At 72.9% G+C, this 44,718-nt stretch carries 38 protein-coding genes and 1 pseudogene; 18 read left to right on the top strand and 21 right to left on the bottom strand.

Features of this window, described 5'->3' with window-relative positions:
* The first annotated feature begins 6 nt into the window (after positions 1-6).
* Positions 7-552 (top strand): WcaF family extracellular polysaccharide biosynthesis acetyltransferase, encoded by a 546-nt coding sequence (locus AC3ET4_RS21055; protein ID WP_431951718.1) that lies wholly within the window; start codon positions 7-9, stop codon positions 550-552.
* A 13-nt stretch (positions 553-565) separates the two neighbouring features.
* Positions 566-1,729 (top strand): glycosyltransferase, encoded by a 1,164-nt coding sequence (locus AC3ET4_RS21060; RefSeq protein ID WP_431951650.1) that lies wholly within the window; start codon positions 566-568, stop codon positions 1,727-1,729.
* Here the strand turns inward: AC3ET4_RS21060 and AC3ET4_RS21065 are convergent.
* The 6 genes from AC3ET4_RS21065 to gmd all read right to left on the bottom strand — a co-directional run bounded on the left by AC3ET4_RS21065 (position 1,674) and on the right by gmd (position 10,162).
* Positions 1,674-2,513, bottom strand: coding sequence for a glycosyltransferase family 2 protein (locus tag AC3ET4_RS21065; protein WP_431951652.1), 840 nt, complete (start codon positions 2,511-2,513; stop codon positions 1,674-1,676). The genes AC3ET4_RS21060 and AC3ET4_RS21065 overlap by 56 nt on opposite strands.
* Entirely contained in the window at positions 2,510-3,220 is a 711-nt protein-coding gene (locus AC3ET4_RS21070) for a hypothetical protein (RefSeq protein ID WP_431951654.1), read from the bottom strand. Before AC3ET4_RS21070 ends, AC3ET4_RS21065 begins: the two co-directional genes overlap by 4 nt.
* Positions 3,217-5,445 carry a LamG-like jellyroll fold domain-containing protein gene (locus tag AC3ET4_RS21075; RefSeq protein ID WP_431951656.1) on the bottom strand — a complete coding sequence of 743 codons (2,229 nt, stop codon included), beginning with the start codon at positions 5,443-5,445 and terminating at the stop codon, positions 3,217-3,219. The genes AC3ET4_RS21070 and AC3ET4_RS21075 overlap by 4 nt, the downstream gene beginning before the upstream one ends.
* A 107-nt stretch (positions 5,446-5,552) precedes the next feature.
* Positions 5,553-8,288, bottom strand: coding sequence for a LamG-like jellyroll fold domain-containing protein (locus AC3ET4_RS21080; RefSeq protein WP_431951658.1), 2,736 nt, complete (start codon positions 8,286-8,288; stop codon positions 5,553-5,555).
* A 49-nt stretch (positions 8,289-8,337) separates the two neighbouring features.
* Entirely contained in the window at positions 8,338-9,084 is a 747-nt protein-coding gene (locus AC3ET4_RS21085) for a CBM96 family carbohydrate-binding protein (protein ID WP_431951660.1), read from the bottom strand.
* A 64-nt stretch (positions 9,085-9,148) separates the two neighbouring features.
* Complete coding sequence (gene gmd, locus AC3ET4_RS21090) at positions 9,149-10,162, bottom strand: GDP-mannose 4,6-dehydratase (RefSeq protein ID WP_431951662.1); 1,014 nt, start codon at positions 10,160-10,162, stop codon at positions 9,149-9,151.
* Between the two features lie 95 nt (positions 10,163-10,257).
* On the opposite strand from gmd, the gene AC3ET4_RS21095 reads away from it, so the two are divergent.
* On the top strand, positions 10,258-11,208 hold the full coding sequence (locus tag AC3ET4_RS21095; protein WP_431951664.1) for a GDP-L-fucose synthase family protein: 951 nt from the start codon (positions 10,258-10,260) through the stop codon (positions 11,206-11,208).
* Positions 11,209-11,211: 3 nt separating this feature from the next.
* Here the strand turns inward: AC3ET4_RS21095 and AC3ET4_RS21100 are convergent, their stop codons facing one another.
* The gene (locus AC3ET4_RS21100; RefSeq protein WP_431951666.1) at positions 11,212-12,693 is read right to left on the bottom strand and encodes a sugar transferase; all 1,482 of its coding nucleotides are present in this window, start codon (positions 12,691-12,693) and stop codon (positions 11,212-11,214) included.
* Positions 12,694-13,082: 389 nt separating this feature from the next.
* Positions 13,083-14,375: an MFS transporter gene (locus AC3ET4_RS21105; protein WP_431951668.1), complete on the bottom strand. Its 1,293-nt coding sequence runs from the start codon at positions 14,373-14,375 to the stop codon at positions 13,083-13,085.
* A 496-nt stretch (positions 14,376-14,871) separates the two neighbouring features.
* Here AC3ET4_RS21105 and AC3ET4_RS21110 point away from each other — a divergent pair, with 496 nt between their 5' ends.
* Positions 14,872-15,861, top strand: coding sequence for a small ribosomal subunit Rsm22 family protein (locus AC3ET4_RS21110; RefSeq protein WP_431951670.1), 990 nt, complete (start codon positions 14,872-14,874; stop codon positions 15,859-15,861).
* An 11-nt stretch (positions 15,862-15,872) separates the two neighbouring features.
* Here the strand turns inward: AC3ET4_RS21110 and AC3ET4_RS21115 are convergent, their stop codons facing one another.
* On the bottom strand, positions 15,873-17,414 hold the full coding sequence (locus AC3ET4_RS21115; protein ID WP_431951672.1) for a phytoene desaturase family protein: 1,542 nt from the start codon (positions 17,412-17,414) through the stop codon (positions 15,873-15,875).
* 19 nt (positions 17,415-17,433) lie between these two features.
* Positions 17,434-18,288 carry a dimethylargininase gene (gene ddaH, locus AC3ET4_RS21120; RefSeq protein ID WP_431951674.1) on the bottom strand — a complete coding sequence of 285 codons (855 nt, stop codon included), beginning with the start codon at positions 18,286-18,288 and terminating at the stop codon, positions 17,434-17,436.
* Positions 18,289-18,409: 121 nt separating this feature from the next.
* Here ddaH and AC3ET4_RS21125 point away from each other — a divergent pair, with 121 nt between their 5' ends.
* From AC3ET4_RS21125 to AC3ET4_RS21140, 4 genes are all read left to right on the top strand, one after another.
* Positions 18,410-19,315 (top strand): LysR family transcriptional regulator, encoded by a 906-nt coding sequence (locus AC3ET4_RS21125; RefSeq protein ID WP_431951676.1) that lies wholly within the window; start codon positions 18,410-18,412, stop codon positions 19,313-19,315.
* A 134-nt stretch (positions 19,316-19,449) separates the two neighbouring features.
* Positions 19,450-20,013, top strand: coding sequence for a cysteine dioxygenase family protein (locus AC3ET4_RS21130; protein WP_431951678.1), 564 nt, complete (start codon positions 19,450-19,452; stop codon positions 20,011-20,013).
* Positions 20,010-21,140, top strand: a complete 1,131-nt coding sequence (locus AC3ET4_RS21135) for a YeiH family protein (protein WP_431951680.1) — start codon at positions 20,010-20,012, stop codon at positions 21,138-21,140. Before AC3ET4_RS21130 ends, AC3ET4_RS21135 begins: the two co-directional genes overlap by 4 nt.
* A 52-nt stretch (positions 21,141-21,192) precedes the next feature.
* Complete coding sequence (locus AC3ET4_RS21140; protein ID WP_431951682.1) at positions 21,193-22,575, top strand: serine hydrolase domain-containing protein; 1,383 nt, start codon at positions 21,193-21,195, stop codon at positions 22,573-22,575.
* Positions 22,576-22,588: 13 nt separating this feature from the next.
* Here AC3ET4_RS21140 and AC3ET4_RS21145 read toward each other — a convergent pair whose 3' ends face one another.
* Positions 22,589-22,726: a hypothetical protein gene (locus tag AC3ET4_RS21145; protein WP_431951684.1), complete on the bottom strand. Its 138-nt coding sequence runs from the start codon at positions 22,724-22,726 to the stop codon at positions 22,589-22,591.
* 20 nt (positions 22,727-22,746) lie between these two features.
* Entirely contained in the window at positions 22,747-23,034 is a 288-nt protein-coding gene (locus AC3ET4_RS21150; protein WP_431951686.1) for a transposase, read from the bottom strand.
* 422 nt (positions 23,035-23,456) lie between these two features.
* On the opposite strand from AC3ET4_RS21150, the gene AC3ET4_RS21155 reads away from it, so the two are divergent.
* Complete coding sequence (locus tag AC3ET4_RS21155) at positions 23,457-24,455, top strand: hypothetical protein (protein WP_431951688.1); 999 nt, start codon at positions 23,457-23,459, stop codon at positions 24,453-24,455.
* A 258-nt stretch (positions 24,456-24,713) separates the two neighbouring features.
* Here AC3ET4_RS21155 and AC3ET4_RS21160 read toward each other — a convergent pair.
* Positions 24,714-25,395: pseudogene (locus tag AC3ET4_RS21160) on the bottom strand (biliverdin-producing heme oxygenase).
* A gap of 430 nt (positions 25,396-25,825) precedes the next feature.
* Here AC3ET4_RS21160 and AC3ET4_RS21165 point away from each other — a divergent pair.
* A complete protein-coding gene (locus tag AC3ET4_RS21165) occupies positions 25,826-26,572 on the top strand; it encodes a bifunctional DNA primase/polymerase (RefSeq protein ID WP_431951690.1) in 747 nt (248 codons plus the stop codon).
* Positions 26,573-26,635: 63 nt separating this feature from the next.
* On the opposite strand, the gene AC3ET4_RS21170 is transcribed toward AC3ET4_RS21165, so the two are convergent.
* From AC3ET4_RS21170 to map, 5 genes are all read right to left on the bottom strand, one after another.
* Positions 26,636-27,595, bottom strand: coding sequence for an SCO2278 family lipoprotein (locus tag AC3ET4_RS21170; protein ID WP_488175950.1), 960 nt, complete (start codon positions 27,593-27,595; stop codon positions 26,636-26,638).
* Positions 27,513-28,484: an iron uptake transporter permease EfeU gene (gene efeU, locus AC3ET4_RS21175; RefSeq protein ID WP_431951720.1), complete on the bottom strand. Its 972-nt coding sequence runs from the start codon at positions 28,482-28,484 to the stop codon at positions 27,513-27,515. The genes AC3ET4_RS21170 and efeU overlap by 83 nt, the downstream gene beginning before the upstream one ends.
* A 15-nt stretch (positions 28,485-28,499) precedes the next feature.
* Positions 28,500-29,750 carry an iron uptake transporter deferrochelatase/peroxidase subunit gene (efeB, locus tag AC3ET4_RS21180; RefSeq protein ID WP_431951694.1) on the bottom strand — a complete coding sequence of 417 codons (1,251 nt, stop codon included), beginning with the start codon at positions 29,748-29,750 and terminating at the stop codon, positions 28,500-28,502.
* 20 nt (positions 29,751-29,770) lie between these two features.
* Positions 29,771-30,907 carry an iron uptake system protein EfeO gene (efeO, locus tag AC3ET4_RS21185; RefSeq protein WP_431951696.1) on the bottom strand — a complete coding sequence of 379 codons (1,137 nt, stop codon included), beginning with the start codon at positions 30,905-30,907 and terminating at the stop codon, positions 29,771-29,773.
* Between the two features lie 120 nt (positions 30,908-31,027).
* The gene (gene map, locus AC3ET4_RS21190; RefSeq protein WP_431951698.1) at positions 31,028-31,876 is read right to left on the bottom strand and encodes a type I methionyl aminopeptidase; all 849 of its coding nucleotides are present in this window, start codon (positions 31,874-31,876) and stop codon (positions 31,028-31,030) included.
* A gap of 64 nt (positions 31,877-31,940) precedes the next feature.
* Between map and AC3ET4_RS21195 the strand changes: the two genes are divergently transcribed.
* From AC3ET4_RS21195 to AC3ET4_RS21205, 3 genes are all read left to right on the top strand, one after another.
* Positions 31,941-32,174 (top strand): hypothetical protein, encoded by a 234-nt coding sequence (locus AC3ET4_RS21195; protein WP_431951700.1) that lies wholly within the window; start codon positions 31,941-31,943, stop codon positions 32,172-32,174.
* 32 nt (positions 32,175-32,206) lie between these two features.
* The gene (locus tag AC3ET4_RS21200) at positions 32,207-33,211 is read left to right on the top strand and encodes a CapA family protein (protein ID WP_431951702.1); all 1,005 of its coding nucleotides are present in this window, start codon (positions 32,207-32,209) and stop codon (positions 33,209-33,211) included.
* A 99-nt stretch (positions 33,212-33,310) separates the two neighbouring features.
* Entirely contained in the window at positions 33,311-35,032 is a 1,722-nt protein-coding gene (locus AC3ET4_RS21205) for a carbohydrate binding domain-containing protein (RefSeq protein WP_431951704.1), read from the top strand.
* A 25-nt stretch (positions 35,033-35,057) separates the two neighbouring features.
* Here AC3ET4_RS21205 and AC3ET4_RS21210 read toward each other — a convergent pair whose 3' ends face one another.
* The gene (locus tag AC3ET4_RS21210) at positions 35,058-36,275 is read right to left on the bottom strand and encodes an MFS transporter (RefSeq protein WP_431951722.1); all 1,218 of its coding nucleotides are present in this window, start codon (positions 36,273-36,275) and stop codon (positions 35,058-35,060) included.
* Between the two features lie 285 nt (positions 36,276-36,560).
* Positions 36,561-37,154, bottom strand: coding sequence for a hypothetical protein (locus tag AC3ET4_RS21215; RefSeq protein ID WP_431951706.1), 594 nt, complete (start codon positions 37,152-37,154; stop codon positions 36,561-36,563).
* A 592-nt stretch (positions 37,155-37,746) separates the two neighbouring features.
* On the opposite strand from AC3ET4_RS21215, the gene npdG reads away from it, so the two are divergent.
* On the top strand, positions 37,747-38,463 hold the full coding sequence (gene npdG, locus AC3ET4_RS21220) for an NADPH-dependent F420 reductase (RefSeq protein ID WP_431951708.1): 717 nt from the start codon (positions 37,747-37,749) through the stop codon (positions 38,461-38,463).
* Positions 38,464-38,539: 76 nt separating this feature from the next.
* Entirely contained in the window at positions 38,540-38,734 is a 195-nt protein-coding gene (locus tag AC3ET4_RS21225) for a hypothetical protein (protein ID WP_431951724.1), read from the top strand.
* Here AC3ET4_RS21225 and AC3ET4_RS21230 read toward each other — a convergent pair.
* On the bottom strand, positions 38,724-39,515 hold the full coding sequence (locus tag AC3ET4_RS21230) for a site-2 protease family protein (RefSeq protein WP_431951710.1): 792 nt from the start codon (positions 39,513-39,515) through the stop codon (positions 38,724-38,726). The two genes, AC3ET4_RS21225 and AC3ET4_RS21230, sit on opposite strands and share 11 nt — an antisense overlap.
* 270 nt (positions 39,516-39,785) lie before the next feature.
* Between AC3ET4_RS21230 and AC3ET4_RS21235 the strand changes: the two genes are divergently transcribed.
* The 3 genes from AC3ET4_RS21235 to ku all read left to right on the top strand — a co-directional run bounded on the left by AC3ET4_RS21235 (position 39,786) and on the right by ku (position 44,689).
* Entirely contained in the window at positions 39,786-40,010 is a 225-nt protein-coding gene (locus AC3ET4_RS21235) for a hypothetical protein (RefSeq protein WP_431951712.1), read from the top strand.
* Positions 40,011-40,130: 120 nt separating this feature from the next.
* Positions 40,131-43,493, top strand: coding sequence for an ATP-binding protein (locus AC3ET4_RS21240; RefSeq protein ID WP_431951714.1), 3,363 nt, complete (start codon positions 40,131-40,133; stop codon positions 43,491-43,493).
* A gap of 128 nt (positions 43,494-43,621) precedes the next feature.
* Complete coding sequence (gene ku, locus AC3ET4_RS21245) at positions 43,622-44,689, top strand: non-homologous end joining protein Ku (protein ID WP_431951716.1); 1,068 nt, start codon at positions 43,622-43,624, stop codon at positions 44,687-44,689.
* Positions 44,690-44,718 lie beyond the last annotated feature (29 nt).

Here is a 44,718-nt window from a genome sequence, read left to right on the forward strand (position 1 = left end):
GTGTCCATGACGGCACGTGATCTTTCGGCCTTCACACTGGCCGGTTACGACAAGGGACGGGGCAAGGCCGTCCAGGCATTGTGGTTCGCGGTGATGAACACCGTCTTCTCGGCCTGGTTCTGCCCGGCCCGGCTGCGGGTGGCGATCCTGCGGGCCTTCGGCGCCACCATCGGCGAGGGGGTGCTCATCCGGCACCGCGTCCGCGTGCTGTGGCCCTGGAAGCTGACCGTCGGCGACCGCACATGGATCGGCGAGGGCGCCTGGCTGCTCAACCTGGAGCCGATCACCCTCGGCGCCGACGTGTGCGTCTCCCAGGAGGCGCTGCTGTGCACCGGCAGCCACGACCACCGCACCGTCGACTTCCGCTACCGCAACGCGCCGATCACCGTGGAGGACGGCGCCTGGGTCGCCGCCCGGGCCGTCGTGCTGGCCGGCGTGACGATCGGACGCCACGCCGTCGTCGGCGCCGGCACCGTCCTGTCGAAGGACCTGCCGGAGCTGACCCTGCACGCCGCCGACGGCACCCGGACGCTCGAGGAGCCCCAGCCGTGAAGGAGCCCCAGCCGTGAAGGTGCTGCACGTCGTCACCCTGCACACGCCCACCAACGCCTTCGGCGGACCGACCCGTGTCGCCCTCAACCTCGCCCGGGGGCTGCGCGGCCGCGGCGTCGACGCCGAGCTGGTCACACTGGGCGACGGCTTCCCCAAGGGCGCGCTGCCCGACGAGGTGGAGGGGGTGCCGGCACGGGTCTACCAGGCCCGGCACGTGCTGCCGCGCTTCGAGGTCTCCGGGATCACCTCGCCGTCCCTGCTCGCCGGAGCGCGGCGGCTGGTGCGCTCGGCGGACGTCGTCCACGTCCACCTGATGCGCGACCTGATCACCCTGCCGGTCGCCGTGGCCGCGCTGCAGTGCGGCAGGCCGCTGGTGCTGCAGACCCACGGGATGATCGACCCCAGTGAGAAACCGCTGGCCAAGGTGCTCGACGCGCTCGCCACCAAGCGGTTGCTGCGTCGCGCCGACGCCGTGCTGCACCTGACCGAGTGGGAGCGCACCGACCTCGAGGCCGTCGTGGGCGCGGGCCACCTGGCCCGTCCCGTACGGCTGCCCAACGGCACCGCGCTTCACCGCCCGCGGGCCCGCAGTGGACCGCCGACCGTGCTCTACCTGGCCCGCTTCCAGGCCCGCAAGCGCCCCAAGGTCTTCGCGGCGGCCATCCCCGAGGTTCTCAAGCGGTATCCCGACGCCCGCTTCGTCCTGGCCGGCCCGGACTCGGGCGAGCTGGCCGGCACCCTCGAGACCGTCCGCGCGCTGGGAGTCGAGCGCGTCGTCCGGCATGTCGGTCCGCTCAGCCACGCCGAGGCGCTGGAGGCCTTCCGCGCCGCCGACGTCTATGTGCTGCCGTCCGTGGACGAGCCCTTCGCGATGTCGCTGCTGGAGTCGATGTCGGTGGGCACGCCCGTGGTCGTACGGGAGTCCAACGGCCTCGCCCCCGACATCGAGCGGGCGGGCGCCGGACGGGTCGTGCACCGCCCCGAGGACGTGGGCAAGGCCGTCCTGGAACTGCTGGAGCCCGAGACGAACCAGGCGGCCTCGCAGGCCGCCTGGCGCCTCATCCGGGACGAGCTGTCGCTCGACGCCGTCCTCGACGTCCTCCAGGGCGTCTACGAGACGGCTACGAAGGAGCGTTCTCCCGCGTCTTCAGCCCGATCTGCCAGCGGTAGAAGCTGAGGGCGAGGGCGTAGTCGAAGCCGGCGCGGCCGTCGAGGAAGCCGCGCCGGGCGAGGTAGGTGTAGCCGAAGAAGAGCAGCGGCTTGAACGGCACCTTCTGGAAGATCCGTCCCTGCCGGGTCTTCAGCCCGCGCACCTGCTCTTTGGCGCTCGGGTGGTGCTCCAGCCAGGCCTCCCAGTCCGAGTAGCGGTTGTGCCGGTCGAACCAGGTGCGCACCGGATCCAGGTCGCGGTGTTCGATGCGCCCCTTGAGCTGCCCCACGGGGCCGTCCGCACGCGGCTGGTAGTGGCCCTCCTGCTCGCCCATGCCGGGCGCGTCCAGGTCGTCGACCTCCGGGTACGACACCTTGGTGCGGTCCAGCAGGGACCGCTTGACGACGGTGTGGCCGCGCCGCAGCGGCCGCCCGGCGAACCAGTACAGCAGCGGGATGTCGAAGGCCGCGGGCAGGACGGGCTGCCGCGCGAAGACCTCCCGGAGCTCGGCGATCAGCTCCGGTGTCGGGACCTCGTCCCCGTCGAGGAAGAGCAGCCACGGGATGTGCGGGTGGACGTTGTCCAGGCACCACTGCTTCTTCTTGGGGTACGTGCCGTCCCAGGTGTAGGGGACGACCTCCGCGCCCAGCGACGCGGCGATGGCGCGGGTGTCGTCGGTGCTGTCGGAGTCGACGACCACCACCGCCTCGACGTGGTCGATGACCGAGGCGACCGTGGTGGCGATGTTCTCCGCCTCGTTCTTGGTCGGTATCGCCACCACGATGGGCAGTCTGCTGTCCGGTTCCGTCATCGGCCCTCCCGTGCCCAGGCGAAGCAGCCGCGCGAGTCGAAGGTCTTCGTGGCCGCGGTGATGGTGACCCGGTGGGCCGTGCCGGCCCTGGTGCCGGCCGTCCACGCGCAGTCCTTGGTGGGGGTCAGGGCGCGGTAGGTGCCGGGCGTCACGACGCTGCCCGCCTTCGCTGTCGCGCCCACGGTGTAGGAGCCGTCGGCGAATCCCGTCTCGGCGGCCGCCAGGACGTCCTCCTGGTCCGGGCACAGGTGGGTGACGGCGCCCTTGGCGCCGCCGATCTGCCCGGTGATGATGCCGCCGATCGCGGCGTCCTTGTCGACCTCGGCGACGCGCGCGATGCGGTCGCAGGTCTCCTGGCCCAACTGCAGCACGGCCGCGGGGTCGGTGCCCTTGGGCACCCGGCCCGCCAGGTAGGTCTTCTCCTTCTTGGTGAAGGAGCCGGTGGCCGGGGTCAGCTCGCTCTCGGGGACCTTGGGCCCGCTCGGGACGGCGTCGGAGGCGGGGTCGGTGGGGGCGGTCGGTTCCGCCGAGCCCGGGTCCGCGCCCCGGTCCGGGGCCGGTACGGAGGCGGAGGCGGCGGCGGTGGGTGCGGGAGCGTCCTTGGCGGCGGTGTCCTCGGCGTCGGAGCCGCTGGAGCAGCCGGCGATCAGCACCGCCGCCGCCGTCGCGAGGACGGCGGCGGCGACCCGGCGGGGCGGGTGGGTCATCCGTTCCGCCCCAGGGTGTAGTGCTGGGCGATCTGCGCGGCGGACAGCACGCTCGGGTAGATCGCCGTCTCGTCGAGGGAACCGGCGAAGTAGTCGCTCGTCGGGCGGCTGGTCCAGCCCGACAGGCTGTCCCCGCCGACGTGCCAGTAGCCGACGTAGTCGTTGCCTCCGGTGATCAGGGCGTTCGACGCCTGCAGCGAGCCGTCGACGTACAGCCGCATGCCCCCGGTGCCCTGGGTGGCGACGACGTGGTGCCACGCGCCGTCGTTGTAGGCGGCCGAGGTGGTGATGGTGCGGTTGCTGCCGCTGCGCACACCGAAGATCAGCCGGCCGGCGTTGGTCATGTAGACGTGCTTGTCGGTGGTGGCGCTCGCCTCGGTCGTCCGGTCGCCGAAGCCGACGATCTTGCCGCCGGCGGTGGTGGTCGTCCGGAACCAGGTCTCGATGCTGTACGCGGCGGGCCGGTTGCGCTTGGCGTCGCTGTACGACCACTGCGTGGAGCCGTTGAAGGTCACGGCGGTGCTGCCGTTGCCGGCGATCGCGCCGGGGCTCACACCGCGGGTCGGGCCGCCGACATGGTTGCCGTTCGCGCCGGCCGGCGAGTTGTCGGCGACGAAGGTGTTGGCCGTCTCGTTGTAGCGCCAGTACAGGGTGGCGCCGTCGGCGAGGACCCGGGTCGGGTAGGCCTCGGGCGCGGTCGCCGCCGTGACGGTCTGGGTGGGCGACTTGACGGTGGTGTTGGTCCCGTCGCTCGCGGTGACCCGGTAGGTGTAGGTGGCGCCGGCCGTCACATCGGTGTCGGTCCAGGTCAGCTGCGGACGCACCCACGGCAGCGAGGAGGCCGTCGTGGTGTGCACGGGCGTGGCACCGCCGTTCTTGTACACGCGGTAGGTCAGCGAGCTGTCGTCGAGGTCCAGGCTGGTCTGGATGCGGACCTCGACCGAGCCCGGGGTGACGCTGGAGACATTGACGTTCGGGGTGGTCGGCACGCCGGTGTCCGGACCCGAGGAGAAGCGGGTCAGGCCCTGCTGGGCCACGCCGTTCACGGTGGTGAACTCGCCCCCGACCCAGAGGTAGTCGGTGCCGCCGGAGGAGGAGACGGCCATGACGCGGGGGCCGATGCCCTCGCCCAGTCCGTCGTTGGTGTCGGGGAACCAGCCCAGCTTCGCGGGGTTGTCGACGGTCTGCGCGAGCAGGTGCTTGCGCCGCTGGTTCGGGTACTCGCCCATGCTGCTGCAGTCGTGCGCGTGCGAGCCGCTGTAGAGCACGGACTTGTACACCTCGACGGACTGCGTGGCGCCGAGGCAGGTGTCGCGCCAGCGCTGGTCGAAGTCGTCGAGGTCGAGCGCGATACGGCCGTCGAAGACGCCGCCTCCGGTTCCCTCGTTGCCGGTGTAGAAGCCGGTGGCGTCGGTCGTGATGTCCTTGACCACCGAGGTCGACGGGATGAAGGAGGACCCGTAGCCCCTCACGACGGCGCCCGTCGTGGCGTCGACCACCGCCAGGGCGTGCGAGGCCGTGCCGTTGACGCGGTCGAAGTCGCCGCCGAGGAGGACGTTCGCACCGTCCGGCGTGACCTCCACGGCCCGGCCCGGCGCGTCGCCGTCGGCCGTGAAGGCGGTGACGTCGCCGGTGGTGGTGACGGCGGCGAAGTTGCCGCGCGGTTGGCCGTCGACGGAACTGAAGTCGCCGCCCAGGTAGACGGTGTCACCGGTGGCGGCCAGCGCCCGGACGGTGGCGTTGACCGCGACCGCGAAGTCCTTCCTGACGGTGCACGTGGCGATGTCGATCGCCGCGAGGCTGCTCACCGGGGTGCCGTTGACGGCGCCGAAGAAGCCGCCCGCGTACAGCGTGGCGCCGTCCGGAGACACCGCCAGCGCCCGCACGGTGGCCGTGCCGGAGCCGACGGTGAAGGACAGCGCGCAGTCGGTGGGCGCTCCGGTGGCGGCGTTGAAGGCGGCGAAGTTGACCGCCGCCCGCTCGTTCGGTCCGCCCGCCGCCTCACCGGACGGGCGGACCGAGGAGAAGGTGCCGCCGGCGAAGACGGTGCCGTTCGCCTGCGCCATGGCGAAGACGATGCCGTTGGTCTGCCAGGTCGGCAGGCTGTCGGCCGTCATCGCCACCGGCGGCGTCAGGGCCCCCGCCGGCTGCGACGCCACCGCCCCCGCCGCCAGGGAACCCGCAGCCATCGTCAAGGCAGCGGATATGAATCTGAGCTTGCGCATGTGCCCCCCAAGGCCCCAATGCCCCCGGGCGTCCCGCTTGGCCGCCCGTGCACCGCAGGGTATGGGCTGACATGCGGCCGATGGACGCCGTTTGGAGAAAATGTGTACTAGGGTGCGCCGAACGTGAGGACGAGCACCGGGTGGTTGACCGCTCCCGCCGCCTCGCTCGACCACAGCCACAGCGCGTCGGTTCCCGTGCTGGTCAGCGCGAGGTCGTAGGACCCGCCCAGGGCCCCCGCCAGCGCACCGGTCGTCAGCGCCGTCTCGTAGGTGCTCTGCGGCGCCGTGGCCCCGCTGAGCGTGCCGAGCACGGTGGAGGAGAGCGCGGGCCGGTTGGTGTACGTCACGCCGCTCTCCGTCCAGCTCCCGGTGACCGGGACGATGCTGTGGCTGTCGGTGGACCCCGCTCCGGTGTCGGAGTTGGTGCGCAGGCGCAGCCGCGCGCTCTTCAGCACCTGCCCGGCGGGCGCGTCGGGCAGCGAGAAGCGCAGGTACGTCAGATACGCCGAGGTGCCGCGCACCGCGAGGGAGCCGGTGGAGCCGTAGGTGGAGGACGGCGCGCCGGCGTTGACGTACGAGTCCTCGGCCGCCTCGACGGCGATCTCGGTCTCGGACGGGGTGCCGCCGCCCGCGGTGCCCAGCGCGTGGTGGTCGGCGACCTGGGCGGCGGTCAGCACCGAGGGGTACACGGCCGTCTCGTCCAGTTGCCCGGCGAAGAAGTTGCTGCTCGGGCGGTTGGGCCAGCTGGTGAGGCTGTCGCCGCCGACCCGCCAGAAGCCGGAGTAGTTCTGGCTGCCGGTGGTGGGGTCGGTGCCGACGAGGGCGCCGTCCACGTACAGCCGCATGCCGCTGCTGCCCTGGGTGGCCACCACATGGTGCCAGCCGCCGTCGTTGTAGGCGCCCGTGGTGGTGATGGTGCGGGTGCCGCCGGAGTACACCCCGAAGGCCAGGCGGCCGTTGTCGGTCATGTAGATGTGCTTGTCGTAGCTGCCGCTCAGCTTGTCGTCGACGTTGCGGTCGCCGAAGCCGATGAGCTTGCCGCCGGCCGTGGTCGTGGTCTTGAACCAGGTCTCGATGCTGTACGCGCTCGGGCGGGCGTGGCGGGCGTCGCTGTAGGCGTAGTCGTTGCTGCCGTTGAAGCCCATGGCGGTGCTGCCGGCCACGGCGCCCGGCGTCTGCCGGTACAGCGGGCCGTTGAGGTAGACGGCGTTGTCGTCGCCCGGGGACGAGTCCGCGCCGAACTGGCCGGATGCCTCGTCGTACCGCCAGTACAGCGTGGCGCCGTCGGCGAGCACGCGGGCCGGGTAGGCCTGGGTGGCCGATGCGGCCGTCACCGACTGGGCGGCCGACAGGGCGCTGGTGTTGGTGCCGTCGCTCGCGGTGACCCGGTAGGAGTAGGTGGCGCCCGGGGTGACCGTGGTGTCGGTGAAGGTCAGCTGCGGGCGCGCCCAAGGCAGGGAGGAGCCGGTGGTGGTGTGGACCGGCGTGCTGGAGCCGTTGCGGTAGACGCGGTAGGTCAGGGTGCCGTCGTCGAGGTCGAGGCTGCTGCGCCAGCGCACGGTGACCTGGCCCGGCCGGACGCTCGCCACGTTCACCTCGGGGACGCTCGGCGCCCCGGTGTCCGGGCCGGAGGCGAAGCGGGTCAGGCCCTGCTGGGCCGCGCCGCCCACGGTGGTGAACTCGCCGCCCACCCACAGGTAGTCGGTGCCGCCGGAGGAGGCGGTGGTCATCACCCGCGGGCCGATGCCCTCGCCGATGCCGTCGTTGGTGTCGGGGAACCACGGCAGCAGCTTCGGGTCGTCCACCGACTGCGCCAGCAGGTGCTTGCGCCGCTGGTCGGGGAAGGCGCCCATGCTGCTGCAGTCGTGCGCGTGCGAACCGCTGTACAGGACGGTCTTGTAGACCTCGACGGACTGCGTCGCGCCGAGGCAGGTGTCGCGCCAGCGCTGTCCGAAGTCGCCGGCGTTCAGGGCGATGCGGCCGTCGAAGACGCCGCCGCCGGTGCCCTCGTTGGCGGTGAAGACCGCCGTGGCGTCCGCCGTGAGGTCCTTGACCACCGAGGTGGCCGGGATGAACCCCACAGGGTAGGCCCTGGTCAGGGCGCCATCGCCGGTGTCGACCACGGCCAGGGCGTGCGAGCCCGTGCCGCCGACGGTGTCGAAGTCACCGCCGAGCACCACGTGCCCGCCGTCCGGGCTCAGCTGTACCGCCCGGCCCGGCTTGTCGGCGTTCGGGTTCCACGGGCGCAGGGCGCCGCCGGTGGTCAGGGCCGCGAAGCGCGACCGGGACTGGCCCGCGACCGAGGTGAAGTCACCGCCCACGTAGACGGTGTCGTCGCTGACGTCGATCGCCCGCACGGTCGCCGAGAAGGACGGCCGGAAGGAGGCGATCGGCGTGCAGCTCGCGATGTCGATCGCGGCCAGGCTGCTGACCCCCACTCCGTTGACGGCGTTGAACCAGCCGCCGGCGTAGAGGGTCCGCCCGTCCGGTGAGACCTCCAGGGCGCGTACGGTCGCGCTCCCGGAGCCGATGGTGAAGGAGAGCCGGCAGCTGGTCGGGGCGCCGGTGGCGGCGTTGAACGCCGCGAAGTTGACGGCGGACTGCGTGGTGCCGCCGGACCCCGGGGGCCGGACGGTGGAGAAGGTGCCGCCCGCGAAGACCGTGCCCCCCTGCTGGGCCATCGCCCACACCACGCCGTTGGTCTGCCAGGTCGGCAGCGGGTCCGCGGTGATGGCCACGGGCGCGGTGAGCGCCCCGGCGGTCGGCGCCGCGGCGACCCCTGCGCCGGCCAGTGAGGCCGTCGTCAGCACCAGTGCAGCGGACAGTCTTCCCCATGTGCGCATGAGCCCCCCAGCCCTCGCAGCCCCCCGGCGGCCGGGAACGGGCCGCCTGTCACGGCAGCCTACGCCGCGACGGGCGGCCCGGAGGGGACTTTGGCAGCACTTCCCGCCAACTTCTCACCACATGGGCCCTGTTGGGGCTTTCTGCGGCTCCTTGGGAGCCGCAGGCGAGCTCCGGTCGTGGTCCGGTCGCCAGCGACGCGGCCTGCCGCGGCCACAGCCACAGGGCGTCCGTGCCGGCACTGGTCGGCGCCATGCCGTAGGAGCCGCCCAGCGAGCCGGAGAGCTGGGAGACGTCCAGCGGCACCGTGGACGACGTGGAGACCGTCGTCGCGCCGCTCAGCGTGCCCAGCACGGCCCAGGACAGCGCCGGACGGCTCCTGTACGCGACCCCGGCCTCCGTCCACGCGCCCGTGACGGGCGCGACGGAGACGGTGTCGCTGCTGCCCGCCGCCGGGTCGCTGCTGCTCATGACCCGCAGCACCGCGCTCTTCAGGCTCTGGCCGGCCGGGGCCGACGGCAGGCTGAGGCGCAGGTGCGTCAGGTGGGCCGAGCTGCCGCGGACGGCCGGCGAGCCCGAGGTGCCGTAGGCGGCCGAGGGGGCACCGGCGTCGACATAGGTGTCCTCGTCGTGGGTGAGCGTGGTGACGGTGTCGGCCGGTGCGCTCGCCAGGGCGTGGTGCCGGGCGACCTGGGCGGCGGCCGGCACGCCCGGGTGGACGGCGGCCTCGTGGGCCTGCCCGTTGACGTGGCCGCGGGAGGGCTGGTTCGGCCGGGCGTCGACGGTGTCGCCACCCATCCGTGGTTCCCCGGGCCCCGCCGGACGCCGCCGCCGCGTGAGGCGGCGTCCTCCGGGGCGCGGCTCAGCGGTCTATGCGCACGGCCACGCCGGCGAGCTGGTCCTCGACCTGCTTGCGGTCGGCGTCGACCATGATCCGGGCCAGCTCGTCGACCCGTACGGAGGGCTTCCAGCCGAGCAGTTCCTCCGCCTTGCTCGCGTCGCCGATCAGCGCGTCCACCTCGCTGGGGCGCTCGTACTTGGGGTCGTAGCGGACGTACTCCGCCCAGTCGAGGTCCACGTGCGCGAAGGCGGTCTCCACGAACTGCCGTACGGTGGCGGCCTCGCCGGTGGCGACCACGTAGTCGTCCGGCTGGTCGCGCTGCAGCATCCGCCACATCGCGTCGACGTACTCCGGGGCGTAGCCCCAGTCGCGCACGGCGTCGAGGTTGCCCAGGTAGAGGCGGTCCTGCAGGCCGGCCTTGATGCGGGCGACGGCCCGGGTGATCTTGCGCGTCACGAAGGTCTCGCCGCGGCGCGGGGACTCGTGGTTGAACAGGATGCCGTTGACGGCGAACATGTCGTACGCCTCGCGGTAGTTGACCGTCGCCCAGTAGCCGTAGACCTTGGCGCAGCCGTACGGGCTGCGGGGGTGGAAGGGCGTCCGCTCGTTCTGCGGCGGCGGGGCGGCGCCGAACATCTCGGAGGAGGATGCCTGGTAGATCCGGGTCTCCACCCCGCTGGCCCGCACCGCCTCCAGCAGCCGCATCGAGCCGAGGCCGGTGACGTCCCCGGTGTAGAGCGGGGCGTCGAAGGACACGCGGACGTGGGACTGGGCGCCCAGGTTGTACACCTCGTCGGGCCGCAGGTCGCGCAGGAGGTTCACCAGCGCCACACCGTCGGAGAGGTCGGCGTGGTGGAGCACGAAGGAGCGGTTCGCCTCCTGCGGCCCCTGGTAGATGTGGTCGATCCGCTCGGTGTTGAAGCTGGACGACCGTCTGACCAGGCCGTGGACGGTGTACCCCTTGTCCAGCAGCAGCTCCGCCAGATAGGAGCCGTCCTGGCCCGTGACACCGGTGATCAGGGCGCTCTTGCCCATGCGATCTCCCCCCTAGGGTCGGTTATGTTGCCTTTGGATGCTGATGTTGGGAATCACCCGCCATGGGGTGAACCCTGCTGGCAGAATTCGCTTCCATGAGCGAAGCGAACGCACTTCTGCCCGACCGCGCCCGGATCTTCGTCGCGGGCCACCGCGGCCTGGTCGGATCGGCGGTGACCCGGCGGCTGACCGCCGACGGGCACGAGGTGATCACCCGCGGCCGCGGAGAACTCGACCTGCGCGACGCGGCGCGCACCGAGGCGTTCCTCAAGGAGCAGCGGCCGGACGCGGTGGTGCTGGCGGCCGCCAAGGTCGGCGGCATCATGGCCAACAGCACCTACCCGGTGCAGTTCCTCGAGGACAACCTGCGCATCCAGCTGAGCGTGATCGCCGGGGCGCACGCGGCGGGCGTCGGCCGGCTGCTCTTCCTCGGCTCCTCGTGCATCTACCCCAAGCACGCGCCGCAGCCGATCAGCGAGGACGCCCTGCTCACCGGCCCGCTGGAGCCGACCAACGAGGCGTACGCGCTCGCCAAGATCGCCGGCATCGTCCAGGTGCAGTCCTACCGGCGGCAGTACGGCGCCTCCTTCGTCTCCGCGATGCCCACCAACCTCTACGGCCCGGGCGACAACTTCGACCTCGAGACCTCGCACGTCCTGCCCGCCCTGATCCGCCGCTTCCACGAGGCGCGGCGCGACGGCGCCCCCGAGGTGGTGCTCTGGGGCACCGGCAGCCCGCGCCGGGAGTTCCTGCACGTGGACGACCTCGCCGCCGCGTGCGCGGTGCTCCTGCGCGACTACGACGGCGAGGAGCCGGTCAACATCGGCTGCGGCAGCGACCTGACGATCCGCGAGCTCGCCGAGACCGTCAGGGAGGTCACGGGTTACGAGGGCGGCATCGCCTGGGACACCACCAAGCCCGACGGCACCCCCCGCAAACTGCTCGACGTCTCCCGGCTCTCCGCCCTCGGCTGGAAGCCGGCGATCCCGCTGCGGGACGGGATCGCCGCCACCTACCGCTGGTGGAGGGACGCGTGCGCTGCCTGACATTCAGTACGCCCCGCGGCCGTCCACGACAGCCCGGAAGGTGCGGGCCATCACGTCCACGTCGCTGGTGAACGTCCAGTTGTCCACGTAGCGGAGGTCGAGCTGCAGCGTCTCGTCCCACGAGAGGTCCGAACGCCCGCTGACCTGCCACAGCCCGGTCAGGCCGGGTTTCACCGACAGCCGGCGCAGCGCCACCTCGTCGTAGCGGGCTACCTCCTCCGGCAGCGGGGGCCGCGGCCCGACCAGCGACATCTCGCCCCGCAGCACATTGATCAGCTGCGGCAGTTCGTCCAGTGAGCAGCGGCGCAGGATCCGCCCGACCCGCGTGACGCGCGGGTCCCGGCGCATCTTGAACATCAGGCCGTCGCTCTCGTTGGCGGCGGCCAGCTCGGGCTTGCGGTCGTCCGCGTCCGTCACCATCGTGCGGAACTTCCACATGGTGAAGGGCACGCAGTTCATCCCGTGCCGGACCTGCTGGTAGAACACCGGCCCCTTGGAACCGAGCCGGATGGCCGCGGCGATGAGGCCGAACAGCGGGGACAGCAGCAGCAGTCCCACGGCGGCCCCGGCGCGGTCCAGCGCCTCCTTCAGGCCCACCTGGATCCCGCGCCGCAGCGGCGGGCTGATGTGCAGGAGGGTGAGCCCGGCGGCCGAGTCGAGCTCCACCCTCCGCACCGCCACATCGGTGAGGCCCGGAAGCACGGCCAGCGGGATGCCCGCGTCGTGCAGGGACCACGACAACTGCCGCAGGCGCTCACCGGCCATCCGCGGCCCGGGCGCGACCAGCACCAGGTCGGCGCCGACGTCCCGCGCCGCGGTCAGCACCGCACCGGAATCGGCGCTCGGCCGCGCCGGCGCCAGCGACTCCAGCCGCGCGGCCACAGGAGCGCCGCACTCGAGGTTGGCCAGGCCGACCGGGATGACGCCGACCACGACGTACTCGTGGTCGGTGCGCGCGGCCAGCTGGTCGACGACGTAGTCGGCCGCGCTCGGCTCACCGATCACCAGGACGCGCCGCACCGCGTGCGCCTCGCGCCGGGAGGCGAGGAGATGACCGTAGATCAGTTTCCGACGGACGGTGGTGAGCAGCAGACCCGGGGCGAGGGCGAGCAGCGCCACGGACGGTTCCGACTGCTCGCCCAGCAGCGCGCGGACGACCGCGAGCACACCGAGCAGCACCAGCCAGTCGTAGAGCACGGACAGCCCGCTGCGCGACTCGCCGAGCGCCCGCTGGGCGTACCGGCGCCGGGCGGCCTGGACGGTCAGCCAGGCGGCCGCGGCCGTCATGGCGCACAGCACCGGATGCGGCTGGAGTGCGGCGTCGAAGACGAGCCCGACCGGAAGCGCGACCCCCGCCGCGTCCGTGACGAGTGCCGCCGGCAGGTACCAGCCGGCTTTGTCGCTCAGCCCGCGCGGGGCGGCTTTGCCGCCGAGCGCGGGAGACGTATCCAACGGTCCTGAACTGGGTATACCGACACGCCGCATGGACCCCCCTGGCACAACGCGACAAACGTGGGCGCACTACTGCTTCCCCAAGCAGCCGTGCGCCGTCGTAACCCGGAACGCTATGGCAAACGATTGTGCGTTCGCTGTGGTTTACGGAATTTCGGAGGTCAGTTGTCCTGAAGTTCACATTCGGCTTGATCTGTCCCCCGGTGGCGCCGGCTCGGGTACGGCGCGGTCCCGCGGACTGTCGCGGAAGGCGCGAGGTCGGCGGGCTCTTGGGTGCGCCGCGGCTGCGCTCCGGGCGCGCCCCGGCGTGCGGTGCGTGCGCCCCGGCGGGGGTCTGCCGGGTTCCGCCGCCGTATACGGGCCACCGGCGCCAGCCCGACGGGTCGCGGTGAGGTCGCCCGCGCGGCCGCGGCGCCCGTGTCTCACGCCGTGGCGGTCTTCCCCGAGGGCGCGGCCTGCTCCCGACCCTGCGGCTCCCCGGGGTCGCCGGCCGCGGACAGGGGCGCGCGCCACGGCAGGAGCACGGCGCTGGCCAGGCACAGCACGCCCGCGACGACCAGTGCCGCACGGACGCCCGCCACGGCCGCGACAGCGCCGCCGAACAGCATGGACAGGGGTTGGGCCGTCCGGGAGCTCACCGACCACGCGGTGACCGCCCGGGTCAGGACGCCGTCCGCCGTCGCGGCCATCCGGTACGTGGCGAAGGAGGGGTTGAAGACCCCGGCGGCCGCCAGCAGGAAGGTGTCGGCGGTGATCAGGACGACGGGCGCGAGGGCGCCGGCCGGGGTCCAGGCCGACAGCAGGAGCCAGGGTGTGCGCAGGACCCCGAAGACGAGCAGGACCCGATGCCGTCCCAGTCGGCCGGTCAGCGGGGCGGTGAGCCGGGAGCCCAGTGCGCCGCCGAGGCAGGGCAGCCCCAGCGCCAGTCCGTACTGCCAGGGCGTGAAGCGCAGTTCGTGGAGCATCAGGATGGTCATCAGCGGGCTGCTCATCATGATCGCGCCGCCGAAGAGCATGGCGTTCCAGAAGAGCGGCCGCAGCCCGCGGTGCCCCAGGATGTACGTCCACCCCGCCAGGATGTCCCGGCCACGGCCCTTCGAGGGCGTCCGCGCCGGTGGTTCCGGCTCGGGGCGGCGGATCATGCGGACGCCCAGGGCGGACAGCAGGAAGGAGAACGCGTCCACGGCGAGGGTGACCGTCGCCCCGAAGGCGGTGACGAGCAACCCGCCGACGGGCGGCCCCGCGCTCTGGCTCAGCCAACTGGTCGTCTCCAGCCGTGAGACCGCCCGCAGGCGGTCCCCCGAGGGGACGAGGCCCTTGAGGTGTGCGGTGCTGGCCGCGCCGAACACGATGGCGGCGGCCGCCTGCACGATGCCCACCAGGCACAGCTGCGCGAAGGTCAGCACGCTGAGGGCCGCCGCGACCGGGACGCTGAGCAGCACCAGGAAGCGGAGCAGATCGGCGGTGACCATGACGGGGCGTTTGCGGTGGTGCTCCACCCGGCCCCCCAGGGGGAGGGTGAGGGCGGCGCCCGCCAGCGCCGACAGCGCCGCCAGCAGGGTGACCTGGAAGTCAGTGACGTCCAGCGCCAGAACGGCCACCAGCGGAAGGGCCCCGGACCCCACCGCGCTCCCCGCCGCGCTGACGGCGTAGGCGCCCCACAGCCTGCCGAAGTCCCCTCGCACATGCTCTGGTTGGTCGCCCGAAGAGGTCATGGCGGCTGATCCTAGGCCGTCCCTTCCGGGGACGATCGCGTGAACGGTCGACGATGCGCCGGAGGCCGGCGACCGCGCCGGGACGCCGGCGGGCGGGCTGCGCGTGACCGGCTGCAGGAGCGGCGGCGGGCGAGAGCCGTCGAGCTGTGGGCCGCGACGGAAGAGCTCGGCCAGGGCTGTGCGTACCGGCGGGCGTTCCGGGCCAGAGCCTGGGGCGAGCCGTGGCCCGGCGTCGGTGAGTGGCGGGGAGTGGGGTGGCCGCGCCGTCGAAGGAGGCCTCAGCCCCCGCCGCTGTGCGTCCGAAGGCCGCGAGACGGCGGGACAGCCGAACGCGGGCGCGAAGCCCCGTCCCGCGTGCCCGAACGGTCGTCAGGCCCCGCCGCGGCCCGTCAGCCGCAGCCGTGGAGGCGGAGCGGTCCGACCGACCGCGTCCCGGGCGACAGGAGCTCCGCCGACCGCGCCGGCCCGACCCGAGCGGGCCTTACCCTTGACCCTTGTGTCATCTCTGCAATCCGCCCTCGCCGGTCTCCTCGACGGGCTCCCGCCCGGCCGTGCCACCCAGGCCGTCGACCGGCTGATCGCCACCTACCGGGGGCGCACGCCCAGCAGCACCCCGATCCTGCGCGACCGCTCCGACGTGGCCGCCTACGCGGCGTACCGGATGCCGGCCACCCACGCCGCCGTCGGTGCGGCGCTGGCGGAGTTCCGGGCCCGGGCGGGGGAGTGGGCGCCGGCGAGCCACCTGGACGTGGGCGGCGGGACGGGTGCCGCGACCTGGGCGGTCGCCGACGCCTGGGAGGACGGGGCGCACACCAGCACGGTCCTGGACTGGTCGGAGGCGGCGCTCTCGCTCGGCCGGGAGCTGGCCGCGGACGCGGAGCACGCCGCGGTGCGGGACGCGCGATGGCTGAAGACGCCGCTGGGCAGCGGCGCCCGGCTGCCGGAGGCGGACCTGGTCACACTGTCGTACGTCATCGGCGAACTGACCGGACCCGACCGGGACGCGGTCGTCGCCGAGGCCGCCAGGGCGGCGCGCGGTGCCGTGCTCGTCGTCGAGCCGGGCACCCCCGACGGCTACGCGCGGGTCCTCGCGGCACGCGACCGGCTCGTCGCGGACGGCTTCCACGTCCTCGCGCCCTGCCCCCACGACGGAACGTGCCCGGTCCAGGCCCCGGACTGGTGCCACTTCGCGGCGCGGGTCGCCCGGACCTCGCTGCACCGGCAGGTCAAGGGCGGTTCACTGCCCTACGAGGACGAGAAGTTCAGCTACGTCGCCGCCGCCCGCTTCCCCGCGGCGCCGCCCGGAGCACCGGACCGGGTCGTCCGGCACCCGCAGATCCGCAAGGGGCAGGTCCTCATCGACCTGTGCACGGTCGAGGAGGGCCTGCGCCGCGACACCGTCACCAAGCGGCACGGGCCGCTGTACCGCGCGGCCCGCGACGTCGCCTGGGGCGAGACCTGGCCGCCCGCGGCCGAGCAGGAGTAGCGCGCGCCGCGTCAGGCGCCCAGCACCGCCATCGCCGCGTTGTGGCCCGGCACACCGCTGACCCCGCCGCCGCGTACCGCGCCCGCCCCGCACAGCAGCACGTTGGCGTGCGCGGTCCCCACGCCCCAGGCGCCGCCACCCGACTCCGCGTACGGGAAGGCGAGGTCCCGGTGGAAGATGTGCCCGCCGGGCAGGCCGACCTCCCGCTCCAGGTCGAGCGGGGACTTGGCCTCGATGCAGGGCCGCCCGTCGGTGTCCACGGCCAGGCAGTCCGCCAGCGGCTCCGCGAGCACGGCGTCCAGTTGCGCCAGGGTGGCCTCGAGCAGGGTCTCCTTCGTCTTCGCGGGGTCGTCCGCGAACAGCCGCGCCGGGGCGTGCAGCCCGAAGAGAGTGAGGGTGTGCACGCCCTGGGCGGCCAGCTCCGGGGAGAGGATCGAGGGGTCCGTCAGCGAGTGGCAGTAGATCTCGGAGGGCGGCGCCGTGGGCACGGCTCCCTCAGCCGCCTCGCGGTAGGCCTGCTCCAGCCGGGTGTACGACTCGGCGATGTGGAAGGTGCCGGCGAAGGCGTCGCGCGGGTCGACCGCGGTGTCGCGCAGCCGCGGCAGCCGCCTCAGCAGCATGTTCACCTTCAGCTGGGCGCCTTCCGGCTTCTGCGGGGGCGTCTCGCCCAGCAGCCCGGCGAGCGCGTACGGGGAGGCGTTGACCAGTACGTGCCGCGCGCCGACCACGCCGCCCTCGAAGGACACCTCGGCCCGGGTGCCGTCGGTCTCGACGGCGGTGACCTCGGCGCCGGTCACGATCTCCGCGCCGGCCGCGCGTGCCGCGTCCGCCAGGGCGTCGGTGAGGGCGCCCATGCCGCCGACGGGTACGTCCCAGTCGCCCGTGCCGCCGCCGATGACGTGGTAGAGGAAGCAGCGGTTCTGCAGCAGCGAGGGGTCGTGCGCATGGGTGAAGGTGCCGATCAGGGCGTCGGTCAGCACCACGCCGCGCACCACGTCGTCCTCGAAGAGGGACTCGACGGTCTCGCCCAGCGGCCGTTCGAACAGCGCCGACCAGGCCTCCGGGTCGTCCACGATGCGCTCCAGCTCGGCCCGGGACGGCAGCGGCCCGGTCAGGGTCGGGAAGACGCGCTCGGCGACCCGCTGCGTCATGCCGTAGAAGCGCTGCCAGGCCTCGTGATCGCGGTCGGAGCCGGTCAGCCGGACGAAGCTCTCCCGGGTCGCGGACGGGGACCCGGTGTCGACAAGGAGCCCGCCGTCGCCGTGCGGGGTGTAGGAGGAGATGCGCCGCCGCCGTACGGCGAAGCGCAGTCCCAGGTCCTCGACGATCTTCCGGGGCAGCAGGCTCACCAGGTACGAGTACCGGGACAGCCGTGCGTCCAGACCGGTGAACGCGCGCGTGGAGACGGCGGCGCCGCCGGTGCCGGGCAGCCGCTCCAGCAGCAGCACGGAGCGGCCCGCGCGGGCCAGGTAGGCGGCGGCGACCAGGCCGTTGTGGCCGCCACCGACGATCACGGCGTCGTACGAGGTGCGGGAGGGCAGCTGCTGCGACATGCGCCCCTTCGTATCACGCTCAGTCGCGCAGCTCCATGGTGCAGCACTTCACGCTGCCGCCGGCCTTGTGCAGCTCTGACATGTCCACCGGCACCGGCTCGAAGGCGCGCTCGCGCAGCGGGCGCAGCAGCCCGGTGGCCCCGGACGGGACGAGGACGTGCAGGCCGTCGCTGACGCAGTTGAGCCCGAAGGCCATGGCGTCCTGGCGGCCGGCGGTGATCGCGTCGGGGAAGAGCCGGCGCAGCACCGCGCGGCTGCCCGGGGAGAAGGCGTCCGGGTAGTACATGATCTCGTCGCCGGAGAGCACGCACAGCGCCGTGTCCAGGTGGTAGAAGTGCGGGTCGGTGAGCTCCAGGCCGATGACGGGGCGGCCGAAGAACTCCTGGAGCTCGGCGTGCGACAGCGGACTGCTGCGGAAGCCCTTCCCGGCCAGCAGCCAGCTCTCGGTGACGGCGAAGTCCCCCTCGCCCTCGTTGATGTGCTGCGGGTCGTGCACCTCGCCGTAGCCGCGGCTCAGGAACCACTCGCGGTGCGCGGGCGCCTCCGCGGCCCGCTCGGCGTTGGCGAAGCGGGCGCCGAAGACCCGGCCGTCGATCACGGTGGCGCCGTTGGCGGCGAAGACCATGTCCGGCAGGCCCGGCAGCGGCTGCAGGAACTCGGCGGTGTGCCCCAGCGAGCGGTAGCGGTCGCGGAGGTCCTCCCACTGGAACTGGGCGAGCGCGGGGTCGACCGGCTTGGTGGGGTCCATCCAGGGGTTGATGGAGTACGTGACGCGGAAGTAGGTGGGAGGACACATCAGATACCGGCGGGACGAGGCGGTTCGCGCTGCGCTCAAGGAGGGCTCCTCGCGGTGTGGTTGTGACCGTGAGGACATGGTGGACCCGCAGCGGACACGGCGCACCGGATTGCGGTCGCGGACACGCCCGGCGCGGCGCTCCCAGAAGCTTCAGGTAGCCGCGCGCGGGATCACCCCAAGTTCCTCTTATGATTCACGGGTGTTCGATTCCAGACACATCAAGACGTTCCACACCGTGGTCACGGCGGGCTCCTACTCGGCCGCGGCCGCGGCGCTGGGGTACACGCAGCCGGCGATCACCCAGCAGATGAAGGCCCTGGAGCGCTCGGTGGGCACCGCGCTCTTCGTCCGCGTCGGGCGGCGTATGCGGCTGACCGATGCGGGCGAGGCGCTGGCGCGGCACGCCGAGACCATCCTCGACAGCATGTCCGTGGCCTGGGAGCAGATAGGGGCGGTCACCCGGCTCGAGACCGGACGGGTGAGGCTGTGCGCCTTCCCCAGCGCCAACGCCACCCTGATCCCCGAGGCACTGTCCCTGGTGGCGGCCGAGCACCCGGGCATACGGGTCGAGCTGCTGGGGGACGAGCCGCCCGACTCGCTGGAGCGGGTCACCCGCGGTGAGTGCGACATCACCCTGGCGTTCACGTACCCGGGACTGCACGAGGCGGTGCCCGACGACCTCGTCGAGATCCCGCTGCTGGAGGACCAGCTCATGGTCCTGATGCCGACCGGGCACCGGCTGGCCGGTGCCCGCTCGGTCCGGCTGGGCGACCTGGCCGGCGAGCGCTGGATCGCCGGCTGCCTGCGCTGCCGGGTCAACTTCCTCCACGAGTGCGCCGAGCTGGGCTTCGCACCCGACATCGCCTTCGCCACCGACGACAACCTCGTGGTGCAGTCGCTGGTCGCAGAGGGGCTGGGGGTCGCGATGATGCCCGGACTGGCGCTGTCCTTCATGCGGCTGGAACGGGTCGTCGGGCGCCCGCTGGACCCGGTCTCGCGCCGCCGTATCGCGGCCTACGTACCACGGGACCGCCTGCGGATCCCGGCGGCGTCCGTGGTGGTCGACGCGCTCAGGACGGTCGCCGAGCGGCGCAGCGGCTGCTGACGGCGACCCGACGACGAGGATCCGCCACGGCGACCCGGCCATACCGCCCACGGGCCCCATCCATAAGGAGGGGCACAGCCGGGTGAAGGAACTGTCAGTGGACGTGCGGATCCCCGCGCACGGACGCTGCGGACATGACCTCCACGACCGCTCCGGCGCTTTCGGCGCCCACCACCCGGCTGGCCCGCCTCGTCGACGAGGTGCGCGACGCCGTCGGGCGCGGCCTGGCACCCGGCCCCACGGCCCACCTGGTGGGGGAACGGCTCGCGCCGTACCTCGGCGCGCCCGACCTGCTGGCCGAACAGCACACCGAGGGCGACCCGGACCGCTACCGCCAGCACATCCTGCACGCCGAGGAGGACGGCAGCTTCTCCGTCGTCGCCCTGGTGTGGCTGCCGGGGCAGCGGACGTCCATCCACGACCACGTCTCCTGGTGCGTCACGGGTGTGCACCAGGGCCGCGAGCACGAGCGCCGCTACCGCCTCGTCCCCGACGGCGCCGGCTCCCGCCTCGTCCCCACCCGGGACGTCGTCAACGCCCAGGGCGAGGTCTGCGGTTTCGCGCCGCCCGGTGACATCCACGAGGTGTGGAACGGCGGCCCCGGCACGGCGATATCGCTGCACATCTACGGCGCCGACGTCTCCCGCCTGGGCTCCAGCGTGCGGCGCGTCTACCGGCTGCCGGTCGGCGAACCGTGAACCTCCGCACCCACGCCCCCGCCCCTGCCACGACCGCCCCTGCCACGACCGCCCCTGCCACGACCGCCCCCGCCCCTGCCGAGCCTTCCGCGGGACGCGGTGCGGGACGCCGCCGGGCCGTCGCGGCCGTGCTGCCCGGTGTGGCGGCCGCGGCCCTCGGCGCCGCCCTGGCGAGCGCGCTGCACGCACTGCTGCCCGCCGTGCCGGTGCCCACCACCGCCGTCGTCCTCGGCATCGCCGCCGCCAACCTGCCGGGCCTGCGTGCGCTCACGCGCGGACGGGGCCGGTCCGGGCTGACCTTCGCCGGGAAACGGCTGATGCGGGCCGGCATCGTCGTCCTCGGCCTGCAGTTGGGCCTGGACGACGTGCTCGGCCTCGGCTGGGCCACGGCCGCCATGGTGGTCTGCGTCGTGGCCGCCACCTTCTGGGGCACCCTCTGGCTCGGCCGCCGCATGGGACTGAGGGGGGACCAGCCGCTGCTGATCGCCACCGGCTACTCCATCTGCGGCGCCTCCGCCATCGGCGCGGTGAGCCAGGTCACCGGCAGCGACGAGGAGGACGTCGCCGCGTCCGTCGCCCTGGTCACGCTCTGCGGCACCCTGGCCATCGGCGTGCTGCCGCTGCTCCACCACCCGCTCGGTCTCGACGACATCCAGTTCGGCCGCTGGACCGGGGCCGGTGTGCACGACGTGGGCCAGGTCGTCGCGACGGCGCAGACCGCCGGCCCGGCCGCGCTCGCAGAGGCGGTGCTCGTCAAGCTGATGCGGGTCGCGCTGCTCGCGCCCCTGGTCGCCTCGGTCGCCTACGCCCTGCGCCGCAGGCGGCGCGCAGCCTCCGGCGCCGCGAAGCCCGACGCCGCCGCGGGGCGCACTCCATTGCTGCCGCTGTTCGTCGTCGGCTTCCTGGTGATGATCGCCGTACGCAGCACGGGAATTCTGCCGGCCGGCGTCCTCGAGGGCGCGGAGCGGCTGCAGCAACTGCTGCTGGCCATGGCCATGGTGGGGCTCGGCAGCATGGTGAACCTGCGCGCCCTGGCGCGCACCGGTCCGCGGGTGGCCGCCGTCGGCCTGGTCTCCTGGACCCTCATCGCCACGGTCTCCTACGCCGGTGTGCTCCTCACCGGCTGACGAAGCGCCCATGTGCCCGGCGCCCGCCGGGGACAGCCTCTAGGGTGATCGCATGCCGACACCGCAGACCGAGCCCGACGACGTCCTGCTGCCCGAGACCCGCCGAGCCCTGCTGCACCGCGTCGCGGTCGCCCAGTCCCGCAGCCGCACCCCCTCCCTCGTGGCGGCCGTCGTACGGGACGGCGTCGCCGTGTGGACCGGGGCGCGCTCCTGCGTGGACGGGCACGCCCCCGACGGCGACACCCAGTACCGGATCGGCTCCATCACCAAGACCTTTGTGGCCGTGTTGGTGATGCGGCTGCGCGACGCGGGGCGCCTCGGGCTGGACGACCCCGTCGAGAAGCACATCGGCGCCTCACCCGCCGACGGGGTCACCGTGCGCCACCTCCTCTCCCACACCGCGGGCCTCGCCGCGGAGACCCCGGGCCCCTGGTGGGAGCGCACGCCCGGCGGCCTGCGTCCCGAGACCGCCGACCTGCTCGGCGAGCGGCCGCGGCTGCACCCCGCCGGCGAACGGCACCACTACTCCAATCCCGGCTTCGCCCTGCTCGGCGCCCTCGTCGAGGCCCTCCACGACGGAGCGCCCTGGGACGAGGTGCTGAACGCCGAGGTCCTCGAACCCCTGGGGATGACCCGTACGACGCGCCGCCCGCGGGCCCCGCACGCCGGCGGCTGGGCCGTCCACCCGCACGCCGAGCTGATGATGGCGGAGGTCGTGCAGGAGACGGGTCTGATGTCCCCGGCGGGCGAACTGTGGTCGACCGCCGACGACTTGTGCCGTTGGGCCGCCTTCCTCGCCGCGGGCGACGAGCGCGTCCTGGCGCCCGCGACGCTGGAGGAGATGCGCCGGCCGGCCGCGCCGGGCGGCGACCAGGGCCTCGGTCTGCAGCTGATGCAGGCGCCGGGCGACCGGTTGCTGGTGGGTCACGGCGGATCCATGCCCGGTTTCGTGGCCGGGCTGTGGTGCGACGTCGCCGAGGGCCTCGGCGCGGTCGTCCTCGCCAACTCCACCACCGGCGCAGCGACCACCGCGATCGCCGCCGACCTGCTGCGCATCGTGGCCGAACGCGAGCCCCGCGTCCCCGAGCCCTGGCGGCCCGTCTCCGACCCCGACCCGGAACTGCTCGCCCTCACCGGGGCCTGGTACTGGGGCTCCGCCCCGCACGTACTGCGGCTGCGTGCGGGCCGCGACCTGGAGCTGACCGCCCTCTCGGGAACCGCCCGCGGCGCCCGCTTCCGCGCGGAGCAGGACGGCACCTGGACGGGCCTGGACGGCTACTACGACGGCGAGACCCTCCGCGTCGTGCGCACCCCCGACGGCGCCGTCAGCCACCTCGACCTGGGCTCCTTCGTCCTCACCCGCGCCCCCTACGACCCGGCGGCCCCCGTCCCCGGCGGGGTCGACCCCGCGGGCTGGACCTCCCCGCTCGGCTAGGTTGTCCTGCCGGTCACGTGACCACTCGCTGTCCGGGTCGTGAGGCGGACGTGAGGCTGGGGTCGGCGGTTGCCGGTCGGAGTATGCCGGTGGCGGTGGTGACCTGGTCGGCGGCGGCCTGCAGCAGGACGGTGAAGCTGATCCGCTCCATGGCCAGTCAGGGCCGGGTGGTCACCGCGTCGGCCGCGGCACGGATGAGCGCCTGGTAGGTCGCCAGGAGCGCGTAGGCCTCCTGGTCCAGGCCCGGGCCGCTGCGTGAGCGCAGGACCCACCATCGAGCATGGTCGCCTTGATCGAGAAGTAGGTGGTCTCCACCTGCCATCGGCGGTGGTAGCGCTCGACGAGTTCGCGGGCGGGGTAGCGCTCGTGGTCGAGCAGGCTGGTGACCAGCCTCCACGGCTCGCACCGGGTGGTGCCGTCGGCGAGGGTGACGGTGATCCATGCTTCGATCACGTGCATGGGCAGCGGCCGGTAGCCCGTTCCGCCCCGGTCTCCTCCAGTACCGCGTCCACCAGCGCGAAGTCCACGATCTGGGTCGGCTCGCCCAGATGCCCGGGGCGCGTGGACACCCGCGGCTGTCTCGATGGTGCCAGAGGTCCCGTTCCTCGTCAGCAGTGGCTTGGCGAACCGGCGGACAAACAAGTGCAACAGTGTTGTAGTATTTCGCCGTCATGACCGCCACTGCTGTGGGCGACGGACACCTGCCGGAAGGCCCATTGCGGTTTCGTGACCTGGAACGCACCTGTGACGGTCACATCTTCCCAGCGGATGCCGCCCCCGCCTCGGAGTGGTGGCGGGGGATTTCCTGTGGAAGTGCGTCCAGTGCGAGGTAAGTTGTGAAATTTGTGAACACTAGATTCTGGCGAGGGCGTCGGAGAAGCGTGATCATAGCGCTGATCGCGGCGTTCGCCATGACCCTTGCGGCGGGAACCGAGGCCTTTGCGAATGAGCCCGGAGAGAGCAATTCATGGGCCGGGGAAACGCAGAACAGGTCACCCATCCAATCACGCGACACCATGGCCGAGGCGAATGGGTACAGCGGTTTGGTGCAAATATGGCGCGGATGGGACAACAACATAGTCTGGCTCAGCGTCAACCATCTCAGGGCATTCAGTTTCTCGAACGCAGACGGCTCCGCGCCCTTGACGGGTGTCGCGCCTCGAGTGATCAACTCCAACGGCTGGTACTACGCGTTCTACACCTCCACGTCAGGGCGGATCTACTGGAGTCGTGCCCAGGACAATGGAACAGCTCCCTCAACCGGCATAGCCTGGTCGAACTGGCAGGTACTGGCCGGCCAGACAACGCATCAGTCCGTGTCGCTCGCTTCGGTGCCCTATGTGGGAATGATGATGGTGTACCGCGGCGCATCCGATCAGCGGATGTGGTCCAGTTGGCTCCCCATCAACTCGGTCAACTGGAACAACGCCCGTCAATTGGAAGCCCAAGAGGACTATGACGGTTTGTCCTATCAGAGCATATGGGCGCCGACCGTGACATACAACGAGGTCAACAATTACCTTTACGTTGCTTACGCGGAACCCAACGGTGAAGTCCAGCTGCTGCGCCAGCCGATTGGGCACAGTGACTGGTTCTACGCTGACAGCCTCGACGGCGACGCGGACGCGTCCCCAGTGGTCGCGGCGACCAGTACGGGAAATATGCTCGTGGCCGCCAGAGCAGCCGACAACAGCATCTGGATGAATCGGCTGGAGCGCAACGGCATCGCGTTCCATTCCACGGGCTGGCAGCAGGAAAGCCAGCACTGGCATTCCCTGGTTGCGCCCTTCCTCTCGGTCGCGGGTGCCGTCGCAATCATGCTCCTCACGGGGGAGAACGACGGTGCGGTGTGGTGGAAGCAGGCCTACAACGGAAGCTGACCGGACGGCCTCCGTTGTGCTTCGCTTACCGGTCGGAGGCCTTTGAGGTCTGAAGGGGCCCCGACGATGATGCGCTGCACCACATCATTGTCGGGGCCGTCTAAGCGATATACCGGGGCTTGATCCGGCGCACGTGGGGCCGACCCGACAGCCCGAGTGTCTCGACCACGATGCGCGGCGCAGTAAGCCGCCGAGCCACGCCGCGGAATCGGGCGGCCGAGCCACGTCAGGCCGACACGTCGTCAGGCGGACAGGGCGTCAGGCGGACAGGGCGTCAGGTCGGGGGAACTCGCGGCCGAGCGCGGCGAAGACGGCCGCGTTGTGGGCGAAGGCGCGCCGGCACTCCTCGACGACACGCTGCTTCTCGGACTCGTCGACCGGGAGGGCGTCCAGCAGGCGCCGGTACTCGCGCTTGAACGCCGCCGGGTCGCCGATCGCCTCGAAGACGTAGAAGCGCACACCGTCGCCCTTGCGGGCGAAGCCCCAGGTCCGTTCCGCGACGCTGCGGACGACCTGGCCGCCGGAGAGGTCGCCGAGGTAGCGGGTGTAGTGGTGGGCTACGTAGCCCGCCGGCCACGCGCGGGCGGTCTCGGTGATGCGGGCCGCGTAGGCGAGGGTCTCGGGCAGGGCGACGGCGTCCGCGCCAGCCGGGGGCGAGCAGGTGGTCGAGGTCGCGTTCCAGGGCGCGGACGCGCATCAGCTCGGGCCGCAGGAAGGGCGCGGCCACCCGGTCGCCGGACAGTCGCACGGCGGCGTCCTCCAGCGCCCGGTAGACGAACCAGAGCTGCTCGGTGTAGCGCGCGTACGCCGCAACCGGCAGGCGGCCGCCGAGCAGGTCGCCGATGAACGCCGAGGTCTCCGCCTCGGTGTGCCGGTCGTGGCTGGCGGCGCGGAGGACGGCCGAGAACGGCGCGGTCGCGGAGGCGCGGGCTGACCTCAAGGGAATCCTCCTGCGTCGGGCGGCAGGAACGTCGGGACGAAGGCGGTCGGAGTCGACGGCTTGCCGACGAGGTGTCGGGAAAGCCAGGCTAACGCCGGTGCCCGCCGGGCGCGGGAAGTGCTTCGGCTCACGGGTGACGGTGCTCACGGCCCTCCGGCGCCCGTCCGGCGCTCGCCGCCACCGCCGCCAGCAGCGGCGACGATGAATATCGTCCTGTCTGGCAGCTTGGATACCCTATGGCACTTTAGTCGCGTTGGTCCCTTTATGTGTTGTGCGGCAAAGGTAAAGGATTCCCCACCAGGGGGACCCCGCGTGCCACCGGGACGTGAACGAGGCGCAGGATGGTTTCCGCCATCCGTGGATTCCGCCAACGCCCTTTGTCTCGTTACGTAGGGTGGGGCCAGGCTGCACGGGCGAGGAAAGGGGCTCGATGGTCACCAAAGGCAGGTTGTCCGGCTGGCTGCGCCGCAGAGCGGGGGAGCGAGGCGCCGGAGTGGACGGGGCCGCGGTCCGCGCGGCCGCCGGCGGCCGGAACGGGGACGATCTGCGCCGGGACGAGCTCCTGCAGGAAGCCGCGGGCGCGGGCCTGCCGCTGGCGCCGGCCGCCCATCCCTCGCCCGTCTCCGGTTACCGCTGCTCCTGCGACCGGATCGGCTGCCCCACCCCGGGCACCCACCCTGTCTCCTTCGCCTGGCAGACCCAGGCCACCACCGACCCCGAGCAGGTCAGGCGCTGGCTGCGCACGCACCCGCTGGCCAACTTCATCACCGCGACCGGCATCGCCCACGATGTCCTGGACGTACCCGCCGAGGCGGGCCGGATCGCGTTGCAGCGGCTGGCCTCCGAGGGCCACGCGGTCGGGCCCGTCGCGGTCTCCGACGAGCGGATGCTGTTCTTCACCGCCACCCGCGCCACGGCCGACGAGGACGAGTGGTGGCCCTGCGAGCTGGACTGCCATCCCGAGACCCTCGACGAGCACCCGGGCCTGCGCTGGCACTGCCGGGCCAGCTATGTGCTGCTGCCGCCCTCGCGGCTGCCCTCGGGCGGCATCGTCGCGTGGGTCGCCGGCCACGGCCCGGACCGGGCGCTGCCCGACCCGCTGCCGCTGCTCGGGGTGCTGACCGACGCCTGCGCCCAGGTCGAGCCGGAACCCGAGACGGCCGGCTGGCTGCACTGACGCCCGGCCCGGGCGGCACCGGCCGGCGCCGCCCTGTACCCGGGGGCACGACGCGCCGCCCCGTCACTCTCCGCGTGCGGCGACCAGACCGATGGTGCGGGCCAGGAAGACGACCCGGCCGTCGCCGTCCTTCTCCGGCGGGACGAGCACGGCCTGGCGGGCGACCCGGCCCAAGGTGACCGACGACTGCATGGTGCCGGTCATCAGGGCCCTGGTGTAGGCGTCGATCTGCGGCGCGACGCCGGCCCGCAGCATGGTGATCTTCGCGGTGTGGTGCGTGACGAAGAAGACCAGCGCGCCGCCGCCCTTGGTGCGCAGTCCCAGTGGGGCGAAGTCGCCCTCCGTGGCGGGTTGGTCGGCGAACTGGGTGGCCGACTGGGCGGTACGGGCGCTCTTCGCCCGGCCTGCGACCAGCTCCGAGGTCGACGCCCCGGGAGCGAACACGGAGGTGTCCTTCGCGTCGCCCTTGGCCAGGTAGTCGGTGTAGGCGCGGCCCAGCCCGGCGGGATCCACCGCCAGCCCCGAGTCCTCGGCCGCCACCGGCTCCACGTACCCCTGCGCGTCACGGGTGAACTCCGGAACGGCGGAGGCCCGGACGGCGGCGACGTACGAGACCTGCCACGCCTCGCGTGCTCCGCCCCGTTCGAAGACCATCAGCCAGCGGTTCGTACCGGGGCCCGACCCGCCCGTCCGCGGCGCGACATCGGCCACGAACCACTTGGGCCAGCCCACCTGGCGGGGTATCAGAAAGCGTGGGTCGTTCAGGCTCAGCGGCTTGAAGTCGCGGTTGCCGCCCGGCTCGACGGCATGGCGGGCTCGCAGCCCGGCCACGTCGACGGCGGCGAGGGGGCCGGACTCGACGGTGGCGATCAGCCTCGCGTCGAAGCCCTTGTTCGCCTTGTTGTTGACCTCGGTGAAGCGGTCCAGCGCCTCGGCGGCCTCAGCCTTCGTCACCGAGGGGATGAGCGCCCGCTCCCCGTGCACCGTCACGCACCCGGTCAGCGGTGCCGCCGTCAGCGTCAACAGGACGAGCGCTGGCAGGAATCGCGACCTGCGGGTCATCGGACGTCGGCTCCTTCGGGGCTGCGGCGGACGGCTTCACGGCCGGCGCGGTAACCCTACCGGGGCGGAGGAACAGGCACATCGTGGGCGCGAGATACAGCGCCCAGACCGTGACCTGCAGCCAGGTCGGGTCCGGCTGGAAGTTGAACACGCCCTTCAGCAGCGTCCCGTACCAGGAGTCGGCCGGCACCGTGCCGCTGACGTCGAAGGCCGTCGCCTGCAGCCCCGGCAGCCAGGAGGCCTCCTGCAGGTCGTGGAAGCCGTAGCCGAGCACGCCCGCCGCCACGACGACCAGCATGGCGCCGGTCCAGGTGAAGAACCTGCCGAGGTTGATGTGCAGCGCGCCCCGGTAGAAGAGCCAGCCCAGCACCACCGCGGTCAGCAGCCCGAGCACGGCGCCGGCCAGCGGGCGCACACCGTCGTCGGTGGCCTGTACCGCCGTCCAGACGAACAGCGAGGTCTCCAGCCCCTCTCGCCCCACGGCGAGGAAGGAGGTGACGACCAGCGCTCCGGTGCCCATGGCGATGGCCGCGTCCAGCTTCCCGTGGAGCTCGGCCTTCAGATGGCGGGCGGTGCGCCGCATCCAGAAGACCATCCACGTCACCAGGCCGACCGCGACGATCGACAGCGAACCGCCCAGCGCCTCCTGCGCCTGGAAGGTGAGCGTGGAGGAGCCGAACTGCAGGGCGGCGCCGAAGGCCATGCTCACCAGGACGGCGGCGCCCACGCCCAGCCAGACCGGCGGCAGTTTCTCCCTGCGGCCGGTCTTCACCAGGTACGCGACCAGGATGCAGACGACCAGGCTGGCCTCCAGGCCCTCCCGGAGCCCGATCAGGTAGTTGGCGAACACCGCGGTCATCTCCCTTCAGTTGGTCTGGAAGAGCGCGCGGCCCCACCAGTCGTCCTCGTCGCGGACGCCCGGCGGCACGGCGTAGACGGCCGAACCCACGTGCTGGATGTACTCGTTGAGCGAGTCGTGCTTCGCCAGCCGCATCTGCAGCGGCACGAAGCCGTCCCGGACGTCGCGCTGGTAGGCGATGAAGAACAGCCCGGCGTCCAGGCGGCCCAGGCCGTCGGTGCCGTCGGTGAAGGAGTAGCCGCGGCGCAGGATCGTCACCCCGCTGTTGTCCGGGTGGGCCAGGCGGACGTGCGCGTCCGGGAGCATCGCCGAGAAGTCCGGTGCGTCGTGCTCGCGCTGCCTGCCGATCGGGGCGCCCTCGCCCTTCGTCCGCCCGAAGACCTCCTCCTGCTCCCGCAGAGAGGTGCGGTCCCAGGTCTCGATGTGCATCCGGATGCGGCGGGCGACCAGGTACGAGCCGCCGGCCATCCACGCCGGGCCGTCCTTCGGGGACACCCACACGTGCTTGTCCTGCGTGGCGCGGTCGGAGCCCGCGACGTTGTTCGTGCCGTCCTTGAAGCCCATCAGGTTGCGCGGCGTCTGCTCCTCGGGCGTGGTCGAGGAGGTCTTGCCGAAGCCGAGTTGCGACCAGCGGATCGCGACCTTGCCGAAGCCGATCCGGGCCAGGTTGCGGATCGCGTGCACCGCCACCTGCGGGTCGTCGGCGCAGGCCTGGATGCACAGGTCGCCGCCGCTGCGGTTCGGGTCGAGGGCGTCGCCGGGGAACTTGGGCAGCTCCACCAGCGCCTCGGGGCGGCGCGCCTTGAGCCCGAAGCGGTCGGCGCCGTCCTTCGCGGCGAACAGGGAGGGGCCGAAGCCGATGGTGAGGGTGAGCCGGGCGGCCGGCAGGCCCAGGGCCTCACCGGTGTCGTCCGGAGGGGCCTCGGCGAGGCCGCCGACCGCGCCCTCGCCCACAGGCCGGCCCTGCGTCATCTTGCGGGCGGCGTCGGTCCACTCCTTGAGGAGCTCGACCAGCTCCTCGCGGTCCTCGGTGGTGACGTCGAAGGACGCGAAGTGGAGCCGGTCCTGCACCGGGGTCGTGATGCCGGCCTGGTTCTCCCCGTGGAAGGCGATGGCGCTGCCCGCGGCGCCCGCGAGGCGCGCGTCGCCCCCGGAGCGGACCGCCGCCACGGCGCCGCCGGCGGCGGCCGCGGCGACGACGCCGGCACCGGTCCACCCGAGCACCCTGCGACGCGAGGTGACGGTCTCTTCGGCCATGGTCCCGCTGCTCCCCCCGGTCACTTCGCGACGGCCGCGGCGAGCTTCGACAGCGGCTCGGCGAGCGCGTTGACCGCGTCCGAGAGCTTCTTGCGCTGGTCCTTGCCGACCGTGTCGTAGGAGACGAACTCCGCCTGGCTGCCGCTCTTGCGGTAGGTGTCGAGCAGCGCCGTCAGAGCCGGGAACTGCTTGTCCAGCTCGGCGGTGAGCGCCGGGTCGTTCTCGGCGGCGACCGGCTTCAGCAGCTCGTACGCCTTCAGGGCGCCTTCGACGTTGGCCTGGAAGTCGGACAGGTCAGTGTGGGAGTAGCGGTCCTCCTCACCGGTGATCTTGCCGGTGGCGACCTCGTCCAGCAGCTCCTTGGCGCCGTTGGCCATGCTGGTGGCGGTGATGTCGGCCGTGCCGACCCGGGTCTGCCAGTCCTTCAGGTCGGAGACCAGCTGGTCGGCGAGGGCGCCCTCCTCGGGCCCCGCCTTCTTCTCCTGCCACAGGGACTTCTCCAGCCGGTGCCAGCCGGTCCACTTCTGGCCGTCCTCCAGGCCGTCCTCGCGGGTGTCGGTCAGCGGGTCGATGTCGCCGAAGGACTCCGCCACCGGCTCGGTGCGCTCCCAGCCGACCCGGGAGGGTGCGAAGAGCGACTGGGCCTTCGCCACGTCGCCGGCCTTGACCGCGTCGGCGAACCGCTGGACCACGGGGATGGTCTGGTCGGCCTGCTCCTGGACGTACCGGCGGTAGGAGGCCACCGCGGCGTCCAGGCGCGGGTCGCTCTTGGCGGCGCCCTTGCCGGTGACGGTGATCTTCTGGCGGATGCCGTCGCCCTTCATACCGGGCTTGCAGGCGATCTGGTACGTCCCGGGCTTGATCTCGGCGGTGACGGTGACCTTGGTGCCGGGGCCGATGTTCTCCCGCTCGGTCACGATCCGGTCGCTGGGGGTGTAGACGTACACCTCGGTGACCTTGGAGCCCTCGTTCTCGACAGCCAGCCGCACGTGCCCGGCCGGGAAGCTGGCCGGGGAGACCTTGCACGCGGTGTCCGAGGCGACCACCTTGATCGCGTCGGAGGCCTCGCCCTCCGCCTTCTGCGCGCACCCCGTGACGGCGGTGACGGCGACCACGATGCCGGCGGCGGCTACGGCGGACATGCGGGAGGCGGACATGCGGTCTCCAGGCGGCTCAGGGAAAGCTTAGGCAAGCCTTTCCTTCGAAAGGCTTGCCTAACCTATCCGAGGCGCCCGGCGCCTTCTTCTGTTTTTCGTAAAGACCGATTAATGAAAAGGTCAAGGCGCGGTCAGGACCTCCGCGCCGGTGTCCGTCACCACCAGCGTGTGCTCGAACTGCGCCGTTCGCTTGCGGTCCTTCGTGACGACCGTCCAGCCGTCGTCCCAGATCTCGTACTCGTGGGTGCCCAGGGTCAGCATCGGCTCGATGGTGAAGGTCATCCCCGGCCGCATCACCGTGGTGGCGCGGGGGTCGTCGTAGTGGGGGATGATCAGGCCGGAGTGGAAGGCGGTGTTGATCCCGTGGCCCGTGAAGTCGCGCACGACGCCGTAACCGAACCGCTTGGCGTAGGACTCGATGACCCGGCCGATCACGTTGATCTGCCGTCCGGGCTTGACCGCCTTGATGGCGCGACTCAGGGATTCCCGGGTGCGTTCCACCAACAGCCTTGATTCCTCGGCGACTTCACCGACGAGATAGGTGGCGTTGGTGTCTCCGTGCACCCCGTGGATATAGGCGGTCACGTCGAGGTTGACGATGTCGCCGTCGCGGAGCTCGGTGGAGTCGGGGATGCCGTGGCAGATGACTTCGTTGATGGAGGAGCACAGCGACTTGGGGAAGCCCCGGTACCCGAGGTCCGAGGGGTAGGCCCGGTGGTCGCACATGTACTCGTGCGCGATGCGGTCGAGTTCGTCGGTCGTGACCCCGGGGGCGATCGCCTTCGCCGCCTCCTCCATGGCCCGTGCGGCGATCCGCGAGGCGATCCGCATCTTCTCGATCGTCTCCGTGGACTGCACCTCGGGGCCGTCGTACGGCCGCGGCGCCGGCCGGCCCACGTACTCGGGACGCGGGATCGAGGCGGGTACGGGACGGGTGGGGGAGAGCTTGCCGGGAACCAGGACAGACATGTCAGCGAGTGTATCGGCGGCCGGTCGGGCAGCATGGCGGCAGGACGTCGTACGAGGAGGGACGATGGCGCTGTTCAGGAGAGTCCGCAAACCCGCGGGGAAGCCCGGCGAGTGGTTCTACTGCATCGAGCACCACAAGGTCGAGGAGGGGCCCGAGTGCCCCGCCAAGGACCGCATGGGGCCGTACCCGAGCCGCGTGGACGCGGAGCGGGCCATGCAGACGGCCGCCGAGCGGAACCTTCAATGGGAGAACGACCCGCGGTGGAAGGACCGGGTGCAGGACGACGGGGAGGACTGACCCGCCCCGGAGGCCGGGTGCACGATGGAAGGGTGAAGCTCGGTCTGGCCGGCGACACCATGCTCGGCCGCTCGGTCGCCGCGCGGCTGGCCGAGGCCCCTGCGGAGGCGCTGTTCTCCGACGAGGTCGTGGCCGTCGCGCGGGAGGCGGACCTTTTCGTGCTCAATCTGGAGTGCGCGATCTCCGACCGCGGGCAACCCTGGCCCGACCCGTTGAAGCCCTTCTTCTTCCGCGCCCCTCCGGTCGCCGTGCGCGCCCTGACGCACCTGGGCGTGAGCTGCGTCAACCTGGCCAACAACCACGCCCTGGACTACGGCCGGACGGCGTTGCTGGACACCCTCGACCACCTTGCCGGCGCCGGGATAGCCGCCGTGGGCGCCGGACCGGACGAGAGCGCGGCGCGCGCCCCGGCACTGCTCGGCCACACGGGAGGCGCGGCTGGTTCCCCGGCCCTCGGCGTGCTCGGCTTCACCGACCACCCCCCGGAGTACGCCGCGGGCCCCGACCGCCCCGGGGTCGCCTACGCCGATCTGGCCGGCGGCGTGCCGCGCCGGCTCACCGACGCCGTCGCGAGCCTGCGCGAGCGGACCCCGGCGGTGCTGGTCACCCCGCACTGGGGGCCCAACATGACCACCGGCCCCTCCCGCGGCGTCCGGGACGCGGCGGCGGCGCTGCGCGCGGCCGGCGCCACCCTCGTGGCGGGCACCTCCGCGCACGTCTTCCACGGCGTGGCGGACGGAGTGCTCTACGACCTCGGCGACTTCGTCGACGACTACGCGACCGACGCGCGGCTGCGCAACGACCGCGGGCTCCTCTTCCTCGTCACCCTCGACCTGGCCGGTGGGAGGGCCGTGCGGGTGGAGGGGGTGCCGATCGCCCTTGACTTCTGCCGTACGCGGCTGGCGGATCGAGTCGAACGGGCGTGGATCGCGCGGCGGTTCCGGCGGGCGTGTGCGGTGTTCGGGCAGCGGGTCGCGGAGGAGGGCGGGCGGTTGGTCGTGCGCTGGGACGGGACGGCGGCGGCCGAGGGCTCTTGACGGGGGCACGACAGTCCGCTTCAATCCGCGATGAAAGGTCCAGACCACCGGTCGGACGCTTCGCGCAGCGCAGCCCCCCGCCCCCCACAGGGAGGTCACGTGCTCTTCCGTCGTCATGTCCCCCGCACCCGAGCGCCCCGCACCCGAGCGCGCAGATCCCGCTTCCTCGCGGGTGTCACCGCCGCCTTCCTCGCCGCCGCGGGCAGCCTGATCGCCTTACCCGGCACCGCCCAGGCCGCCAACCTCCTGACCAACCCGGGCTTCGAGAGCGGCAGCCTCTCCGGCTGGTCCTGTTCCGGCGGATCGGTCGTCAGCAGCCCCGTCCACAGCGGCACCAGGGCACTCGCCGGCGCGGTCAGCAGCAGCGACACCGCCCAGTGCACCCAGACCGTCTCCGTGCAGCCGAACACCGCGTACACGCTCTCCGGCTGGGTGCGCGGCGCGTACGTCTACCTCGGCGTCACCGGCGGCCCGTCCACCTGGACCCCGTCCGCCGCCGCCTACACCCAGCTGACCGTCCCCTTCACCACCGGCGCGTCGCAGACCAGCGTCCAGATCTATGTCCACGGCTGGTACGCGCAAGGCGCCTACAACGCCGACGACATCAGCCTGGACGGTCCGGGCGGCGGAGGCGGCCCGGGCGGGGACACCCAGGCACCCAGCGCGCCCGGCGGCCTCACCTCCACCGGCAAGACCGCCTCCAGCGTCTCGCTGTCCTGGAACGCCGCCACCGACAACACCGGTGTGACCGGCTACGACGTCTACCGCGGCAGCACCTTGGCCACCACCGTGACCGGCACCTCCGCCACCGTCACCGGACTGGCCGCGAACACGTCGTACACCTTCACCGTCAGGGCCCGCGACGCCGCGGGCAACACCTCGGCAGCCTCCAACGCGGTGACTGTCACCACCAGCGCGGGCGGCGGCGGCGGGGGCACCGGCTTCAAGCAGGCCGCGCCCTATCTCTTCCTCGGCTGGGGCGACCCGCCGAGCCCGGCCACGGTGATGAACGCCACCGGCGTCAAGTGGTTCACGATGGCCTTCATCCTCTCCTCCGGCGGCTGCAACCCCGCCTGGGACGGCTCCCGTCCGCTGACCGGCGGCACCGACCAGTCGACCATCAACGCCATCCGGGCCGCCGGCGGCGACATCGTCCCGTCCATCGGCGGTTGGAGCGGCAACAAGCTCGGGCCCAACTGCTCCACGCCCGAGGCGCTCGCCGGCGCGTACCAGAAGGTGATCAACGCCTACGGCCTCAAGGCGATCGACGTCGACATCGAGAACACCGACGAGTTCGAGAACGCGGCCGTCCAGGACCGCATCCTGAACGCCCTGAAGATCGTCAAGCAGAACAACCCGGGCATCCGCACGATCGTCACCTTCGGCACCTCGAGGACCGGCCCGGACGACTCGGGCAACCGCCTCATCGAGCGGGCCGCGGCGCTCGGCGCGGACATCGACGTCTTCACGATCATGCCGTTCAACTTCGGCGGGGGCGCCGACATGTACGGCAACACCGTGAACGCCGCCGAAGGCCTCAAGGCCAAGCTGAAGTCCGCCTTCGGCTGGGACGACGCCACCGCCTACGCCCACCTCGGCATCTCCGGCATGAACGGGCTGAGCGACCAGCAGGAGAACACCACCCCGGCCATCTGGACCCAGATCCGGGACTGGGCCAACTCCCACCACATCGCCCGGCTCGCCTACTGGGCCGTCAACCGCGACCGCCCGTGCCCCGGCGGCGGCGTGACCAGCAACTGCTCCGGCATCAGCCAGAGCACCTGGCAGTTCACCTCGATCACCGCCGGCTTCACCGGCTGATCCGCGACCAGACCCTCCCCACGGGTCAGGCGGCGGGGGACGCCACGTCCTCCGCCGCCTCGCGCATGCGCAGGGCGTGCTCGTCGGTCCGGGCGTCGTACGCCATCAGCGTCGGCAGGCACGCGGCCAGTGCCCCGACCGCCGCCACACACGCCAGCCCGCCCGTCCACACCGAAGTGCGCAGACCCAGCAGCGCCGCCGAGCCGCCCGCCCGCACCTGGCCGACCTGCGGGCCGAGGGTGAAGGAGAGCAACTCGATGCCGGCCAGCCGCCCGCGCAGCGCGTCGGGGATCGTCTGGTTCCACATCGTGGCCCGGAAGACGCCGCTGACCATGTCGAACGCCCCCGCCAGCGCCAGGAAGGCCAGCACCGCCCACACGTTGCGGGACCAGCCGGCCGCCGCCATGCACAGCCCGAAGCCCGCCGCGGCCAGCACGATGGCCCGTCCGTGCCGGTGCACGCGCGACGACCAGCCGCCGGTGAGGCTCGTCAGCAGCGCACCGGCCGGCAGGGCCGCGTACATCAGGCCGAGCGACCAGGGCGCGCCCAACTCGTCCGCCAGGAAGGGGAAGACGGCGATCGGGAACGCCAGCCCGGTCGCGGCGAGGTCCACCGCGTAGGTGCCGAGCAGTTCCTTGCGGCTCCACGCGTAGCGCGCGCCCTCCGCGATCGAGTGCAGCGAGGGGCGCTTCGCGTCGTGCGCGGGCGGCGAGGGCCGCAGCCCGAGGCCGAGGACGACGGAGACGGCGAAGGTGAGCGCGTCGATGGCGTACGCCCACCGCAGTCCGGCGTACGCGATCAGCACGCCCGCCAGCGAGGGCGCGGCGATCGCGCCGATCTGCCAGCGCAGCGCGTTCAAGGAGGCCGCCGCGGTCAGGTGCTCGTGCGGGACGACGCGCGGCACGATCGCGTCCAGGGCCGGCCGCCGGAGTCCGCCCAGCGCGCTGGTCAGCGCGGCGACCACATACAGCGGCCAGATCACCGGCCGCGGCAGCAGGGCGTTGACGAGCAGCACGGCCGACAGCACCCCGAGCGCCGCCTCCGTCCACACGATGAGCTTGCGCCGGTCCAGGGCGTCCGCGAGCGCCCCGCCGTAGAGACCGCAGACGATCAGCGGCACCAGTTCGACGGCGCCGAGCGCGCCGACCGCGAGGGTGGAGCCGGTCAGCTCCTTGACCTGGACCGGCACGGCCACGAAGGTCAGGAAGCTGCCGAAGTTGGTGATCAGGCCGGCGCACCACATCAGGCGGAAGTCGCGCGAGGCCCGCCACGGTGCGAGGTCGGGAAGGAGTCTGGGCACGAGGCCGCATGCTCGGGGCGCGAAGCCGTCGGCGCAAACGGTTTTCCCCGGGCCCGGGTCCCGTGCCCTGAGAGCCCGCACGCCCGTCCGCAACTCGCCCGTCCGTCCACGCAGCTCAGCCCCGCAGCGCAGCGCCGGCCTCCCGCCGGTCCCCCCGCGCGCCCGTCCGCCCGCGCACCCGTCCCTCCGTGTGGCCGGGCGGTCCGGCGGCGACCGAGGACGGCTCCGCTACCAGCCGGCCTGAGGCGGCGACACCAACTGCTCGGCGAGCCGCGCGAGCCCGGGCAACCGGTCCCGCAGCCGCAGCCGGCGTCCGGCCGCCGCGCTGACCAGGTGCTGCAGCACGTCCATGCCGACCTCGGCGGGCTCCGGCGGCACGGTGAGCGCGTCGTGGGCCAGCCCGCGCAGCTCCGGGTCGCCCGCGTCCATCGCCAGCACCGTCGCGCCGGAGCGCCGGGCGTCGTCCACCCGCTCCAGCAGCCCGGCCTCGGCGCGCTGCGGCGTGACCACCAGCACCGTCTCGCCCCTGCGCGCCGCCTCGAGGCGGGCCGTACCGACCGCGAGGTGCGGGGGCGCGCCCGGCGGCACATGGTGCCGTACCAGCGTCGGCGACAGCTCCGGCAGCCCGCTCCAGGCGGCCTCCTCGTCAAGGTGGGCCGCCATGTGCCAGGGCTCGTACTCCCCGCTGCCGACGAGCAGCAACCCGCCCGCCGGTCCCCGGCGGACGGCACCGCGCAGCGATCCGGCGAAGGAGCGGGTCAGCTCCGGCCACCCGCTGCCGGCCAGCAGTTCGCGGACGACCTCCACCCGTGCGGCATCCATGCGCCCATCCTCGCCGACCGCGCTCCCGCCCCGCCCCGCTTCGGGTCTCGCTCACTCGAAGGGGGTCGGCTTTTGCCCGCGGTCGGGCGTGGGGCTCCGCTTCCCGCTCCTCCGCGACCCGCCGCCGCACGGCGGCCCGGCCGCGCCCGGGATCTGCGCCCGCGGTGCGCGGCGGGTGCCGCGGCGACCGCGGGTGGACGGGCGAGTCTCCACCCGCCCGTCATCCGCCGTGGCCGGGCCGCATCTGCGAGACGTCCGGGGGCCGCACGGCTCCGCCGCTCTCCGACGAGGCGGTCCGCGAGGTGTCCGCGGCCCCGGGACGGCGGGCAGACCACGCCCGGGGGCACCCTGCCCGCGGTCGGCGGCGCGGGGCGAGACGGATCGAGGCGAGGTGCGCCCGCTAGGGCCGTGGAGGCGTCACACCAGGCGGCGGCAGCGGCGAAGCCGCCGCGGCACGGGCTCCATCGGAGTGCGCGGCGCGCCTGCTGTGCGCCGCGGCGGTCACGCCGGACCTCGCGGGGGATGGGCCGTGCGGAACCGCTCACACCGGCCGGGCGGGCCGGGCGCCGCCCCCGCCTGGCAGGATCGCGGTATGACTGTTGACAGTGGCAATGAGACCCCCGCCCCGAAAGCCCCGGCGAAGGACCCCTGGCAGCTGCCCGACGTGTCGGGCCTCGTCGTCGGCGTCCTCGGTGGCACCGGCCCGCAGGGCCGGGGCCTGGCGTACCGGTTCGCCAAGGCCAGCCAGCGGGTGATCATCGGCTCGCGCGCGGCGGACCGCGCCCAGGCCACGGCCGACCGGCTCGGCCTCGGGGTGCAGGGCGCCGACAACGCGGAGACCGCCCGCCGCAGCGACGTCGTCATCGTCGCCGTCCCGTGGGAGGGCCACGGCGCGACCCTGGAGTCCCTGCGCGAGGAACTCGCCGGCAAGCTCGTGGTGGACTGCGTCAACCCGCTCGGCTTCGACAAGCAGGGCGCGTACGCCCTGAGGCCGGAGGAGGGCAGCGCCGCCCAGCAGGCCGCCGCGCTGCTGCCGGATTCCCGCGTCACCGCCGCCTTCCACCACCTGTCCGCGGTGACGCTCGAGGACCCGGAGATCGACTCCATCGACACCGACGTCCTCGTCCTCGGCGACAGCCGCGCCGACACCGACCTGGTCCAGGCGCTCGCCGCGCGCATCCCCGGCATCCGCGGCGTCTTCGCCGGGCGGCTGCGGAACGCGCACCAGGTGGAGGCGCTGGTCGCCAACCTGATCTCGGTCAACCGCCGCTACAAGGCCCACGCCGGTCTGCGGGTGACCGACGTATAGGGGCCGCGAGCCAGGGGCCGCGAGGGCATGGGGGACAATGGCCGGGTTCGTGACCGATCCGACAGGAGCCGCCCCCATGCCCCGCCTCGCCCTCTACGCGCTCGTCCTGTGCGCGCTCGCCGTGGCCGCCGCCGTCGTCTCCTTCGTGCAGGGCAGTTGGCTCGGTGTCTTCTGGCTCCTGATCGCGGGCCTCACCAGCAACATGTGCTGGTACTACGTGCGCAAGGCGAAGGCGGAGCGCGAGTCCGACCGGGAGCGCGTCACTGGCTGAGCGGGTCACCGTTCCAGAACTGGAAGTAGGCGTGGCCCAGGCCCGACAGCCCGTCCGGGATCCCGAAGGCCCCCGTCACGGAGTCGATGAAGCCGAAGAAGGCGGCATTGACCTCGGGGATCCACAGCACGCCGAAGACGGCCAGCAGCCCGAACTGCCCGAACGGCTCCAGCTGCCGCCGCGTCCGGTACGAGAGCCACGGCTCGATCACGCCGTAGCCGTCCAGGCCCGGCACCGGCAGCAGGTTCAGGATCGCCGCCGTGACCTGCAGCATCGCCAGGAACGCCAGCGCGGACGAGAAGGGCGCGTGGGCGAGGTCGAGGGGGACGACGCCGAAGGTGAAGGGCAGCATCAGGGCGATCGCGAACAGCACGTTGGTCAGCGGCCCCGCGGCCGAGATGAGGCTGTGCTTCCAGCGGCCGTCGATCCTGCCGCGCTCGATGAAAACGGCGCCGCCGGGCAGGCCGATGCCGCCCAGGATCACGAAGATCACCGGCAGCACGATGCTCAGCAGCGCGTGCGTGTACTTCAGCGGGTTCAGGGTCAGGTAGCCCTTGGCGCCGATCGAGATGTCGCCGCCGTGCAGGGCGGTGCGGGCGTGCGCGTACTCGTGCAGGCACAGGGAGACGACCCAGCCTGACACGACGAAGAGGAAGACGGCGAAGCCGGGGCTGTTGGAGAAGCCCGTCCACACCCCCCACCCCGAGACGGCCATGATCGCGACCAGGCCCAGGAAGATGGGACTGATCTGCCGTTCGCTGCGGGCGGCTGCGGTGGTCATCGGGTGGGCTCCTGCGGAGGCGGTGCGTCAACGGTCGTGGTGCTGGCCGCCCGATCATGCCATTCGGCTGCCGCCGGGCACACCCACGGCGGGGTAACGCTCCGCGAACGCCTGACGTTCCTCGCGAGCGCCCCCGCGTTGCGACCCGTCATCGGTCGGGCCGCGCCCGCTGCGCCGGAGGCGGCGGCGGGGGCACTGGGAAGCCACGGAGACGGGCCCGAGCCCGGGGCCCGGGGCGAACAGGGGATCCTGCGGGGGAAGAGGTTCGCCGTGCCGGCGGCGCTCTGCGTCGTGGCGCTCGGCACACTGACCGGATGCACCGTGCCGGCGGCGGCGGGGGTCACCGGCATCGCCGTGAGCGAGGACGGCACGCCCTCGCGGGTGATGCCGGTCTGCCACGACCGCATCGACGGGGCCACGCTCTACGCCCCCGACGACGGAGACGCCACCGAGCCGTTGGCACAGTTCCGCGCGGACGCCTGCAGGGGCGTATGACCGGTTCCGCGCCCGCTGCGCCGGAGTGGCCCGGTGCGGCCGCCCGCCTGCGAACGGCGCGGGCGGCGAGCTCTGACAACCCGGGGGCGGCGCTGAAGGCGCCTCGGACAGAATGGGGGCGTGCGCTACGGCATTCTCGGGACGACCCAGGCCCATCACGACGACGGCACCGTCGTGCCTCTGGCCGGCCCGCGGCTGAGGGCGCTGCTCGCCGCGCTGGCGCTGCGCCCGGGCCGGGTGCGGACCACCGAGGCGCTGATCGGCGAGGTGTGGGCGGACGAACCGCCCGCCGACGCCACCGGCGCGCTGCAGGCGCTGGTCGCCCGGTTGCGGCGGGCGGTCGGGCATGAGGCGGTCGGCTCGGCGGACGGCGGCTACCGCCTGGTCGTGGCGCCGGACGCCGTGGACCTGTACCGCTTCGAGCGGCTGGTGGACGACGGCGGCCGGACGCTCGCCGACGGCGACGCCGCCAAGGCCGCCGAGGCCCTGGACTCCGGGCTCGCGCTGTGGCGCGGCCCGGTGCTGGCCGACCTCCCGGACCGCGCGTCCGTCGCGCCCCGCTACGACGCGCTGCGGCTGGACGCCGAGCGGCTGCTGATCACCGCTCAGGTGGCGCTCGGCCGCGCGGAGCAGGCGCTGCCGCGGGCTGTGGAGCTGGCCGCGGCCCATCCGCTGAACGAGGCGGTGCAGGTGCTGCGGCTGCGTGCGCTGCGCGAGGCGGGCCGGGGCGCCGACGCGCTGGCGGCGTACGAGGAGGTCCGGCGCGAGCTCGCGGAGACGCTGGGCGCCGACCCCGGCCCCGAACTGCGCTCTCTCCATGCCGAGTTGCTGCGCCCCTCCGCCGATGCCCCAGAGCCGGCCCCGGCGCCCGCACCGGCACCCGTACCGGCCCCGGCGCCCGCCGCCGCGCCGCGGCGCGGCAACGCGCGGGCCCGGCTGACCAGCTTCGTCGGCCGTGAGACGGACCTGTCCGCGATCGCCGCGGATCTGGCGGCCGCGCGGCTGGTCACCGTCACCGGCCCCGGCGGCACCGGCAAGACCCGCCTGGCGCAGGAGGCCGGCGACCTGGTCGCCGGGCGGTGGCCGGACGGGGTCTGGTTCGCGGAGCTGGCGCCCGTGGAGGACCCGCGCACCGTGGCCGTCGCCGTGGTGAACGCGCTGGGTCTGCGCGAGACGCTGCTGCACCCGGCCTCGGCGACCGAGGCGGCGCTGACCGCCGAGGCGAAGGCCGCGGCGAAGGACCCGCTGCTGCAGCTCACGGAGTACTGCGCGGACCGCCGCATGCTGCTCGTCCTGGACAACTGCGAGCATGTGATCGGCGCCGCCGCCGAGCTCGCGGAACGGCTGCTCGTGCACTGCCCCGGCGTGGCGGTGCTGGCCACCAGCCGCGAGCCGCTCGGGGTGCCCGGCGAGCTGATCCGTCCCCTGGACCCGCTGCCGCGCACCCCGGCCCTGCGTCTGCTCGCCGACCGCGGCGCGTCGGCCCGGCCGGGATTCACCCCGGAGGAGGACCCGGAGGCCTGCGCGGAGCTGTGCCGCAGGCTCGACGGACTGCCGCTCGCCATCGAACTGGCCGCGGCCCGCCTGCGGATGATGACGCCTCGCCAGCTCGCGGACCGGCTCGACGACCGCTTCCGCATCCTCACCGCGGGCAGCCGCACGGTGCTGCCCCGCCAGCAGACGCTGCGCGCGGTCGTCGACTGGAGCTGGGGCCTGCTCAGCGAGGCCGAGCGGATCGTGCTGCGCCGCTTCGCCGTCTTCGCCGGCGGCTGGGACCTCGCCGCCGCCGAGGCGGTGTGCGGCGGGGACGGCGACGCCGTGGACGCCCGCGACGTCGCCTCCGTCCTGGCCTCGCTCGTCGACAAGTCGCTGGTCGTCGCCGACCTCACCGAGGACGGCGCCCGCTACCGCATGCTGGAGACCATCGGCGAGTACGCCGCCGAACGCCTCGACGAGGCAGGCGAGCGCGCCGCCGTGGGGCGCCGCCACACCGCGTACTTCCGCGAGTACGTCCGCACCGCCGACCCCGAGCTGCGCGGGCCGCGCCAACTGCGGTGGCTGGAGCGGCTGGAGCGCGAGCACGACAACCTGCGGGCGGCGATCCGCCGGGCGGTGGACACCGGGGACGAGCAGGAGGCGCTCTGCCTGGTGCTGTCCTGCGGCTGGTTCTGGGAGATGCGCGACTACCGCAGTGAGATGGCCCACTGGCCCGCGGTGGTGGCCGGGATGAGCCCGGTGGACGCCTTCGCCGAACCGCTGCGGCTGCCGCCGCTGGACCGCGGGCCGCTGGACGACCCGCTGCCGATGAGCCCGCAGCAGCTCACCGAGGCGCGGCGCTGGGTGCGCACCGCCGAGCTGTTCGCGTACATGGGCGAGCGCGACGTGTGGAACGACCCGGAGCTGGTTCCGCTGGGCGAGGCGATCATCGAGGCCTATCCGCCGGAGCTGCCGCAGTCCAGCCTCAGGCCTGGCCTCTTCCGCATGCTCGGCGCCATGCTGACCGGGCGCTTCGACCTCATGTCCGAGCTCGTCGACGACACGGTCGACAGCTGCCGACGGCACGGCCGCGTGTGGGAGCTGGCGTTCGCGCTGCAGTTCCGCGCCAAGGTGATGAACGACGTGGCCGACCGGCTCGAGGCCTCCATGGAGGACATCCGCGAGGCCCGCGAGCTGTTCGGCAGGGTCGGCGACGACTGGGGCATGGCCGAGGCGCTGGCGGCGGAGGCGGAGGCGACCGCCAACGCGGGCGACTGGGACCGTGCCGCGGCGAGCTGCCGCGAGGCCATCGCCCTCGCCCGCACCCTCGGCGCCCACCAGCATGTGCCCATCATGAAGGTCCGCCTGGGCGACGCCCTCGCCAACGGCGGCGACCTCGTGGAGGGCGAGCGGCTGATCCGCGAGGGGGTGGCGGAGTCCGGGGCCTTCCGGCCTGCGGGCGACGACGCCGGGTACTACGGCAAGGTGCTGCTGATCGCCCTGCTGGCCCGGCGCGGGGATCTGGACGAGGCCTTCGAGCTGCTGGACGCCATGCAGGCCGACCCGCCGCGCGGGATGCCCTCGTTCATCGTCAGGCTGCTCTCCGCGATCCGCGGCTGGCTCACCGGCATGGCCGGCGATCCGTACGGCGGGCTGCGCCACCTCGTCGAGGCCGTCGCCTCCCTGGAGGGAGACCCGCTCACCCCGGTCATCGGGCCGCGCGTGGGGGTGCTGCTCTTCACGCCGGGCGTCGCGCTCTTCACCGGTGTCGCCGGGCTGCGAAGCGGCGACGACGTCCGCGCTCCGGCGCGCCGCGCCGCGGTGCTCATGGGCGCGCACGACGCGCTGCGGCAGACCGCCACCACCCCGTGGGAGCGCACGAGCCTGGAGGAGGACGCGGTACGGCTGCGCGGCCATTTGGGAGAGGAGGAGTTCGCCGCCGCCTACCGCGAGGGCGCGGCGCTGGCCTTCCCCGAGGCGGCCGAGCTGCTGCGCGAGCCCGTCTGACGCCCGGCCCCGGGCTCGCCCGGGGCCGCCGCCGACTCTCCGAGCACTTCGTTCGGCGTCGCCGAGATGCGATCACGGCCCGGCAGGGGTCCGATGGAGCTGGAGAGATCAAGAAAGGCGGATCACCCATGGCTCGCGCAGTCTGGAGCGGCGTACTGACCTTCGGCCTGGTGTCCGTGCCGGTGCAGCTCTTCACCGCGACCGAGAGCCATACGATCCGCTTCAACCAGATCCAGCGCGGGACCTCCGACCGCGTGCGCAACAAGCGGGTGAACGAGCGCACCGGCGAGGAGGTCCCCCTCGAGGAGATCGTCAAGGGCTTCGACATGGGGGACGAGTACGTGGTGGTCGAGCCCGAGGAGCTCGACGAGATCGCCCCTGGACGTTCCAAGGCCCTGGACATCACGGGCTTCGTCGACCTCGAGAAGGTCGACCCCATCTACTTCGACAGGAGCTACTACCTGGCGCCGCGCGGCCAGGAGTACGCCAAGGTCTACACCCTCCTGCACCAGGCGCTGGCCCGGTCCGGCAAGGTGGGGGTCGCCACCGTCGTCATGCGCAACCGCGAGTACCTCGTCGCCGTGAAGGCGGAGGAGGACGTCCTGGCGCTGCACACCCTGCACTGGGCCGACGAGGTCCGCGACCCGCGGCGCGAGGTCGGGAGCATCCCGGAGGCGCAGGACGTCGCCGACCGCGAGCTGCAGACGGCCGTGCAACTGGTCGACGCGCTGAGCATCGACTGGGACCCGCACGCCTACCACGACACGTACCAGGAGAAGGTCCGGGAACTGGTCGAGGCCAAGCGCTCCGGTGCGGTGGTGGAGAAGGGCGAGGCGCCGCCGTCGTCCACCAACGTCATCGACCTGATGGCGGCGCTGCAGGCCAGCGTGGACCGGGCCAAGTCCGCCAAGGGCGGGGCCGCGGAGGAGAAGAAGGCCGAGTCCGACGGTGGGCGGCCGCCCACCCAGTTGCGGAAGGCCGCCGAGAAGCGGCAGGCGACCCCTCAGGGCGGGAAGACGGAGAAGAGGACGGCGAAGGCCTCGAAGCTGGAGAGCCTGAGCAAGGCCGAACTCTACAAGCGGGCCTCGGAGGCCGACGTCCCCGGCCGGTCGACGATGACCCGGGAGGAACTGATCAAGGCCCTCTCGAAGGCCGGCACCGGCACCCGAGGACGGCGCAGGACCCGCGCCTCCTGACAGGCCCGGCCCCAGGCCCCCGGCCTTAA

The sequence above is a fragment of the Actinacidiphila sp. bgisy167 genome (genome assembly GCF_057707665.1).

Coding starts and splice junctions, on each gene's coding strand:
- AC3ET4_RS21055 (WP_431951718.1), top strand. CDS start 7: ATGACGGCACGTGATCTTTCGGCCTTCACACTGGCCGGTTACGACAAG.
- AC3ET4_RS21065 (WP_431951652.1), bottom strand. CDS start 2,513: ATGACGGAACCGGACAGCAGACTGCCCATCGTGGTGGCGATACCGACC.
- AC3ET4_RS21070 (WP_431951654.1), bottom strand. CDS start 3,220: ATGACCCACCCGCCCCGCCGGGTCGCCGCCGCCGTCCTCGCGACGGCG.
- AC3ET4_RS21075 (WP_431951656.1), bottom strand. CDS start 5,445: ATGCGCAAGCTCAGATTCATATCCGCTGCCTTGACGATGGCTGCGGGT.
- AC3ET4_RS21080 (WP_431951658.1), bottom strand. CDS start 8,288: ATGCGCACATGGGGAAGACTGTCCGCTGCACTGGTGCTGACGACGGCC.
- AC3ET4_RS21085 (WP_431951660.1), bottom strand. CDS start 9,084: ATGGGTGGCGACACCGTCGACGCCCGGCCGAACCAGCCCTCCCGCGGC.
- gmd (WP_431951662.1), bottom strand. CDS start 10,162: ATGGGCAAGAGCGCCCTGATCACCGGTGTCACGGGCCAGGACGGCTCC.
- AC3ET4_RS21095 (WP_431951664.1), top strand. CDS start 10,258: ATGAGCGAAGCGAACGCACTTCTGCCCGACCGCGCCCGGATCTTCGTC.
- AC3ET4_RS21100 (WP_431951666.1), bottom strand. CDS start 12,693: ATGCGGCGTGTCGGTATACCCAGTTCAGGACCGTTGGATACGTCTCCC.
- AC3ET4_RS21105 (WP_431951668.1), bottom strand. CDS start 14,375: ATGACCTCTTCGGGCGACCAACCAGAGCATGTGCGAGGGGACTTCGGC.
- AC3ET4_RS21115 (WP_431951672.1), bottom strand. CDS start 17,414: ATGTCGCAGCAGCTGCCCTCCCGCACCTCGTACGACGCCGTGATCGTC.
- ddaH (WP_431951674.1), bottom strand. CDS start 18,288: ATGTCCTCACGGTCACAACCACACCGCGAGGAGCCCTCCTTGAGCGCA.
- AC3ET4_RS21130 (WP_431951678.1), top strand. CDS start 19,450: ATGACCTCCACGACCGCTCCGGCGCTTTCGGCGCCCACCACCCGGCTG.
- AC3ET4_RS21140 (WP_431951682.1), top strand. CDS start 21,193: ATGCCGACACCGCAGACCGAGCCCGACGACGTCCTGCTGCCCGAGACC.
- AC3ET4_RS21145 (WP_431951684.1), bottom strand. CDS start 22,726: ATGGAGCGGATCAGCTTCACCGTCCTGCTGCAGGCCGCCGCCGACCAG.
- AC3ET4_RS21150 (WP_431951686.1), bottom strand. CDS start 23,034: ATGCACGTGATCGAAGCATGGATCACCGTCACCCTCGCCGACGGCACC.
- AC3ET4_RS21165 (WP_431951690.1), top strand. CDS start 25,826: ATGGTCACCAAAGGCAGGTTGTCCGGCTGGCTGCGCCGCAGAGCGGGG.
- efeB (WP_431951694.1), bottom strand. CDS start 29,750: ATGGCCGAAGAGACCGTCACCTCGCGTCGCAGGGTGCTCGGGTGGACC.
- efeO (WP_431951696.1), bottom strand. CDS start 30,907: ATGTCCGCCTCCCGCATGTCCGCCGTAGCCGCCGCCGGCATCGTGGTC.
- map (WP_431951698.1), bottom strand. CDS start 31,876: ATGTCTGTCCTGGTTCCCGGCAAGCTCTCCCCCACCCGTCCCGTACCC.
- AC3ET4_RS21195 (WP_431951700.1), top strand. CDS start 31,941: ATGGCGCTGTTCAGGAGAGTCCGCAAACCCGCGGGGAAGCCCGGCGAG.
- AC3ET4_RS21210 (WP_431951722.1), bottom strand. CDS start 36,275: ATGTGGTGCGCCGGCCTGATCACCAACTTCGGCAGCTTCCTGACCTTC.
- AC3ET4_RS21215 (WP_431951706.1), bottom strand. CDS start 37,154: ATGGATGCCGCACGGGTGGAGGTCGTCCGCGAACTGCTGGCCGGCAGC.
- npdG (WP_431951708.1), top strand. CDS start 37,747: ATGACTGTTGACAGTGGCAATGAGACCCCCGCCCCGAAAGCCCCGGCG.
- AC3ET4_RS21225 (WP_431951724.1), top strand. CDS start 38,540: ATGCCCCGCCTCGCCCTCTACGCGCTCGTCCTGTGCGCGCTCGCCGTG.
- AC3ET4_RS21230 (WP_431951710.1), bottom strand. CDS start 39,515: ATGACCACCGCAGCCGCCCGCAGCGAACGGCAGATCAGTCCCATCTTC.
- ku (WP_431951716.1), top strand. CDS start 43,622: ATGGCTCGCGCAGTCTGGAGCGGCGTACTGACCTTCGGCCTGGTGTCC.